The 57,671-nt window shown below is 60.1% G+C and carries 48 protein-coding genes (1 of these 48 cut by a window edge); 31 read left to right on the top strand and 17 right to left on the bottom strand.

Annotated features, from left to right (window positions below):
• From QSV77_RS19700 to QSV77_RS19690, 3 genes are all read right to left on the bottom strand, one after another.
• Positions 1-374, bottom strand: the 5' portion of a protein-coding gene (locus tag QSV77_RS19700; protein WP_302734764.1) for a sterol desaturase family protein. 661 nt of this gene lie to the left of the window's left edge; 374 of the gene's 1,035 nt are visible here — the first part of the coding sequence; it begins with the start codon at positions 372-374; its stop codon lies beyond the left edge, outside the window.
• 173 nt (positions 375-547) lie between these two features.
• Complete coding sequence (locus QSV77_RS19695; protein WP_302734763.1) at positions 548-1,549, bottom strand: LacI family DNA-binding transcriptional regulator; 1,002 nt, start codon at positions 1,547-1,549, stop codon at positions 548-550.
• A 50-nt stretch (positions 1,550-1,599) separates the two neighbouring features.
• Positions 1,600-2,505 carry a hydrogen peroxide-inducible genes activator gene (locus QSV77_RS19690; RefSeq protein WP_142857849.1) on the bottom strand — a complete coding sequence of 302 codons (906 nt, stop codon included), beginning with the start codon at positions 2,503-2,505 and terminating at the stop codon, positions 1,600-1,602.
• 211 nt (positions 2,506-2,716) lie between these two features.
• On the opposite strand from QSV77_RS19690, the gene katG reads away from it, so the two are divergent.
• A complete protein-coding gene (gene katG / locus QSV77_RS19685; protein WP_302734762.1) occupies positions 2,717-4,888 on the top strand; it encodes a catalase/peroxidase HPI in 2,172 nt (723 codons plus the stop codon).
• A 90-nt stretch (positions 4,889-4,978) separates the two neighbouring features.
• On the opposite strand, the gene QSV77_RS19680 is transcribed toward katG, so the two are convergent.
• Positions 4,979-5,155: a hypothetical protein gene (locus QSV77_RS19680; RefSeq protein WP_142841919.1), complete on the bottom strand. Its 177-nt coding sequence runs from the start codon at positions 5,153-5,155 to the stop codon at positions 4,979-4,981.
• 209 nt (positions 5,156-5,364) lie between these two features.
• Here QSV77_RS19680 and QSV77_RS19675 point away from each other — a divergent pair, with 209 nt between their 5' ends.
• A complete protein-coding gene (locus QSV77_RS19675; RefSeq protein WP_302734761.1) occupies positions 5,365-6,258 on the top strand; it encodes an AraC family transcriptional regulator in 894 nt (297 codons plus the stop codon).
• A gap of 203 nt (positions 6,259-6,461) precedes the next feature.
• On the opposite strand, the gene QSV77_RS19670 is transcribed toward QSV77_RS19675, so the two are convergent.
• The gene (locus QSV77_RS19670; RefSeq protein ID WP_302734760.1) at positions 6,462-8,582 is read right to left on the bottom strand and encodes a TonB-dependent siderophore receptor; all 2,121 of its coding nucleotides are present in this window, start codon (positions 8,580-8,582) and stop codon (positions 6,462-6,464) included.
• A 221-nt stretch (positions 8,583-8,803) separates the two neighbouring features.
• Between QSV77_RS19670 and QSV77_RS19665 the strand changes: the two genes are divergently transcribed.
• The 4 genes from QSV77_RS19665 (at position 8,804) to QSV77_RS19650 (ending at position 12,691) form a co-directional block, all read left to right on the top strand.
• Positions 8,804-9,814, top strand: a complete 1,011-nt coding sequence (locus QSV77_RS19665) for an iron-siderophore ABC transporter substrate-binding protein (RefSeq protein WP_302734759.1) — start codon at positions 8,804-8,806, stop codon at positions 9,812-9,814.
• A 62-nt stretch (positions 9,815-9,876) separates the two neighbouring features.
• Positions 9,877-10,854 carry an iron ABC transporter permease gene (locus QSV77_RS19660; RefSeq protein ID WP_302735278.1) on the top strand — a complete coding sequence of 326 codons (978 nt, stop codon included), beginning with the start codon at positions 9,877-9,879 and terminating at the stop codon, positions 10,852-10,854.
• On the top strand, positions 10,851-11,891 hold the full coding sequence (locus QSV77_RS19655; protein WP_302734758.1) for an iron chelate uptake ABC transporter family permease subunit: 1,041 nt from the start codon (positions 10,851-10,853) through the stop codon (positions 11,889-11,891). Before QSV77_RS19660 ends, QSV77_RS19655 begins: the two co-directional genes overlap by 4 nt.
• Positions 11,888-12,691, top strand: a complete 804-nt coding sequence (locus QSV77_RS19650) for an ABC transporter ATP-binding protein (RefSeq protein ID WP_302734757.1) — start codon at positions 11,888-11,890, stop codon at positions 12,689-12,691. Before QSV77_RS19655 ends, QSV77_RS19650 begins: the two co-directional genes overlap by 4 nt.
• 22 nt (positions 12,692-12,713) lie before the next feature.
• On the opposite strand, the gene QSV77_RS19645 is transcribed toward QSV77_RS19650, so the two are convergent.
• Entirely contained in the window at positions 12,714-13,586 is an 873-nt protein-coding gene (locus tag QSV77_RS19645) for a helix-turn-helix transcriptional regulator (RefSeq protein ID WP_302734756.1), read from the bottom strand.
• A gap of 134 nt (positions 13,587-13,720) precedes the next feature.
• On the opposite strand from QSV77_RS19645, the gene QSV77_RS19640 reads away from it, so the two are divergent.
• From QSV77_RS19640 to QSV77_RS19615, 6 genes are all read left to right on the top strand, one after another.
• Positions 13,721-14,935 (top strand): amino acid ABC transporter substrate-binding protein, encoded by a 1,215-nt coding sequence (locus QSV77_RS19640; protein WP_302734755.1) that lies wholly within the window; start codon positions 13,721-13,723, stop codon positions 14,933-14,935.
• 70 nt (positions 14,936-15,005) lie between these two features.
• Positions 15,006-15,878 (top strand): branched-chain amino acid ABC transporter permease, encoded by an 873-nt coding sequence (locus QSV77_RS19635; RefSeq protein WP_302734754.1) that lies wholly within the window; start codon positions 15,006-15,008, stop codon positions 15,876-15,878.
• The gene (locus QSV77_RS19630; protein WP_302734753.1) at positions 15,875-16,783 is read left to right on the top strand and encodes a branched-chain amino acid ABC transporter permease; all 909 of its coding nucleotides are present in this window, start codon (positions 15,875-15,877) and stop codon (positions 16,781-16,783) included. The genes QSV77_RS19635 and QSV77_RS19630 overlap by 4 nt, the downstream gene beginning before the upstream one ends.
• The gene (locus QSV77_RS19625; RefSeq protein ID WP_302734752.1) at positions 16,780-17,508 is read left to right on the top strand and encodes an ABC transporter ATP-binding protein; all 729 of its coding nucleotides are present in this window, start codon (positions 16,780-16,782) and stop codon (positions 17,506-17,508) included. Before QSV77_RS19630 ends, QSV77_RS19625 begins: the two co-directional genes overlap by 4 nt.
• On the top strand, positions 17,501-18,223 hold the full coding sequence (locus QSV77_RS19620; RefSeq protein ID WP_142841933.1) for an ABC transporter ATP-binding protein: 723 nt from the start codon (positions 17,501-17,503) through the stop codon (positions 18,221-18,223). The genes QSV77_RS19625 and QSV77_RS19620 overlap by 8 nt, the downstream gene beginning before the upstream one ends.
• 16 nt (positions 18,224-18,239) lie before the next feature.
• Complete coding sequence (locus QSV77_RS19615) at positions 18,240-19,691, top strand: aldehyde dehydrogenase (protein WP_302734751.1); 1,452 nt, start codon at positions 18,240-18,242, stop codon at positions 19,689-19,691.
• 30 nt (positions 19,692-19,721) lie between these two features.
• On the opposite strand, the gene QSV77_RS19610 is transcribed toward QSV77_RS19615, so the two are convergent.
• Positions 19,722-20,618: a LysR family transcriptional regulator gene (locus tag QSV77_RS19610; RefSeq protein ID WP_302734750.1), complete on the bottom strand. Its 897-nt coding sequence runs from the start codon at positions 20,616-20,618 to the stop codon at positions 19,722-19,724.
• Between the two features lie 94 nt (positions 20,619-20,712).
• On the opposite strand from QSV77_RS19610, the gene choX reads away from it, so the two are divergent.
• Entirely contained in the window at positions 20,713-21,666 is a 954-nt protein-coding gene (gene choX / locus QSV77_RS19605) for a choline ABC transporter substrate-binding protein (protein WP_302734749.1), read from the top strand.
• Positions 21,667-21,680: 14 nt separating this feature from the next.
• The gene (betC, locus tag QSV77_RS19600) at positions 21,681-23,195 is read left to right on the top strand and encodes a choline-sulfatase (protein ID WP_269699938.1); all 1,515 of its coding nucleotides are present in this window, start codon (positions 21,681-21,683) and stop codon (positions 23,193-23,195) included.
• 15 nt (positions 23,196-23,210) lie between these two features.
• On the opposite strand, the gene QSV77_RS19595 is transcribed toward betC, so the two are convergent.
• Genes QSV77_RS19595 through QSV77_RS19570 form a run of 6 tightly spaced genes read right to left on the bottom strand, consistent with a single transcriptional unit; the run spans position 23,211 to position 29,723 of the window.
• The gene (locus QSV77_RS19595; protein ID WP_302734748.1) at positions 23,211-24,104 is read right to left on the bottom strand and encodes a carbohydrate kinase family protein; all 894 of its coding nucleotides are present in this window, start codon (positions 24,102-24,104) and stop codon (positions 23,211-23,213) included.
• Positions 24,101-25,141 carry an ABC transporter ATP-binding protein gene (locus QSV77_RS19590; protein WP_302734747.1) on the bottom strand — a complete coding sequence of 347 codons (1,041 nt, stop codon included), beginning with the start codon at positions 25,139-25,141 and terminating at the stop codon, positions 24,101-24,103. Before QSV77_RS19590 ends, QSV77_RS19595 begins: the two co-directional genes overlap by 4 nt.
• Positions 25,141-26,655 carry an argininosuccinate lyase gene (gene argH / locus QSV77_RS19585; protein ID WP_302734746.1) on the bottom strand — a complete coding sequence of 505 codons (1,515 nt, stop codon included), beginning with the start codon at positions 26,653-26,655 and terminating at the stop codon, positions 25,141-25,143. The genes QSV77_RS19590 and argH overlap by 1 nt, the downstream gene beginning before the upstream one ends.
• A 4-nt stretch (positions 26,656-26,659) precedes the next feature.
• The gene (locus tag QSV77_RS19580; RefSeq protein ID WP_142857892.1) at positions 26,660-27,502 is read right to left on the bottom strand and encodes a carbohydrate ABC transporter permease; all 843 of its coding nucleotides are present in this window, start codon (positions 27,500-27,502) and stop codon (positions 26,660-26,662) included.
• Positions 27,499-28,440: a carbohydrate ABC transporter permease gene (locus QSV77_RS19575; RefSeq protein WP_065116872.1), complete on the bottom strand. Its 942-nt coding sequence runs from the start codon at positions 28,438-28,440 to the stop codon at positions 27,499-27,501. The genes QSV77_RS19580 and QSV77_RS19575 overlap by 4 nt, the downstream gene beginning before the upstream one ends.
• A gap of 17 nt (positions 28,441-28,457) precedes the next feature.
• Positions 28,458-29,723, bottom strand: a complete 1,266-nt coding sequence (locus QSV77_RS19570) for an extracellular solute-binding protein (RefSeq protein WP_302734745.1) — start codon at positions 29,721-29,723, stop codon at positions 28,458-28,460.
• Positions 29,724-29,971: 248 nt separating this feature from the next.
• On the opposite strand from QSV77_RS19570, the gene QSV77_RS19565 reads away from it, so the two are divergent.
• The 3 genes from QSV77_RS19565 to QSV77_RS19555 are packed head-to-tail and all read left to right on the top strand — an operon-like array spanning position 29,972 to position 34,528.
• Positions 29,972-31,198, top strand: a complete 1,227-nt coding sequence (locus QSV77_RS19565; protein ID WP_302734744.1) for an ROK family transcriptional regulator — start codon at positions 29,972-29,974, stop codon at positions 31,196-31,198.
• A 19-nt stretch (positions 31,199-31,217) separates the two neighbouring features.
• Positions 31,218-33,620, top strand: a complete 2,403-nt coding sequence (locus QSV77_RS19560; RefSeq protein ID WP_302734743.1) for a PIG-L family deacetylase — start codon at positions 31,218-31,220, stop codon at positions 33,618-33,620.
• Positions 33,617-34,528 (top strand): DMT family transporter, encoded by a 912-nt coding sequence (locus QSV77_RS19555; protein ID WP_302734742.1) that lies wholly within the window; start codon positions 33,617-33,619, stop codon positions 34,526-34,528. The genes QSV77_RS19560 and QSV77_RS19555 overlap by 4 nt, the downstream gene beginning before the upstream one ends.
• Positions 34,529-34,539: 11 nt before the next feature.
• On the opposite strand, the gene QSV77_RS19550 is transcribed toward QSV77_RS19555, so the two are convergent.
• Both QSV77_RS19550 and QSV77_RS19545 read right to left on the bottom strand, forming a co-directional pair.
• The gene (locus tag QSV77_RS19550; protein WP_302734741.1) at positions 34,540-35,007 is read right to left on the bottom strand and encodes a hypothetical protein; all 468 of its coding nucleotides are present in this window, start codon (positions 35,005-35,007) and stop codon (positions 34,540-34,542) included.
• 74 nt (positions 35,008-35,081) lie between these two features.
• On the bottom strand, positions 35,082-35,975 hold the full coding sequence (locus tag QSV77_RS19545) for an AraC family transcriptional regulator (RefSeq protein ID WP_142857899.1): 894 nt from the start codon (positions 35,973-35,975) through the stop codon (positions 35,082-35,084).
• A 197-nt stretch (positions 35,976-36,172) separates the two neighbouring features.
• Here QSV77_RS19545 and QSV77_RS19540 point away from each other — a divergent pair, with 197 nt between their 5' ends.
• From QSV77_RS19540 to QSV77_RS19490, 11 genes are all read left to right on the top strand, one after another.
• On the top strand, positions 36,173-37,639 hold the full coding sequence (locus QSV77_RS19540) for an alpha-glucosidase/alpha-galactosidase (protein ID WP_302734740.1): 1,467 nt from the start codon (positions 36,173-36,175) through the stop codon (positions 37,637-37,639).
• A gap of 104 nt (positions 37,640-37,743) precedes the next feature.
• Positions 37,744-39,831 carry an ABC transporter substrate-binding protein gene (locus tag QSV77_RS19535; RefSeq protein WP_302734739.1) on the top strand — a complete coding sequence of 696 codons (2,088 nt, stop codon included), beginning with the start codon at positions 37,744-37,746 and terminating at the stop codon, positions 39,829-39,831.
• 144 nt (positions 39,832-39,975) lie between these two features.
• Entirely contained in the window at positions 39,976-40,983 is a 1,008-nt protein-coding gene (locus QSV77_RS19530; RefSeq protein ID WP_065116863.1) for an ABC transporter permease, read from the top strand.
• Position 40,984: 1 nt separating this feature from the next.
• A complete protein-coding gene (locus QSV77_RS19525) occupies positions 40,985-42,121 on the top strand; it encodes an ABC transporter permease (RefSeq protein WP_302734738.1) in 1,137 nt (378 codons plus the stop codon).
• 12 nt (positions 42,122-42,133) lie between these two features.
• A complete protein-coding gene (locus QSV77_RS19520) occupies positions 42,134-43,801 on the top strand; it encodes an ABC transporter ATP-binding protein (protein ID WP_302734737.1) in 1,668 nt (555 codons plus the stop codon).
• Between the two features lie 22 nt (positions 43,802-43,823).
• Entirely contained in the window at positions 43,824-45,197 is a 1,374-nt protein-coding gene (locus QSV77_RS19515) for an alpha-glucosidase/alpha-galactosidase (RefSeq protein ID WP_110759525.1), read from the top strand.
• A 394-nt stretch (positions 45,198-45,591) separates the two neighbouring features.
• Positions 45,592-46,656, top strand: a complete 1,065-nt coding sequence (locus QSV77_RS19510; RefSeq protein ID WP_302734736.1) for an HlyD family secretion protein — start codon at positions 45,592-45,594, stop codon at positions 46,654-46,656.
• Between the two features lie 11 nt (positions 46,657-46,667).
• Entirely contained in the window at positions 46,668-49,442 is a 2,775-nt protein-coding gene (gene rbbA, locus QSV77_RS19505; RefSeq protein ID WP_302734735.1) for a ribosome-associated ATPase/putative transporter RbbA, read from the top strand.
• Complete coding sequence (locus QSV77_RS19500; RefSeq protein WP_302734734.1) at positions 49,439-50,557, top strand: ABC transporter permease; 1,119 nt, start codon at positions 49,439-49,441, stop codon at positions 50,555-50,557. Before rbbA ends, QSV77_RS19500 begins: the two co-directional genes overlap by 4 nt.
• Positions 50,558-50,695: 138 nt before the next feature.
• Complete coding sequence (locus QSV77_RS19495) at positions 50,696-51,298, top strand: hypothetical protein (protein ID WP_052820447.1); 603 nt, start codon at positions 50,696-50,698, stop codon at positions 51,296-51,298.
• 218 nt (positions 51,299-51,516) lie between these two features.
• Complete coding sequence (locus tag QSV77_RS19490; RefSeq protein WP_080843067.1) at positions 51,517-51,663, top strand: DUF1127 domain-containing protein; 147 nt, start codon at positions 51,517-51,519, stop codon at positions 51,661-51,663.
• A 452-nt stretch (positions 51,664-52,115) separates the two neighbouring features.
• Here QSV77_RS19490 and QSV77_RS19485 read toward each other — a convergent pair whose 3' ends face one another.
• On the bottom strand, positions 52,116-52,571 hold the full coding sequence (locus QSV77_RS19485; RefSeq protein WP_302734733.1) for a response regulator: 456 nt from the start codon (positions 52,569-52,571) through the stop codon (positions 52,116-52,118).
• Between the two features lie 375 nt (positions 52,572-52,946).
• Between QSV77_RS19485 and ftsZ the strand changes: the two genes are divergently transcribed.
• From ftsZ to QSV77_RS19470, 3 genes are all read left to right on the top strand, one after another.
• Positions 52,947-53,909 carry a cell division protein FtsZ gene (ftsZ, locus tag QSV77_RS19480; protein WP_046801213.1) on the top strand — a complete coding sequence of 321 codons (963 nt, stop codon included), beginning with the start codon at positions 52,947-52,949 and terminating at the stop codon, positions 53,907-53,909.
• A 399-nt stretch (positions 53,910-54,308) separates the two neighbouring features.
• A complete protein-coding gene (locus QSV77_RS19475; protein WP_080843068.1) occupies positions 54,309-55,007 on the top strand; it encodes a GntR family transcriptional regulator in 699 nt (232 codons plus the stop codon).
• A 109-nt stretch (positions 55,008-55,116) separates the two neighbouring features.
• The gene (locus QSV77_RS19470) at positions 55,117-56,082 is read left to right on the top strand and encodes a dihydrodipicolinate synthase family protein (protein ID WP_302734732.1); all 966 of its coding nucleotides are present in this window, start codon (positions 55,117-55,119) and stop codon (positions 56,080-56,082) included.
• A 287-nt stretch (positions 56,083-56,369) separates the two neighbouring features.
• On the opposite strand, the gene QSV77_RS19465 is transcribed toward QSV77_RS19470, so the two are convergent.
• The gene (locus tag QSV77_RS19465; RefSeq protein ID WP_302734731.1) at positions 56,370-57,407 is read right to left on the bottom strand and encodes an Ldh family oxidoreductase; all 1,038 of its coding nucleotides are present in this window, start codon (positions 57,405-57,407) and stop codon (positions 56,370-56,372) included.
• Positions 57,408-57,671: the final 264 nt, after the last annotated feature.

The raw sequence follows: 57,671 nt of genomic DNA, 5'->3' as shown, positions 1-57,671 counted from the left end.
CAGAAAGCCTTGCTCTTCTGTTCGGCGGGAAACTTGCCGTTATATTTGAAGCGGTTTTCCTGCCGCTTGAGAATATAGAGATGGAGTTCGAAACCACCGTAGAAGAGGAAAACGCAAACCGCATTGACGGCATAAAGCCAAGCGATCCAGCCGATGCCGAGCGTGACCATGGTTTCGACCGGCGGAATGACAAAGGCCCAATAGGCGACCGCCGAAAGTGCGAAGATCGCATTCCACGGGAAAAAATAATGCGGCAGCCATTTCAGCACCGCCATGAGGCGCGGCGGGAAAGCGAAGAGCGGGGCCGTTTCCACCGGCTGGTTGGGCGCCCAGTCGCCGCGCTTGTTGCGCGTTCCATATTTCAGATCGTCCATAGCGCTCTCCTTCGGGCGCCCGCTTTCGGCACGCCCGTGCAAGTTTTCACGATGAAGGAGGGCGTTCGCACGCCTTGGCCGCCCGTCGCTCCCTGCGATCTGCGGCTTTCCTCCCTGACGCAAAATTAGCAGGGAGGTTTGTGAATGCCGAAGCCTTCCTTGATCAAATCAGATCAAAGGCTCTCTGCGGTGATGGTAACGAAGCGGATGGGGGCGCTGTCGGGCTCGATATCGGTAAGACCGATCCGGCGAAGCACGAGGTCCAGCGCCCGACGGGCCTGCGCCTCGGGGGCCTGATCGAGCACGATATCCATGATGCCGTCATTCAGCGCCTTGCGCGTATAATCGGTCAATTCATGGCCGACGAAGAATATCTCGCCGCCGCGTGGGTGCCTGCGAAGAACGTCGATCAGTGCGGAATTGGCGCCGCCGACATTATAAAGGCCGGCCATGTCGGGATAGAGATCGAGCGCCATGCGCAGGGTTTCGGCGCTGTAATATTCGTCATCGCGGGTAAAACCCAGCCACTCGAAGCCATGTTCGCCGGGATGATCGCGGAAATAGTCGGAAAAGCCGCTGATACGGTCACGGTGAACCTGATAGATCGGATGGCAAAGCGCGATGACCGGGCCGGTCCGGCGCGCCATGCGGGTGATGAAATGCGCCGCCGTGCGTCCTGCGGCGCCATTGTCGATGCCGATGAATTCACCTTTTTCGGCCGAGGCACGTGTGACCACATGGACGACAGGCACGCCGCGCGCCACCACCGCCTCGACCGCGGCGCTGACCGCCGGACTGCTCGGGATGGCGAGGATCAGGCCGGCGCGGGCTTCGGCGGCGGCGATGATGCGGCTCGCCAGCTCCTCCGGCTTCATTTCCTCGGCAAAGCTGCGGTGAACGACGACAAGAGGATCGAGTGTCGCGGCAATTCTTTCGAAGGCCCTGGAAAGCCGCCGGTAAAAGGTGGTTTCGGGGCGTACCATCAGCACTTCTATGCGCAGCAGCCCGCGATGGGTTTCCGGCAAGGTGCGGGGATAGTCCAGTTCCCGTGCGGCGATGACGACCTTTTCCACGAGTTCGGCGCGAACACCGCCGCGCCCGTTCAGCACCCGCTCGACCGTTGCTGTCCCGACACCCGCGAGGCGGGCGATATCGCGATAATTCGGCCTGCTCAAATTCGGATTCCCTGCTGGTGGCGCGGCTGTCGGATTCTACCGCAGATGGATCAGGCGATGCCAAGTTTCTGCAGCCCGCATTCGCGGACAATCTCGGCAATATGGCTGAACTGCGCAGACAGCGGATTGCTCTTGCGCCACACCATGCCGATGGTGCGCGACGGGCGTGGTTCCGCCAGTCGGAAGACGGAGACCGTGGACTGGCGTGTTTCCATATCGACCGCCATCTGCGGAATAAGCGTGACGCCGATGCCGGCGCCGACCATCTGCACAAGGGTGGAGAGCGAGCTGCCCTCCATCAGGACGCGCGGTGGCGCATTGGTCGTGCTGCAGAAGGAAAGCGCCTGATTGCGGAAACAATGGCCTTCTTCAAGCAGCAGCAGGCGCATTTCGCCCAGCTTGTCGGCGCTCGGCACCGGCATGCCCGCATCCTCCATCGGCCGCACCAGAATGAATTCCTCCGAAAACAGCGGAACTTCCTCCAGCGCCGGTTCCGAGACAGGCAGGGCGACGATCGCCATGTCCAGCTTCGCCTCCAGAAGATCCTCGATGAGTTTCTGCGTCACCGCCTCGCGTGGGCGCGCCTCCAGTTCCGGATAATGCCGCGTGAGCGTCTTGATGACCTGTGGTAAAAGATAAGGCGCGACGGTGGGGATGACGCCGATGCGCAGGCGGCCGCTGAGCGGGCCCTTCCCGGCGCGCGCCAGATCCTGCAGCTCATCCACCGACCGCAGGATCGAGCGGGTGCGCTCGGCAAACTCCTCGCCAAGCGTCGTCAGCCGGATCTGGCGGCTGCCGCGTTCGACAAGCGGCGCGCCGATCAGCTCTTCCAGCTCGCGGATCTGCAGCGAAAGCGCCGGCTGGGAAATCGCGCATGCCTCCGCCGCCCGTCCGAAATGGCCGATCTTGGCGAGCGCGTCGAAATAACGAAGATGTTTCATGGAGAGCGCAATCATAAGCTCAGCATATCGCAGCCTTTAGAATATACAATTGGAAATTATGGAACCCGGCTGTTAGTCATCTTCATGACAGAAAGAAGCTGTAGCTGTGAGAGATCACCAGCGCCACCGCATGGTTTTCCCATGACCTGCCGCGGGCTCTGGCTCGGAATGCTGCACATGTCGAATTGATTATTTCGTTTAATTGTAAAACCCATCGGAGGGCGAAATGGACGCAACTTCAAAACCGGCCGGCAAGTGTCCCGTCATGCACGGAGGCAATACGGCCTCCGGTAAATCGGTAACCGAATGGTGGCCGAATGCGCTGAACCTCGACATTCTGCACCAGCACGATACCAAGACCAACCCGCTCGGCACCTCCTTCAACTATCGTGAAGCGCTGAAGACGCTCGACGTTGAGGCCCTGAAGGCCGATCTGCGCGCCCTGATGACCGACAGCCAGGAATGGTGGCCGGCCGACTGGGGCAGCTATGTCGGCATGATGGCCCGCGTCACCTGGCATGCGGCCGGTTCCTACCGCGTGACGGACGGACGTGGCGGCGCCAATACCGGCAACCAGCGTTTTGCGCCGCTCAATTCCTGGCCGGATAACGTCAACACCGACAAGGGCCGCCGCCTGCTGTGGCCGATCAAGAAGAAATACGGCAACAAGCTTTCCTGGGCCGACCTCATCGCGCTTGCCGGCACCATTGCCTATGACGTTGCCGGTCTGAAGACCTATGGCTTTGCTTTCGGCCGTGAAGATATCTGGGCGCCGGAAAAGGACACCTATTGGGGTGACGAAAAGGAATGGCTGGCGCCGAGCGATGGCCGTTACGGCGACGTGAGCAAGCCCGAGACGCTGGAAAACCCGCTTGCCGCCGTGCAGATGGGCCTCATCTACGTCAATCCGGAGGGTGTGAACGGCAAGTCCGATCCGCTGGCGACGGCGGCGCAGATGCGCGAAACCTTTGCCCGCATGGGCATGGATGACGAAGAAACCGTGGCTCTGACGGCCGGTGGTCACACCATCGGCAAGTCGCACGGCAATGGCAGTGCTGCCAACCTCAGCCCCGATCCGGAAGCCGCAGGCCCGGAATATCAGGGTCTTGGCTGGATCAACACCAAGGGCCGCGGCATTGGCCGTGACACCGTGGTATCGGGCATCGAAGGCGCCTGGACGAGCGAGCCGACCAAGTGGGACAACGGCTTCTTCGACATGCTGTTCAAGCATGAATGGACTTTGACGCACAGCCCCGCCGGTGCTTCGCAATGGGCGCCGATCACCATCGCCGAGGAAGACAAGCCTGTCGACGTCGAGGATGCTTCGATCCGCACCATCCCGATGATGACCGATGCCGATATGGCCCTGAAGGTTGATCCGATCTACCGCGAGATTTCGCTGCGGTTCAAGGACGATCAGGACCATTTCTCTGACGTCTTCGCCCGCGCCTGGTTCAAGCTGACGCATCGCGACATGGGGCCGAAGTCCCGTTACATCGGCCCGGATGTTCCGGCTGAAGACCTGATCTGGCAGGACCCGATCCCTGCCGGTTCCACGAGCTACGATGTCGCTGCCGTCAAGGCGAAGATCGCCGCTTCCGGCCTGCCGGTCGCCGATCTGGTTGCGACCGCATGGGACAGCGCCCGCACCTTCCGTGGTTCGGACAAGCGCGGCGGCGCCAATGGCGCACGCATCCGCCTCGCGCCGCAGAAGGACTGGGAAGGCAACGAGCCCACCCGTCTTTCCCGCGTCCTTTCGGTTCTCGAGACGATTGCCCGTGAAACCGGCGCGAGCATCGCGGATGTGATCGTTCTGGCCGGCAATTACGGTGTGGAACAGGCAGCGAAAGCGGCCGGCTTCGACATCGCCGTGCCTTTCGCGGCCGGCCGTGGTGACGCTTCCGCCGAGCAGACGGATGCCGACAGCTTTGCACCGCTTGAGCCGCTGGCGGATGGTTTCCGTAACTGGATCAAGAAGGACTATGTTGTCAGCCCTGAAGAACTGTTGCTCGACCGGGCGCAGCTTCTTGGTCTCACAGCGCCGGAACTGACCGTCCTCATCGGTGGCCTGCGCGTCATCGGCGCCAATTATGGCGGCGCAGCGCATGGCGTTTTCACGGACAAGCCCGGCGCGCTGACGACGGACTTCTTCGCGACGCTGACGGATATGGCCTATTCCTGGGTTCCGACCGGCAACAATCTCTACGAGATTCGTGACCGCAGGACCGGTGCGGCCAGATATACGGCGACCCGTGTCGACCTCGTAATCGGCTCAAACTCCATCCTGCGCGCCTATGCGGAAGTTTATGCGCAAGACGATAACAGGGAAAAATTCGTCCGCGACTTCATTGCCGCCTGGACGAAGGTGATGAACGCCGACCGTTTCGACCTCGTCTGAGCGGAAAAGCGACCACCCAATAAAGCAACACCTCCCCGAGCGGTCGGGGAGGTGTTTTTTTTAGGCTTGTCAAAGCATCCAAAAATCACATCAGCGGCGGTCGGAAGATGGAACCTGCCGCTCAGGGGAGGATTTTTCGCTTCTGCCCGCAGGCGTCTTGCCGCTCTTTTCATTTTCATGCGCATCGGGCCCGGCGACAATAACGCCACGGCCCTGTTCTTCGCGCTTCTTGTCTGCGAAGTCGCCCGGTTCCTTCTTGCTATCCATGACAGTCTCCCGTGTTAAATTCATCTCATGGACTTAACGGGTCCCCCGGGTCGAAGGTTCCGCGTGAGCGAATGTTTCCTTTTATAACGATCTTTGCTATTAACATGAATTGATAAGTCATGTTATTGGCGTAGGGGCGCGATGTCTGTTGCGGCGTTTGCCGCTTCCCGCGTCCCCAACCTCGGCTCGACAACCGGACGGTAACCGCATTGAGTTTCTGGCATTCCATGACCTGGCACACGGAAGGGATCAGCGTCACTGCGCCGGTCAAATGGCGCCAGTTTGACGGGCTGGTCAGCGCGTTCTGGGAGGCCGAAAGCCAGATGGGGGCGAAGGGTTATTATCTGGCCGCCGATCCCCGCATCATGATTTTCTTCAACGATGTCTCGTCACGGATCCGGATTTCCAACCGCGATGGTGAGCTTTCACAGCATTCGCGGCCGATGACGCGGGCGGTCTATGTGCCGGCCGGCGTGCCGATGTGGACGAGCAGCAATGCCACACATCGTTTTTCCCATCTCAACCTGCATATCCACAAAGACAGGCTTTTGCGATTCCTGTCGCCGGCGGTCGGTGGTTCTGCGGCCATGACGGCGTTGCGCCGTCCGGTCGAGATACAGGATATCGGTGCGGTGGAAACGCTGGCAGGCCTGCTTGTCGATGAACTGGCCGAGCCTGCCAAACATCCGCTTTATGCCGAAAGCCTTGTCGGCGGGATCGTTGCGGGGCTGCTGGATATTCCCGGCCCGACACCCGAACAGGCCAATGGCCGGCTGACGCAGGCACAGATGAACAGGCTGCTCGCCCGCGTCGAAAAGCGCGGTGACGACCGTATGACGGTTGCCGAAATGGCCGATATTGTCGGGCTTTCCGAAAGCTGGTTCTCCACCGTGTTTCGCCAGACCACGGGCAAGACACCGCTGCAATGGCAGCTGGAGCGGCGCATCAATGCCGCCCAGAAACTTCTGCTGGAAGGTGATCTGACCGTCGCCGATATCGCCGCGCAGCTCGGTTTCTCCGATCAGGCCCATCTGACCAAGGCCTTCCGTCACTCGGTGGGTGACACGCCGGCCGCCTGGCGGCGCATGCACAGGCTGCTTTGATAACGGGTCGGTCTGGTCCCGTCCACGTTCACCGTTGGCGCAATTCCACAAACGTTGCTCTACGTCATCCTCGGGCCTGTCCCGAGGATCTGCTGCCTTCTGACTTGATGCGATGTGGTTAGATCCTTGGGACAAGCCCGAGGATGACGTTTAGAGTTAGGAAATATCCATAATACTCTGAAACATATTGCAAATCTTGATTTTTACCACGTCTTGCGCAGGGTGACGGAAAACGCCCGGCCGGGATTGTAGAAGTCAGCGCCGAAACCACCATAAGCAACGTGTTTTTCGTTTAAGAGGTTGGAAACGTTGACATCCAGTGAGGCGGTCTCCTGGATTTTGTAGCTGAATGCCGCATCCACGGTGACACTGCTGCCGGTCGAGACCTTGTTGGCATTGTCGAAATAATAAGCGCCTGTGTAGCGGCCGCCGAGACCAAAGGTCATGTCGCCGAAGTGGTCGTTGCCGGCGAGCGTGTAGTTGACCCACAGCGAGGCCTGATGTTCCGGCACGAATTGCGGCCGGTTGCCGACATTGCCAGCCGTGCCGTTTTCGGTGATTTCCGCATTGAGATAGGAATAGGCCGCCGTGAGGCTGAGATTGTCGGTGACTTCCGCCTTGGCTTCCAGATCGAGACCGCGCACGCGCACTTCGCCGATCGTGGTCGGCAGGCTGGTGATCGGGCTGGTGACGGTGATGTTGTTTTTCTTCAGGTCGTAGATCGAGGCTGTGAACAGGGCGGGGAAAGCCTCCGGCCGGTATTTGATGCCAAGCTCGATCTGCTCGCCACGCTCCGGTTCAACGGTAAGGCCCGATGCTGGCACCACCGATTCGGCATAGCTGATATAGGGCGCGATCTCGTTGGTGACCTTGTAGGACACGCCGATGCGCTTGGTCAGTTCGCTGATGTCGCCGCTCGCCGTCGTGCCGTTCAGGCGGTTGGTCTGGTCGGTGTCGATCCAGTCGTTGCGCAGGCCGGCGCTGACGATCAGCCTGTCGAAGAAGGTCAGGTCCTGCTGCAGGTAGATCGCCTTGGTTTTCTGGTCCGTCAGCGAGCTGGCATAGAGCGGCACCGAGGCGGGTGCGCCGGTATAGACCGGGTTCATCCAGTTGATGCTTGGGGCCGATCCGAAGTAGTTTTTGCTGCCGGATGTGTAGTCATTATAGAAGACGCCAACGAGGCTGCGGCTTTCGACATTTTCGAAGGTCGTGTCATATTGCAGCCGTGTGTCGATCAGGAAGTTTTCGGTTTCGGTGTCGTTGCCGAAAAAGGCGCGGTTGGCGATGGTCGAACCGTTGGTCGGCGTGGATGCGATATAGGCGTAACCGAAATCGGTATTGGTCTTGCTGTAGCGCGCATTGGAACTCAGCGTGAGGCCCGAGCCGAAATCGTGGTCAAACATCACGCTGACCGAATTGCGGTTGGTGCCGCGATAATTGTAGTCCGGTTCGCCGAAGAAACGGCTCCTGTCGAAATGCGAACCGACCGGATGGCCGCCGCCGCCGGGAACGCCATCCTTGTTGAGGTGGTCGTAAACCACGGTCAGGCTGGTGACATCGGTCGGACGCCAGGTCAGGCCGCCCATGAAGAATTTCTCGTCATCGCGGGAATAGTCATATTCCGCATCGGCATTTCTGAGCTTGCCGGTCAGGCGATAGGACAGCGTGTCGTCGCTGGTAATGTTGTCGCCGAAATCAAAACCGGTCTCGGCGCGGCTGTAGGAGCCGCCGGTGACATAGGCTTCGCCGAAACGGGCGCGTTTCGGCACCTTGGTGGAATAGTTCACCGAGCCGCCGGGATCCGAGACGCCAAAGGTGGTGGAGTTGCCGCCCTTCAGCACTTCCACGCGCTCATAGGCATAGGTTTCTTCGCGCAGCGCGCCGAAAGGGCGGCCGAGCGTCAGGCCGTCGCGATAGGTATAGGCGTCGAAGCCGCGTATCTTGAAATAGTCGAAACGATCGTCGGAGCCGTAGAAATCCGTGGTCACGCCGGCGGTATATTGCAGCGCCTCTTCCACGGTCTGCACACCGCGCTGCTGCATTTCCTTGGCGGTGATGACGGAAACGGAGGCGGGCGTATCGAGAATATCGGTCGCCATCTTGCTGCCACTCGTGGTGCGGGTGGCGACAATGGACTTCTGGTCATTGTCGCCGCTGTCGATGGTGATCCGTTCCAGAACCGTGCTGACGCTTGTATTGGCAGCCTCCTGCGCCAGCAAGGGGCCGGGCAGGGTGGCGACAAGCGCCGTGCAGGCAAGCAGGGTGGCTTTCCCATGCAAATGTGGCGCGGTTTTACGGTTTTTGCCGTCGATTTCGATTTTCATTGCCAGATTCCAGAAGTTGATGCCCCGATTGCCGCTTGCACGGCCCACTCTCGAAGCGCCCAATAACTTGAGAAAGTTTGTCTGGTATTGTAACTTTTTGCGGTTTTGTACAAAACCCCGGAAATTTCACCGCTGTTCGGGCGGCATCTCTTCCTTAGGCTTGACGGGGGCATGTGAAGCTGAGAGTTCAAGTCCACTTTTGAACCTTTGAGAGCTTCGTCATGCTTCGTCCGTTCCGCTGCCTCGTGCCGGCCCTTGTGCTGTTTCTGTCGATAATCGCGCCAAATATGGCCTTGGCGGATGATGCGCCGACCTATCCCATCGTCATCAAGCACGCCTTCGGTACGACGACGATTGCGAAGAAGCCGCAGCGCGTCGCCACTGTCGCCTGGGCAAACCACGAGGTGCCGCTGGCGCTCGGCGTCGTGCCTGTCGGTTTCGCCGCCGCCAATTTCGGTGATGATGACGGCGATGGCCTCTTGCCCTGGGTGGCAAAGCAGCTCACCGAACTCAAGGCGGACAAACCGGTTCTGTTTGACGAGGGCGATGGCATCGATTTCGAGGCGGTTGCGGCAACGCAGCCGGATGTCATTCTCGCGGCCTATTCCGGTCTCAGCCAGTCTGACTACGATACGCTGAGCCAGATCGCGCCTGTGGTCGCCTATCCCGTTTCCCCCTGGGCGACGGACTGGCGCGAGATGATCCGGCTGAACAGCGCCGGCCTTGGCATGGCTGCGGAAGGTGAAGCGCTGATCAAACGCATCGAAGGCGAAATTGCCGAGGTGGTCGCTGGCCATCCGCAGCTGAAGGGCAAGTCGGCGATGTTCGTTACTCATCTCGATGCTACCAATCTCAGCGTCGTCAATTTTTACACCGCCAATGACAGCCGGGTGAAGTTCTTCGCCGATCTCGGGCTTGCCTCGCCGAAAAGCGTCGTGGAAGCAACGAAGCCGGGACAATTCGCCGCCGGCGTCAGCGCCGAGCGTGTCGATGCCTTCGATGATGTCGATATTGTCGTGACCTATGGCAGCAAGCCGCTGTTCGATGCCATGCGCGCCGATCCGCTTCTGGCTCGCATGCCCGCCGTTTCCCGCGATGCGATCGTCATGCTCGGCCGCGATCCGCTCGGTACCGCTTCCAATCCCACGCCGCTGTCGATTTCCTGGGTGCTGAAGGACTATGCCGATCTTCTGGCGAAAGCGGCGGACAAATCCTCCGGGAAACCGCAATGACAATGCCTGGGGCCGACAACGCTCCCACCCTGCCATATGCCGACCGCTCCGGCCGCAGGCGCATGTTCTGGCTTGGCATCGTGCTGGCGCTTCTCGCAGTTCTTTGTGCACTTTCGGTCGCCATCGGCACGCGTGATGTATCGCTGGCGGATATTACCGCAGCGCTTGCTGGCCGGGTTGAGACCGTTGCGGAAGCGGCCGTCGCGGTCCGCCTGCCGCGCACGGTGCTTGCGCTTCTGGCCGGGGCCGCGCTCGGTCTGGCGGGAGCCATCATGCAGGGCGTCACCCGCAATCCGCTGGCCGATCCCGGCATTCTCGGCGTGAATATGGGTGCGTCGCTCGCCGTCGTCATTGCCATCGTCTGGTTCGGCATTGCATCTTCGCAGGCCTTCATCATTGCCGCCATCATCGGTGCGGGTCTTTCGGCCGTCTTCGTTTATGTCGTCGGTTCGCTGGGGCGGGGCGGGGCCACGCCGCTGAAACTGGCGCTTGCCGGTGCCGCCACATCCGTCGCCTTCTCCTCACTGGTCATCGCCGTGGTGCTGCCGCGCAGCGATATTGCCGGAGGCATTCGCGCCTGGCAGATCGGTGGTGTCGGCGGCGCCACCTTCGAGCGCATCGAGACCGTTCTACCGTTTCTGGCTGCCGGTTTTGCCATCAGTCTGCTTTCGGCGCGCAGGCTGAATTCGCTGGCGCTGGGTGACGAGCTCGCCGCCGGCCTTGGTGAAAATGTCGCTGTCGCCAGAGCCGTGGCCTCCTTAGGCGCCATTCTGCTCTGCGGTGCGGCCACAGCCATCTGCGGGCCAATCGGCTTTGTCGGGCTGGTGGTGCCGCATCTGTGCCGCCTGCTTGTCGGTGTCGACAATCGCTGGCTGCTGCCGTTTTCAGCGCTCGGCGGCGCCTGCCTGCTGCTTGCCGCCGATATTGTCGGCCGCATCGTCGCGCGGCCGTCCGAACTCGATGTCGGCATCGTCACCGCGCTGGTCGGCGCACCGTTCTTCATCTGGATCGTCAGACGCCAGCGGGTGCGTGAATTATGACCATGCACACTGCCGTCATCGACACACTGGTCTTGAACCGCCAGACCCGCCAGCACCGGCGCCGCCTTGTCATTGCCGTCCTGTCGCTGCTGCTGATTGCCGCATTCGCCCTGACGCTTATGCTGGGGCAATCCTTTACGCCGCCCGGTGAGGTGATCCGCGTCTTGGCTGGCGAGGATATTGCTGGTGTCAGCTTCACCGTCGGGCAATTGCGCCTGCCGCGAGCGCTGCTTTCGGTGCTGGCCGGGCTGAGCTTCGGGCTGGGCGGTGTTGCCTTTCAGATCATGCTGCGCAACCCGCTTGCCAGTCCCGATATTATCGGCATCAGTTCCGGCGCGAGCGCTGCCGCCGTCTTCGCCATCGTCGTGCTGCAGCTGAACGGGCCGCTTGTCTCGGTCTTTGCTGTCATCGCCGGTCTTGGCATAGCGCTGTTGGTCTATCTCCTGTCCTTCCGCAACGGCGTGGCAGGAACACGGCTCATCCTTGTCGGCATCGGCGTTTCTGCCATGCTCGAAAGCTTCATCGCCTATATTCTCTCCGTCGCGCCCGCCTGGACGCTGCAGGAGGCGATGCGCTGGCTGACGGGCAGTGTCAACGGCGCCAAACTTGCCCAGACGTCGCCGCTGCTCATCGCGCTCATCCTGTTCGGCGGGCTGCTCATCAGCCGCGCGCGTGATCTCGAGGCGTTGCGGCTCGGTGATGATGCCGCGGCTGCACTCGGCGTGCGGGTTGGGAAAACGCGGATCATCGTCATCATCGCCGCCGTGGGCATGATCGCTTTCGCAACGGCTGTCTCGGGACCTATCGCCTTTGTCGCTTTCCTGTCGGGGCCGATTGCCGCGCGTATCGTCGGCAGCGACGGCTCGCTGCTCGTTCCCGCCGCACTTGTCGGCGCCGTACTGGTGCTGGTTGGGGATTATTGCGGCCAGTTCCTGCTGCCGGGTCGATACCCGGTCGGCGTCGTTACCGGCGCGCTGGGCGCGCCCTATCTGATTTACCTTATCGTGCGGGTCAACCGCAGCGGAGGCTCGTTATGACCGGCCACTCCCTTTCCGTAAACGGCCTTTCGGCTGGCTACGGCGAAACCCTCATCATCGAAGGGCTCGATCTCGTTGTTCCGCGCGGCAGGATCACGGTCATCGTCGGCGCCAATGCCTGCGGCAAGTCCACACTTCTCCGCAGCATGTCGCGGCTGATCACGCCACGCGCCGGGCAAGTCCTGCTCGATGGCAAGTCGATCCACCGGCTTCCGTCAAAGGAACTGGCGCAGCGTATGGGTCTCCTGCCGCAATCGCCGATCGCGCCGGAGGGCATTGTTGTTGCTGATCTCGTCAGTCGTGGCCGACATCCTCATCATGGAATGTTCGCCCGCTGGTCGCGGCAGGATGACGAGGCGGTTGCCGCAGCCCTTGTCGCCACCGATACGGTTGATCTTGCCGAGCGGCCGGTGGATGAACTGTCGGGCGGCCAGCGGCAACGCGTCTGGATCGCCATGGCGCTTGCCCAGCAGGCCGATATATTGCTGCTGGACGAGCCCACAACCTTTTTGGATATCAGCCATCAGGTCGAAGTGCTGGATCTTCTTACTGACCTTAACCACGCCCGGGAGACCACCATCGTCATGGTGCTGCACGATCTCAATCTCGCAGCCCGTTATGCCGATCATCTCGTGGCCATGAGGGACGGAAAGCTGCATGTCTGCGGCACGCCGGAAGAGGTGCTGACGGAAGAGAATGTGCGCCACGTCTTCGGCATCGAAAGCCGGGTCATCGAAGATCCGACCTCCGGCAAGCCGATGATGTTGCCGATCGGGCGGCACCGGGTGGTGGTAGCGTGAAATAGCATCAGCGATTGCTAGATCAAGGCCAGGCCGCATAGGATGGCGGCGGCACGTTCTGCATCCGCATTGCGGCCCGACGGAAACGTCCGGGGGACGTGCCCTCGTTGCGGGTGAAGAAGCGATTGAAATAGCCGGGGTCCTGAAACCCCAATCGAAACGCGATTTCAGCAACTTGCAGTGATGAGTTGAGAAGAAGGTCGCGCGCTTCGGACAGCAGTTCCCGGTGAATATAGGCCTGCGGCGAAAGCCCCGTGGCCTTGCGCACCGCAAATCCCAGGCGTTCACGGTTCACGCTCAGATATCTGGCATAATCATCCACGCCCCATTGGTCGCGTTTGTGCTGGCTCACCAGCAGGACGAACCGTTCGGTGAGGCTGCCAGGGGTGGAGATGGCGGCGGCCATATCGGCGATGGCGTGCTGGCAGATGCGGATGAGGGTAACACAGAGCAGGCTGGCGATGATCGTGTCCGAACCGGTTGTTGCGCGAATATTCTCGCTGGCGATGGTCTCGAGATAACCCGCCAGCTCCTGCCGGTCCTTTTCCGCTGGCACCTGCGTCAGAACACGCTGCAATATGTTGCGCACGGCGCTGGCGCTCGTGCCGGTGGGCATCGCATGGGCAAGCCCGATTTCGCTCGTCCTCAGCAGCGATCCACGGCTTCCAGCATTCAGGCGCAGGCGGCCGGCGGGGCCGATGGGCAGCCAGACGAGCCCCGGTGCTACGACCGGCAGCGTCTTTTCACCCTGTATGATTTCCGCTTCCCCGGCGGAAAGGAGAAGCAGATGGGCGCTGTCCGATTCCAGTCGGAATTCGGATATGCGCAGCGTCGAGGCTAGGGTGCGTGCCGTGATCTCCACGCGATTGCCAGCAATCTGGCTTTGCAGCGACATTCAACCTCCAAAAGTACAATAATGCGCTACACTAGTGCATTTTATATGCGGCTGTCATTGCTAAACTTTGATCAGCGCAGGGGAAAGCCTTGAGGAGAACGGCAACCCCGATAAGGCGCTTTGGGAGGAACATCATGAATAGTCTGAAGCGCAGAACGCTGTTCTGCCTGCTCTCCGGTGCTGCCCTGTCGGCGGTATCTTTCGGTTTTGCCAATGCGCAGGACCGCACATCGGTGAAGATCGGTTATGCCGTTTCAAAAAGCGGCGCCAATGCCACGGGTGCTGGCATCACCACCATTCCAAACTACAAATTATGGGTGAAGGAGGTCAACGATGCCGGCGGCCTCACTTTGCCGGATGGCAAGCGCCTGCCGGTGGAAGTGGTCGAATATGACGACCGTTCCTCGGCCGAGGATGCGGTGCGGTTCACCGAGCGTCTGGCCAGCCAGGACAAGGTCGATTTTATTCTGCCGCCCTGGGGAACGGGCTTCAATCTGGCCGTCGCACCGCTTTATGAGCGTTTCGGTTATCCGCAGCTTGCGGTCACAGGCGTGACCGACAAGGCGCCCGAATTTGCCGCGCGCTGGAAAAAGAGCTTCTGGATGCTGGGCGGCGGCCATGATTATGCCAATGCACTGGCCGACGTTTTGAAAGCCGCACGCGAGGCCGGCCAGATCAACGACAAGGTCGCGGTGATTTCCGTGGCTGACGGTTTCGGCATCGATCTCATCAAGGCTGCGCGACCGGCGCTGAAGGAAGCGGGTTTCACACTCGCCTACGACAAGACCTATCCGGTTGGCACTTCGGATTTCGCAGCACTTGTGAACGAGGCGGCGGCGAGCGGTGCCGACAGCTTCATCGCCTTTTCCTATCCGCCCGACAGTTTTGCGGTGACGAAACAGGCGCAGACGGCCCGGTTTAACCCGAAGGTTCTTTATGTCGGCGTCGGCGGTGCTTTCCCGATCTTCCCGAAGGTCTCCGATGGCAAGCAGGAAGGCGTGATCAGCATCGGCGGCGTTGATGGCAGCAGCGACAGGATCGAGGATTATTTCAAGCGCCACGAGGCCTTTATCGGCGCCAAGCCGGACAGCTGGGCAAGCGCCATCACCTATGCGAGCCTCGAAATGCTGGCCCAGTCCGTTCAACGCGTCGGCCTCGACAAGGCGGCGGTCGCAAATGAACTTTCGACGGGAAGCTTCGACACCGTCATCGGCCCGGTCAGGCTCGAGGACAACCAGCTTCGGCAGCTCTGGTGGGCGGGACAATGGCAAGGTGACCGCTTTGTGGCGATTGCACCGGCAGACCGTTCAGGCGCGGCAAAGCCGATCATTCCGAAGCCGCAATGGTGAGCCTTTGCCGGCCGGGGCCGTGAACCCCGGCCGGCAGGCTTCGGCCATGTTCCAGACTGGAGACATTCCCTTGTTTTTATCCACCCTCATCTTCGGCTTGATGCTGGGAGGGACCTATGCGCTGATCGCGCTTGGACTTTCGCTGCAATATGGCATTGCCCGCATCATGAACCTTGCTTATGGCGAAGTGCTGATTGCGGCTGCCTTCATCGCCTTCGTGCTGTTTTCCAGCTATGGCCTGTCGCCGCTCTGGTCGCTGTTCATCATCGTGCCGCTCGGTTACGCCCTGTCTTTCGCGATCTATCGGGTCATGATGCGGCCGCTGGTGCGCCGTTCGGGCGGTTCCAGCCGTCTGGAAGTCGATTCCATTCTGGCGACCTTCGGGCTGCTCTTCGTTATCCAGGGCATCATGCTCGTGGTGTTTGGCGGCAACTACCATTCCTATTCCTATCTCGCTGAAGGTGTCGACATCTTCGGCACGACCGTGGCACTCAACCGGCTGCTGTCCTTCGGCCTGTCGGTCGCGATTGGCGGCGGGCTTTATCTGGCGCTCACCCACAGCCGCTGGGGCCTCAACCTTCGGGCGGTGGCGCTTGCGCCCAAATCTGCGCCGCTGGTTGGCATTGATGTGAACCGTGTGGCCTCGATCGGCTTTGCCCTTGGCGGCGCACTCGCGGTGGCAGGCGGGGTGATGATCTCGATGTACCAGACCTTTTCCGCCTCCTATGGCGTGGTCTTCACCATGAAGGCGCTTGTCGTCGTCATCATGGGCGGTGTCGGCAATCTGCTTGGCGCGCTGGTGGCCGGCCTGCTGCTCGGCCTCGTGGAAACCTTCGTGCTCGTTTATGTCGATCCAGGCCTCACGCTTGCCGCCACCTATCTGCTTTTCCTCGTGGTGCTGCTCTGGCGTCCGGAAGGCATTTTCGCAAGGAGGGGCAAATGATCCCGCCTCTCATCAGCCTTGCCGCAGCTGCGCTGCTGGCGCTTTCGCCCTTCTTTTTCGATGCCTATGGCGTCGGCGTCATCATCGGCCTGCTGGGCTATGCGACGCTCGCTTCCGCCTGGGCGATGTTCTCCGGCCCGACCCGCTATATTTCGCTCGCCACCGTCGCCTTCTTCGGTGTTGGGGCCTATACGGTCGCGGTGCTGAGCGAGGTTTTGCCATGGCCGCTGGTGCTTCTGTGCGCGGCCCTTGTCGGCGCGGCGCTGGCGCTTGTCGTCGGGCTTTCCACACTGCGCGTCGCCGGCATTTATTTCGTGATCTTTTCCTTCGGCCTTGCCGAACTCATCCGCCAGCTCATCACCTGGTATGAGGTGAATGTGACCGGCACGCTCGGGCGCTATATCTTCCTGCCGCTGGAGCCGCAGCATGTGCTCTGGCAATTGCTGGCGCTGGCTGTCATCACCCTTCTGCTGGTGATCCTGATTGACCGCAGCAAGCTCGGACTGGCATTGAAGGCAATCGGTGACGACGAGGTCGTGGCCGCCCATGCGGGCATCAATCTCGCCCGCACCAAGCTGACGCTCTTCGTGCTTTCCGCCACGATCATCACGCTTGTCGGCGCCATTCAAGCCCCGCGCTGGGTCTATATCGAGCCGGCCATCGTCTTTAATCCGCAGGTATCGTTCCTCACCGTCATCATGGCGTTGCTTGGCGGAGCCACACGCCGCTGGGGGCCCATTCTCGGTGCGGTGCCGCTGTTCCTGCTGTTCGAGTGGCTGGGCGCCAACTTCCCCAATCATTTTTCCATCATTCTCGGCGCTCTCTTCATCCTCATCGTCTTTGTTCTGCCGGATGGCGTGCTGGCGGCACTGGAGAAGTTGCGCAAAAAGGAGAAAGCCGCATGAGCGCCGTTCTCGAAATCACCGATATCCGCAAGACCTTCGGCGGGCTGAAGGCGGTGGATGGCCTTGGCCTCACAATCGAGGCCGGCGAAGTTGTCGGGCTGCTCGGGCCGAACGGCTCCGGCAAGACGACGCTGATGAACCTGATTTCCGGGGCGCTGAAGCCCACCGAAGGGTCGATCCGGCTCAAAGGGCAGGAGATTGCCGGCAAGCGGCCGGATGTGATTGCGCGCGCCGGCGTGGCGCGCACCTTCCAGCTGGTGCGGCTTTTGCCGTCGCTTTCCCTGCTTGAAAACGTTGCCGTATCGGCCATGTTCGGGCCGAAGCGGCTTTCGCGTCCCGATGCGGAGAAGGTCGCACGGGCCTGCCTCGAAAGAATAGGTCTTGCCGGGCGGGACACCATGCCGGCCGGCGATCTCACCTATATCGACCAGAAACGCCTTGAACTGGCGCGTGCGCTGGCGGGCGAACCGAAGCTTCTGCTTCTCGACGAATGGCTTGCGGGCCTCAACCCCACGGAGCTGCAGGAAGGAATAGCGCTGATCCGGCGGCTGGCATCGCAGGGTACGACGATCCTGCTGGTCGAACATATCATGGCCGCCGTGCGCGCACTCTGCCCGCGATCCGTGGTCATGGCGGCTGGTCGCAAGATCGCCGATGGGCCGACGGCCGTGGTGCTTGATGATCCGCAGGTCATTTCCGCCTATCTGGGAGCGGCACATGCTTGAAATAGACGCACTGACAATCCGTTACGGCAAACATCTCGCGGTTGACGGCATATCGCTCAATGTCGCCAAGGGCGAAACGGTGGTGCTGCTTGGCGCCAATGGCGCCGGCAAGTCATCACTGCTGAAAGCGGTCGGCGGCATGGTGGCTCCGGCCTCCGGAGACGTGCGCGTCAACGGTTCGTCGCTTGCCGCTGTCCCCGCCCATCAGATCGTGGAGCGGGGCGTGGCGCTGGTGCCGGAGGGGCGCGGAATTTTCGCGGCGCTGACGGTGGAGGACAATCTCCGTCTCGGGGCCAATCCCTGCCATGCCCGTTCAGCGGAAAAGGCGACACGAGAGCATATTTTCACACTGTTTCCCCGCCTTGCGGAGCGGCGGCAGCAGCTTGCCGGCACCATGTCCGGCGGCGAACAGCAGATGGTCGCCATCGGGCGGGCTTTGATGTCGGCGCCGGATTATCTGCTGCTGGATGAGCCGAGCCTTGGCCTTGCGCCCATCGTCACGCAGGAACTTTTTGCCGCCCTGGCGGAGATCAAGAAGAGCGGCCTTTCCATTCTGCTTGTGGAGCAGAATGTGCGCGAAAGCCTTGCGCTTGCCGATCGCGGTTATTTGCTGGAAGCAGGACGGATCGTCGGGGCAGGCACGGCGCAAGCCCTGTCCGCCGATCCAGCCGTGCAACGGGCGTTTCTCGGCGGCACCACCGCCGCCATTGTCTGAACTCAGGAGAAAGACCATGCAGACTGTCAATCTTTTCATCGGCGGCGATCATTGCCCGGCCGCGAGCGGCAAGCGTTTCGAACGCAGCAACCCCATTACCGGCGATGTGGCGACCAGTGCGGCGGCAGCAACGGTGGAGGACGCCACCCGTGCGGCCGATGCCGCGGCCGCTGCCTTTCCCGTCTGGTCGGCAACCCCGCCGGGTGAACGCCGCCGCCTGCTTCTGGCTGCCGCGCAGGCGCTCCTCGCCGCCGGGCCTGACATTACCCAGGCGATGAAGGAAGAAATTGGCGCAACCGATGCCTGGGCCGGGTTCAACGTCAAACTGGCGAGCGACATGCTGGTCGAGGCGGCAAGCCTGACCACCCAGATCAAGGGCGAGATCATCCCCTCCAACCGTCCGGGAACCATGGCGATGGCGCTGCGTCAGCCGGCCGGCGTTGTCCTGTCCATGGCGCCGTGGAATGCGCCTGTTATTCTCGGTGTGCGCTCCATCGCCACGCCACTTGCCTGCGGCAATACGGTTGTCATGAAGACTTCGGAACTCTGCCCGCGCACCCATGCGCTGATCATCGAGGCGATCGCTTCCGCCGGTCTGCCCAAGGGCGTGCTCAACGCCGTCTCCAATGCGCCGGAAGATGCGGCAAAGATCGTCGATACGCTGATCGCGCATCCCGCCGTCAGACGCGTGAATTTCACCGGCTCGACCCGCGTCGGCCGGGTGATTGCCGAAACCGCCGGCCGTTATCTGAAACCCGCTTTGCTGGAGCTTGGTGGCAAGGCGCCGTTCATCGTGCTTGATGACGCCGATATCGATGCGGCTGTCGGGGCCGCAGCCTTCGGCGCTTATATGAACCAGGGCCAGATCTGCATGTCGACGGAGCGCATCATCGTGCTCGACAGCGTTGCCGATACATTTGTCGAGGCCTTTGCCAAAAAGGCTTCGAGCCTCACGGCCGGCGATCCGCGTGAGGGCAAAACACCGCTCGGCTCGCTGGTCAGCGCCGAAGCGACATCGCGCATCCGGGCGCTGGTGGATGATGCCGTCTCCAAGGGTGCGCGGCTGGTCGCGGGCGGCGGCGGCAATGGCACGATGGTGGATGCGATCGCCGTCGATGGCGTCACGCCCGCCATGCGGCTTTATGCCGAGGAAAGCTTCGGTCCCGTCGTCTCCATCATCCGGGCCGGCAGCATCGATGAGGCGGTGAGCGTCGCCAACGAAACCGAGTTCGGTCTTTCCGCGGCGATTTTCGGCAGGGATCAGGCACGGGCGCTTGCCATTGCCGCCCGCATCGAAAGCGGCATATGCCACATCAACGGCCCGACTGTTCACGATGAGGCGCAGATGCCTTTCGGCGGCGTCAAGGCCTCCGGATACGGCCGTTTTGGCGGCACGGCGGGCATTGCGGAATTCACCGAGCTGCGCTGGGTCACGCTGCAGGACGGGCCGCTGCATTATCCCATCTGAACCGCAAACGGTACAGGCTGGCGGGCGGCGTCATCGTCGCTCGTCGATCAGCCAGCCGGTGAGTTTTCTTACCGCGCTGTCGCTGCTTTTCGGTCGCATCAGCCAGTAGCCACGTCCCGGTGCATCGAGGCTCGGGCCGGCCGTCACCAGCACGCCGGCCTCGAGCAACGGATCGACCAGCCCGGCCCAGCCGAGCGCGAAACCCTGTTCGCCGATGGTTGCCTGCACCACCATTGTGTAATTGTTGAAGCTGATATCGCCGCCATCATGCTCGGCACCGCGATGCACGCCGAAATGCTTGAAATAGGCAGCCCAGTCGAACCAGTGCGCCTGCGAGGTGTTTTCGAGGTGGATGAGCTTCCGCCGCGAAAAATCCGCAACGGTTGCGGGTGCCGGTGTCCCGGCCAGCAGGGCAGGCGAGCAGACCGGCGTGACCTTTTCCGAAAGCAGCAGCACGGCCCCGTCGCCCGCCTCCTGCCGCGTGCCGAAAATCACCATCACATCACTGTCGTGTTTGCCCTGGCCGAGCGGATCCTGCGTGGCGACGATCTGGATGTTGATGTCCGGGTTGAGCGCGCGAAAACCATGCATGCGCGGGATGAGCCACAGGGACGAGAAGGCATAGTCCGTGTGCAGACGGATGGTCTGCCGTTCCTCCGTCCGGCGAAGCTGCTGCGCCAGAAGGTCGATAGCGTCGACATTGCGCGAGACGATCTCGAACAGCCTCTGACCCTCCGTCGTCAGTTCGATGCCGCGATGTCTGCGCTGCACGAGCGCCACGCCCAGTTCCTCCTCCAGCCGGCGAATTTGATAGCTGACCGCCGGCTGCGTCAGCCGCAGGGATGCAGCCGCCGCCGTCAGGCTGCCGCGGCGGGCAACCTCGGTGAAAATGCGCATCCATCCCAGATCAAGCGGCCGGTCTGACATTAAAATTCCTTATATCAACTATCGAAAAATACCCGCTTCACAGGCAAAAGCAACGTGGTGTTCAATAAACTGGATTGATAAAAGGGGAGCCGCAATGAAAACCATTTCTCATCTGCATCGCATCGCCGCCGGTCTTATTCTGTCCGTGGCGGCCTTCTCCACCCCGCTTCAGGCGGCTGATGACGCGGCCTGCAAGACCATCCGCCTCAGCGATCCGGGCTGGACCGACATCACCGCCACCAATGGCGTTGCCTCCGTGCTGCTCGATGCGTTGGGTTATGAGGCTGACGTCAAGACACTGTCGGTGCCGATCGGTTATCAGGCGATGAAGAACGGCGAAATCGACGTTTTCCTTGGCAACTGGATGCCGGCGCAGAAATCCTTCGTGGACGATCTGAATGCCGCCAAGGCGGCCGAGGTGATGACGAAGAACCTCGAGGGTGCAAAGTTCACATTGGCAGTGCCGGCCTATATGGCGGAAAAGGGCGTCAAGGATTTCGCCGATCTCGCCAAACATGCCGACGAATTCGAAAGCAAGATTTACGGAATTGAGCCCGGCGCACCGGCCAACCAGAATATCCAGAAGATCATAGACGCCGATGATTTCGGCCTGAAGGGCTGGCAGCTCGTCGAATCCGGCGAACAGGCGATGTTGGCGCAGGTGGAACGGGCGGGCAGGGACAAAAAGGCGGTGGTCTTCCTCGCCTGGGCGCCGCATCCGATGAATGAGAAGATCGATATCGCCTATCTCTCCGGCGGCGACGCCTATTTCGGCCCGAATTTCGGCGGCGCGGAAGTTTATACGCTCGCCCGCACCGGCTGGCCGCAGCAATGCCCGAATGCGGCGACGCTGTTCAAGAACCTGAAATTCGATATCGGCATGGAAAATACCCTGATGGGCTCCATTCTCGGTGGCGAGGATTCGAAGGCGGCGGCAGCAGCCTGGGTGAAGGCCAATCCGCAGGCGCTGGATGGCTGGCTGCAGGGCGTTACCACGCTGGATGGCAAGCCGGGTGCGGACGCCGTCAAAAGCAAGCTTGGTCTCTAAGCCGGAAAGTGGAAATGCCGCGTCCCAATATCCTGATCCTGATGGCCGACCAGTTCAACGGGACGTTTTTTCCCGACGGCCCGGCCGATTTTCTTCACGCACCCCATCTCAAAACACTGGCGAAGCGGTCCGTCCGCTTCGCCAACACCTATACGGCAAGCCCGCTCTGCGCGCCGGCCCGCGCCTCCTTTATGTCCGGGCAATTGCCGAGCCGCACGCGGGTTTACGACAATGCCGCCGAATTTGCTTCCGATATCCCGACCTATGCGCACCACCTGCGGGCCGCGGGTTATTACACTGGCCTCTCAGGAAAGATGCATTTCGTCGGCCCGGACCAGCTGCATGGCTTCGAGGAGCGCCTGACGACGGATATCTATCCCGCCGATTTCGGCTGGACACCCGACTATACCAAGCCGGGTGAGCGGATCGACTGGTGGTATCACAATCTCGGCTCGGTGACTGGCGCAGGTGTCGCCGAAATCACCAACCAGATGGAGTATGACGACGAGGTGGCCTATAACGCCACCCGCAAGCTTTACGACCTGTCGCGCCGCCTTGACGACCGGCCGTGGTGCCTGACAGTCAGCTTCACCCACCCGCACGACCCCTATGTGGCGCGGCGCAAATTCTGGGACCTCTATGAAGACTGCCCGGCGCTCGACCCAGAGACGGAAGCGCTTTCCTTCGATGAACACGACCCGCATTCGAAGCGGTTGCTGGAAGCCTGCGATCACGGGGCGTTCGAGATCACAGGTGAGCAGATACGCCGGGCACGGCGCGGTTATTTCGCCAATATCTCCTATATCGACGAAAAGGTCGGCGAAATCCTCGAGGTTCTGAAGGCGACGCGGATGGAGGAGGACACGATCATCCTCTTCCTGTCAGATCATGGCGATATGCTGGGTGAGCGTGGCCTGTGGTTCAAGATGTGTTTCTTCGAGGGGTCCGCCCGTGTGCCGCTGATGGTGGCCGCACCCGGCTGGCAGCCGGCTTTGATCGATGCCCCTGTCTCGACACTCGATGTCACGCCGACGCTGTGTGGACTTGCCGGGCTTGATATTACGTCACTCAAACGCTGGACGGATGGCGAGGATCTGGCGGCGTTGGCCAAGGGAACCGGCGGGCGTGGCCCGGTGCCGATGGAATATGCCGCAGAAGGCTCCATCGCACCGCTCGTCGCCATCAGGGACGGCCGCTACAAGCTGTCGGTCTGCGAGGCTGATCCGCCGTTGCTCTATGATCTCGAGGCTGATCCGGAAGAGCGCACCAACCTTGCCGGCGATCCCGCTTTCAGCGATGTACTCTCATTGCTTTCCGCCGAGATTGGCCGGCGTTGGCAGTTGCCGGTGTTCGACGCCGCCGTTCGCGAAAGCCAGGCACGGCGCTGGGTGGTCTACAAGGCGCTGCGCAACGGCGCCTATTATCCGTGGGATTACCAGCCCCTGCAGAAAGCCTCGGAGCGCTATATGCGCAACCACATGGACCTCAACGTGCTGGAGGAAAATCAGCGTTTTCCGCGCGGAGAGTGAAACAGGCTGGATGCCTTAAGCGGCGGCGCTCACCCTCGGGGCACCGCCTGCCGCCTGCACGGCAAGGCTGCCCGCAGCCACCCCGGCTTTGAGGCATCGCTGTTCGTCCTGCCCCTGAAGCCACGCATCAAGAAAACCGGCATTAAAGGCATCGCCTGCGCCGGTCGTATCGACAACCGGGACTTTCTGGGCCGCCATATGCTGCAACTCCATCCGAGAGGAAACCCACGCGCCCTGCGCGCCGCCTTTCAACGCCACGACGGCAAACGTCTCTGCCAGGGCGCGGATCGCGGTTTCCGGGTCAGAATGACCAGTAATTGCTTCGGCCTCTTCGAGATTGGGCAAAAACACGTCGACGCCGGCACAGGCCCTGAGCAGGCCTTTGTCGTAGATCAGCGAAGCATCCCAGCTTGGATCGAGCGATACTGACAACCCGCTCGCCTTGGCGCGCGAAACCAGATCGGGAATCTCGTGCAGAGTAGCGAATTCGGCGATGTGCAGATGCCGCGCCTTGCTCCACGCAAAGGCAGCATCGAGCGTTGACGGCTGGGCGGCACCGGCGCGGCGCGTCAGAAATGCCCGGTCCTGACCCACCACTGTCGCCACCGTGACCTGCGGTCCGGCATCTGCCGCATGTTCCAGAAACTGCAGGTCGACGCCGCTCTGCGCCATTTTATCGCCGATATCGCGCGAAAACGTATCGGTGCCGAGCCTTGCCAGCAGCGCAACCGGGCGGCCTATATGGGCAAAATGTGCGGCGGCAATGAAGGCGCCGCCGCCGGCGGCAATTTCCATGTCGCGGGCAAACAGTTCCCGGCCGAGCACAGGCAATTCATCGAGCCCGGTGAAAATGAGGTCACAATAGATCCGGCCGATGCTGATGACGGCTGTTTTTTCTGTTGTCATCATGCGCGACCCAGAAGCTTTTCCGTTTTTGCATCGAAAAGATAAAGCGCGCCTGTTGTCGCCTGGCATTGCAACCGGCTGCCGACCGCGGGAATGGATTTGCCCCGGGCCGTAGCGATCACCGAAGTGGTGTCGGTATCCAGATGAACGAGCGTCTCCGGCCCGAGCGGTTCGACCGCCGTTACCGTTCCCTCAAGCGTAAACGTTCCCTGTGCAGCACCGTTCTCGCCGACCAGCAGATCATGCGGCCGGACGCCGATCAGAAGCTCACCCGTGGCGGAGGGCGCAACGCTGCTGGTTGTTTTGGTCCCTCGCAGCAGGTTCATCGAGGGGCTACCGATGAAGCGGGCGGTGAAGATATCGACGGGTGTTTCGTAAAGTTCCGTCGGCGTGCCGACCTGCAATATATGACCGTCCTTCATCACCACGATACGATCCGCCATGGTCATGGCTTCCACCTGATCATGGGTAACGTAGACGGTTGTCGTCTTAAGACGTTGGTGCAAGCGCTTGATTTCAATGCGCATCTGCGATCTCAACTGCGCATCGAGATTGGAGAGCGGCTCATCGAACAGAAAGGCTGCGGGATCGCGCACCATCGCACGGCCGATGGCGACGCGCTGCCGCTGGCCGCCCGATAGCGCCGCGGGGCGGCGGTCGAGCAGGGCTTCAAGCCCCAGCACCCGGCCGGCCTCTTCGATGCGCCGGTTCTTTTCCGTCTTGTCGAGCTTCGATGTGTAAAGTCCGAAACCGATGTTCTGGCGAACCGTCATATGCGGATAGATCGCATAGTTCTGGAAGACCATGGCGATGTTGCGCTGTTTCGGTTCTTTCTCGTTGACGACGTTACCGGCGATCTTCAGCGTACCATCGGAAATCTCCTCCAGCCCGGCGATCATGCGCAGCGTGGTGGATTTGCCGCAGCCGGAAGGGCCGACAAAAACGACGAACTCGCCGTCTTCGATGGCCAGGTCTATGCCTTTGACCGCTTCGACCTTGCCGTAGCGCTTCACGAGTTTATTGAGTTCGATTGTCGCCATTATCGCGCTCCCGTCAGGGCGGTGAATTTCTCTGCCAGTTCGGCGGCTTTTGCTGCTTCGTGATCGGCGAATCGCTGTGCTTCCGCATCAAAAGCGCCAAGCCTGTCGCGGTATGCCGCAATCGCTTCCCGCATGGGTTCAGGCGCCGGGCCGCCAAAACGGGCGCGCACGGCGACAAAGTGTTCCGGCGAGACGATCTGCCTGAATTTGTCCTCGTTGATGCCGGTTTCGCGTCCCGTCAGTTCACTGAATGCCGTGAGGAACGGCTGGTATCCGTCATTCGGCAGATCCCCCTTCAAGGCGACGACGCTTTTGGCGACGGTCGCGGCAATCTCATGCGCCTGGCGGAACGACAGGTCTTCGATGCGGACAAGCGAATCCGCCAGTTCCGTGATGGTGATGCAGGATCGACGGATATTCTGGTCGACCCTTTCAGGATCGATGCTGATCTGGCCAACAAGGCTGGCGAGCAGATCGAGAACCCGGCCGGCAGAAGTGAAGGCCTCGTAACCCATGCCCTGGGTTTCGCCCTCACTGTCATTCATGTCGGTGAAGGGGGTGTTGTGCATCACATCCAGCACGGTCCGCGCCCGGCCGAATGTCTGGCTGGCGAGGTGGCGCAGATGTTCGATCGGCACCGGGTTGCGTTTCTGCGGCATGATGGAGGAAATCTGCACCAGCGAATTCGGCACGTAGATCTGGCCGACCTCAAAACTCGTCCAGAACTGGAAATCCTGAATGAGCCGGCCGAGATGCAGGAACATCAGTTCGATCGCGCCATAGGTCGCGGTCGTATAATCCACGGCGGCGATGCAGGAATAGGAATTGCGTAAGGGTGCGGCAAAGCCCAGCAATTCGGCAACCCGCGCCCGATCGATGGGAAAGCCCGAGGTCGTGATGGCGGCAGCGCCCATCGGTGAAAGATCGACGATGCGGCGTGCCTCCGCGAAACGGTCGATATCCCGGATCAACACTTCGATGGCGGCAGAAAGGTAATGGCCGAAGGTGGTGGGCTGGGCCGGCTGCCCATGCGTATAGGCCACGATCAGCGTGGATTGGTTACGCTCGGCGGCATCGATCAGCACTTTCAGCAGAACACGCGCCTTGGCGGTGAGCGTGTCGATCTTGTCCTTCAGGCCGATCTTGAACAGCGTGTGATCGATATCGTTGCGCGAACGGGCCGTGTGCAGGCGGCCGGCGACATCGACGCCGATGCGGGCTTTTAGTTCCTTCTCGATCAGGAAGAAGAAATCCTCGACTTCGCCGGTATAGGCGAGCTCGGAGGGCTCGATGGTCCTGTCGATATCCTCAAGCGCGCCAGCGATCTTGGCCGCTGTTTCGGCGTCGAGAATGCCGGTTTCGCGCAGCATGACCAGATGAGCGCGGTCTATGCGGCGGAAGCCGTCGACATGGTGGTTCTTGGCGCCGTCGAAAAGCGGGCGCAGCACGGTTTCCTTGTAGACGGGGTCGGGAAACTTGCTGGTATCCGACTGGCGCGGGTTGATATCGGCCATGATATTATCCTTTCAGGCCCGCCAGCATCACACCGCGCACGATGTAGCGTTGCAGGACGATGAAGACGATGAGGGTAGGGATGGTCGCAATGGCTGCGCCCGTCATGATCATTTCCCACTGGATCTGCTGTTCCACGGCAAAGCTCGAAAGACCGACAGGCAGGGTGTAGAGTTCCTTGCTTGTCGTGACGATCAGCGGCCAGAAAAAGGCTGTCCAGTTGCCGAGGAAGGTGAAGATCGCGAGTGCGGAGAGCGCCGGCGTCACCAGCGGCAGGGCGACTTTCCACCAGATCTGGAATTCGTTGAGCCCATCAACGCGCGCAGCCTCGATGAAGTCGTTCGGAACCGTCTCGAAGAACTGCTTCATCAGGAAGGTGCCGAAGGCCGTCATCATGCCCGGGAACATGATGCCCCAGTAGCTGTCGAGCCAGCCCAACTGGCTGGACATCAGATACCAGGGAATGACCAGCATTTCTGTCGGTATCATCAGCGTCGAGAGGATGGCGAGGAAGATGAAATAACGGCCGCGGAACTCGAATTTCGCCAGCGTGTACCCGACCAGACTGTCAAAGAAGCAGTTGGACACGGTGACGATGACCGCAACCAGCATCGAGTTGAAGAACCAGCGCAGGAAACGGCCGTCAGCCATGACGGTGATGTAGTTTGCAAGTGTCGGCGCGGCCGGAATGAGACGTAGATCGTAAACCTGATCCGCCGTCTTGAACGAGGTCGCGAACATGAAGAGCAGTGGCGAAACCATGATCAGGCCGCCGATGAACAGCAGCGTCCAGGCGAGAATGCGGCCGGGGCGGATACGGGCGTGGGAGAGTGGCGAGGCTTCGCTCATTTCTTTTCCCTCAGGACCCAGAGCTGGATCAGCGATACGACGAGAAGAATGGTGAACAGGACAACCGTCTGCGCGGCGGCATAGCCCATCGCATAGGAGTTGAACGCGGTCTGGTAGATCATCAGCACCAGCGGTTTGGTGGAACCGAGCGGGCCGCCCGGATCATTGGTGGTCATGTTATAGACCTGGTCGAAAATGCGCAGGAAGCCGATCGAGGAAAACACCACGAGGAACACGGTGGTGGGTTTCAGAAGTGGCAAGGTTATCTTGCGCAGGATCGCCCATTCACCCAACCCGTCGATGCGGGCGGCTTCGTAAAATGTTGTCGGAATGGCGCGCAGGCCGGCCATGAAGATGATGATCTGGAAACCGAGGCCAGCCCAGATGGCCGTTACCATGACCGAATAAAGCGCCTGATCGGTGGAGCGAATGAATGGCTGCTGGGGAATCCCGATCATGCCGAGCACGTCGTTGATGATGCCGATGGGCGGCGGCTGATAGAACCAGCGCCAGACCCAGGCCATGGCCGCCGCCGTGGTCAGGTAGGGCAGGAAATAAAGCGCGCGGATGAAACCGTGCAGAATACGCACCCGGTCCAGATAAAACGCGATGACGAAAGCCAGAACGAGGCTGATCGGCGTGCCGACGATAAGATAGGCAAAGGTGTTCTTGAACACCTTCCAGAATTGCGGGTCCTTGAACAGCTTGACGTAATTGGCGATGCCGATGAACTTTGCCGGCCTGAGCAGGTCCCAGTTGGTGAAGGACAGGTAGAAGGCCTGCAGCGTTGGGTAAAAACGGATGACGCTGTAAAACAGAATCGGGATCGCCAGAAAGCTCCAGATCCACAAAAGCCGTTTGGTGCGCATGGAAAGGCGATCTCCAAAGGAGCCGCCGGGGCGGCCGGATGCCGCCCCCTGTTGATCTATCGCTGTCATTGTTGGACCTGCGGTTTTCAGGGTTTCGCCGCGTCGATGATTTCCTGCTCGGCCTCGGCGGCCTGCTTGATGGAATCTTCGACCGACTGACCTTCGAGAAGCACCCGGTTGGTCATGTCGATGGCGTTTTGCCGCTGGGCGGCTTCATCCATGAACAGTGTCGTATGGGCATATTCCAGACCCTTGAGGAACGGCGCGTAGATCGGGTCCTTCAGGTTTTCTTCGGTCAGGGCCGCAGAGCGGCGTGCCGGCAGTTCACCCACCGTCTTCAGCCAGATCGCCATGGCTTCCGGGGAAGAGATATAAGCGAGGAACTTCTTCGACGCCTCAAGCTCTTCACCCGCCGTCTTGGCGCTGATGCCGTTGGCGAAATAGCTCGCATAGTTGGAGCGGATGTTCTTGTCATTGGTGGGAAGTTCGGTCACGCCCCACTCGAAATCCTTGATGGTGCGGAACGAGCCCAGCCGGAAGGTGCCGTCGATGGTCATGCCAGCCTTGCCGGCGCGGAAGGCGGCCTGGCCTTCATCCATGAAGCCAGCCTGACCGATCTTCTTTTCAAGCTGCAGGCTGGTGTAGAATTTCAGCGCCTGAACGCCCGCCTCGCTGTTATAGGCAACCTTCTGGTCGTTGTCGGTATAGGGTTCGCCACCATATTGGCGAATGAGAATTTCACGCCACCACTGGTGATCCTGGCCGCCCATGTCGAGCGTGGAGCCGGCGACCGTCAGGTTTCCGGCGGCGTCGTGCTTGGCGATCTTTTCTGCGGCTGCCACGAATTCGTCGAGCGTCTTCGGCGGATTGGCGGCGTCGAGACCTGCTTCGGTGAAGAGCTTCTTGTTGTAGAAGAGCGCCAGCGAACGAACCGCCGTCGGCAGGCCGTAATAATCGTCGCCGCGCTTCATGGCGCTGACGATCGGGAAGAATTCGCTTTCGATCTTGTCATGCGGGAAGGCGTCGGTCGGCAGTGGCTGCAGGATGCCGCCGGCCGCGAACTTGTCCAGCCAGCCATAAAACAGCTGCATCACATCAGGGCCCTTGCCGGAAAGATTGGCGGCGATGACGCGCGTCTGGTAATCGGCGTAAGGGAAGGTCACCTGCTTGACGGTGATGTCAGGATTGGCCTTCTGGAATTCCGCGATCAGCTCGTCCATGGCTTTTACGCGTGTGTCGAAGACATATTGCCAATATTCGATTTCAACCGCCTGGGCGGCGTTGAATGCAAATGTGCTGAAACCGGCGACCAAGCCGGCGAACAGAGTTGCCCTGCGCATGTAACCCTCCATTTCCTCCGTCCGGTCTTCCGGATGCGGAGTGATCGTTCCCTTTATCCGCGCTTTCGCGCGCGCTCATCGACTCGGCCGGCAACGGGATTTTTCGTGTCCCATTCCCCATGCGAGCCTGACCCCCGGTCGTTCTCTACGGTTCTCCGAACACAGGCGTTTGTCAATAAGATAATTTACTTGAATTATTATATTGCGCTTATCGTCATTTGGACGTTATGAATTTTCTAAGGGACGGGGAAATTGAAGAGATGACGGTGCACACGGTGGATGCCTATCCCGTAGCAATCGGAAAAAATCCTGAGCGGAGCCGCGAGCATAACAGGCGAGTCGTCCTTGACCTCGTCCGGCGGCACGGTTCGCTCGGCCGCGCCCAGATCGCCAAGATCACCCACCTGACAGCCCAGGCAGTCGCCAATATCGTCGATGAGCTGGTGGGCGAGGAATTGTTGAAGGAACTCGGGCGACGGCGCACCGGCAGGGGCCAGCCGCCGATCCAGTTCGCCGTCAATCCGGATGGCGGCGCGACGATCGGCGTGGAAATCGCCGCCGACCATATGGTCACCGTCGGCCTAGATCTGGCCGGCATGCTGCGCACCCATCGCGTCACGCCACTCACGGACACCACGCCGGAGGCCATATTCAAGACCTTCGCCGCCGAGCATGCGGCTGTCGCGAAAAATCTCGGCTGCAGACTGCTCGGCACCGGCGTCGTCATGCCCGGTCCATTCGAGATCGATGGCATGACCTCGGTCGGGCCAACGACCCTTTCCGGCTGGGGTGGCATCGATGCCCGCCAGATGCTGAGCGATGCCTGCGGCCAGCCGGTGGTGGTGGAAAATGACGCGACGGCCGCGGCCGTCGGGGAACGCCTGTTCGGCGCGGGGCTGGCTATCCCCAATTTCTGCATGATCTATTTCGGCGTCGGTATTGGTCTTGGCATCATTCAGGATGGCTCGCCCTATCGCGGCGCTTTCGGAAACGCCGGCGAAATCGGTCACGTCACCGTATCGCCGCGGGGCAGGGCCTGCCCTTCCTGCGGGCAGAAAGGTTGCCTGGAAGCCTATGCTTCCGTTTACGTGCTGAAGGAAAAGCTTGGCCATGCCGGTATCGCCGATACGGAACTTGGCGATCTTGAAGCCCTGTTCAAAGCCGGCGATCCGGTCGTGACAGAGTGGATCGACGATGCCGCGGCCCATCTCGCGCCGATAATTGCCATGCTGGAGAATATTCTCGATCCGCAGACGGTCATCCTCGGCGGCGCGCTGCCGGAGGTCATCATCAGCGACATCATTCAGCGCATGGGGGATTTGCCGACCTCGGTCGCAAGCCGGCGGCAGCGGGAACTGCCGCGCGTCATGCATGGCAAATCCGGGCAGTTGACCGCCGCCCTTGGCGCCGCGGCACTGCCGCTGTTCGACATCGTCACACCAAAACTGGAGACATCCCCGGGAGCCGCAGCACAGGCGCCGGGCTGAATATTGGAGGAGACCGCCCATGCTTACCCCCCGCGAACGCATCGAACGGCAGATGGCCGACCCATGGCTCGTTCGCCTGCACCGCAAGCTGAGCGCGCTGAAATCCACTGCCACCATCATGCATACCGGCGCGCATCCGGATGATGAGCAGAACGGCCTCCTTGCCTATTTTCGCATGGAACTGGGCATGCGGATCATCATCGCCTGTTCGACACGCGGCGAGGGCGGGCAGAATGCGCTGGGGCCGGAAAGGCTGGGGGCGCTCGGCGTCATTCGCTCGCGGGAACTCGAAGAGGCCGCCCGTGTCATTGATGCCGACATAAGCTGGCTCGGTCACGGACCGGCGGATATGATCCACGATTTCGGCTTCTCCAAGGATGGCGACCAGACCTTCGGCCGCTGGGGGCACGAGCGCATCGTCGAGCGGCTGGTGCGGGCCTATCGCAAGGAGCGGCCCGATATCGTCATTCCGACATTTCTCGATGTGCCGGGGCAGCACGGGCATCACCGCGCCATGACGCGGGCTGCAAGAAGCGCGGTTGCGCTGGCGGACGACCCTTCCGCTTACCCTGAACATTTCTCCGAGGGGCTGAAGCCCTGGAAGGTGGCGAAGTTCTACCTTCCAGCATGGTCGGGCGGTGGTGATACCTATGATGACGAAGTACCGCCGCCGGAAACGACGCTGACGATCAATGCGGCTGGCAGGGAGCAGGCGACCGGTGCCGAATATGACCGTATCGGCGAATGGTCACGTTATTACCATGCCTCGCAGGGAATGGGGCACTGGCCGAAGCGGGCGCAGGAACTCTGGCCGCTTCATCTCGAACTCACTGCCACAGCCAATCGAGAAGAAGGATCGATCCTCGACAACCTGCCATCGACGCTTGCCGCCCTTGCTGGCGTTGCGGGGCTGGATGCCGAATCCCAGAAAGCACTGGTCGAGGCCGAACAGGCCATCACCAGGGCGATTGCGGCCTTTCCCGACACGCGGGAAATCACCAGATCGCTGCTGGATGCGGCAGCCCTTCTGCAAAAGGTGGATGAAGCCGCGGCAAGCGAATTCACGGACTTGCACGGCCACAGGATCACGCGCAAGCGGGCCGAGGTCGATGCCGCCATTCTGACGGCGCTTGATCTTTTCGAGCGGGCCCATGCCGAGCCGGCGGAGATCGTTCCGGGTGGGGAAACGTCGCTTTATGTGGAGCTTTCCGACCGGGCAGCCGAATTCGATGTCAAGGTCACACCGGTCCTTCCGAACGGAGTGTCGTCGTCCATCAGCTCGCTGGGACGGACGGTTGTCTTTTCTCTCGCGGCCGATCAAAGCGCGGCTGTCTCGGGCCTCTATCAGCCGGACTGGAAAGCGGCAGGCGGCAACGGCCATGGTTTCGTACGTGTGGCTGCAACGCTTGAAGGGCGGGAGGTTTGCGCCTTCTTCGATCTGGAAGAACCGTTTTTCGTTACGCCGGCGCAGTCGCTCACGCTTTCGCCGGATGCTTTTCTCGTTCCGCTGGGACAAGGCCGGGACACACATGTGTTTCAGGCCTTCGTGAAAGGCGCGGATACACCACTGTCATTCAGGAGTACCGGCGGCTGGAATGTACAAAAATCGGGAGATGACTGGATTGCCGAACGTACGGGCGAGGGCGCGGCAGAGCTTGCACAGCTTGAGGCGATTTCCGGTTCGCAACCGGCCTTTCAGATCACCCGTATCGCTTACCCGCACATTGGCCGGGCGCGGTTTCTTGCGCCATCCGTCATGAAAATCCTGTCGCTGGACCTGAAGCTGCCCACGGGCGCGCGGATCGGTTATGTCGGCGGCGGTGCGGACCGGGTCGGCTCATGGCTGTCGCGCATGGGTCTCGATGTCACCGAACTCGACGCACAAGCGCTCGGCGGCGATCTCTCGTCTTTCACGACAATTGTCGTCGGCATATTCGCCTTCGGCATCCGCAGGGATCTCATTGCTGCGACGGAGAAGCTCCATCGCTTTGTCGAAAACGGCGGCCATCTCGTCACGCTCTATCACCGGCCGACCGACGGATGGAACCCGGAGACAACGCCGGTCCGGCGTCTTGAAATCGGCAAACCGTCGCTGCGCTGGCGGGTAACGGACCCGAAGGCGGAGGTGACGGTGCTGTTGCCCGACCATCCGCTGCTTGCCGGGCCCAATGTCATCGATGCCGCCGATTGGGCGGGCTGGGACAAGGAGCGCGGGCTTTATTTCGCATCGCGCTGGGATGATGTCTATGAGCCATTGCTCGCCATGCATGATGTTGACGAGCAGCCGCTGAAGGGGGCGCTGGTCTCGGGCATCATCGGCAAGGGTCGTCATACCCATACCAGCCTCGTGCTGCATCACCAGATGGACAAGCTTGTACCGGGGGCGTTCCGCCTCATGGCAAACCTTGTGCAACCGGCGTGAATGGCCACGGACAAAGTGAGAAACAGGAAAACCTGCGCGAAACCGATACGCGCGCGGGTATCGGCTGGCTGTTGCTGGACATGACGCTTGTTGCGGGAGGAATGACGGCGCTCGTCAAGGCGCAGGGCGTTACCTATCCAGCCTTCCAGCTCGTCTTCATCAGGGCCATGATCGGCCTCATCTTCATTTTACCGCTCATCTGGCGGCACAGGATGGAGATGCTGCGTGTCAAATATCCCTGGCGCAACCTCTTCCGCATCTGCTGTAACGCCATCGCGCTTACCAGCAATTTCATCGCCATCACCCTGCTGCCGCTTGCCACTGTCAACGCCATCGGCTTCTCCCGACCGCTGGTGACGATGGCGATGGCGGTTGCCTTTCTCGGCGAAAGGGTGAGCCGATATCGCTGGGCCGGAGCCTGTCTTGCCTTTGTCGGCGTGCTCGTCATCATCGGGCCGGGTGGGGCGGAGTTTAACGCAGGCGTGCTTGTCGTCCTTGTGTCGGTGGTGTTCGGCGCACTTGCCGTGATCCAGACCCGGGCGCTGCGGCAGGAAAACACCACGGTCATGATGGTGTTTTACACCGTCGGCCTTGCCGTCATCACCGCCGTTCCGGCGATCTGGACGTGGAAGCCGGTTGCGCCGCTCGACTGGGGTCCGCTGCTGGCCATCGGGCTTCTGGCGCAGATGGGGCAATATTGCTTCCTGCGGGCCTACCGTATCGCCGATGCCAGCGTTCTCGCACCCGTCAGCTATCTCTCGATCCTGTTCGTCACGGCTGTTGGATATTTCCTGTTTGACGAAGTGCCGGAAACCCGCGTCGTGCTCGGCATTGCCATCATCCTCGTTTCGTTGCAGTCCACCGCACTTGTGGAATATGCCCTGAAGACGCTGCGCCGCCGGAAATAATGGAAGCGCCCCTACCTCTGGAATTCCATGACCCTCAGTCGGATCCAGTTCAAGGTCGCGAGTTTGGCGCGGCCGTAAAAGGAACGGGCGAAGCGCACATAACGCATGATCCAGGCGAGCCAGCCATAGGTGAGGAGCTTTTCCCTGCCTGCGTGATAGATGCGTTCGACGATCAGGAAGGTTGCCAGATGGGCAACGATCGTCAGGCCGATCCCGGTCTTCATTGCGCCGTGGGCAATCAGGAGAAGGCCGACGATCTTCATGGGTTCGGCAATGGCGAAGGGCACGGCAAGACAGAGAAGAATGGCGAGACGCGGCAAGCCGGCAATCCGGTTTTCCAGTCGCATGATGAAGGTCAGGCCGGATATGGCCCTGATGACGGGCCGATAAAGCGGCCGGAAAATGCCGTCGAGGATCAGGGCAAATATGATGATTGCCCTGACTGGAAAGACGAGGATCGTGCGGATTTTGCTGTTCACCTCAGCCGTATCTCCAAAGAGGTTGTTCCCCTCATTCTTAATCGCCTGAAACGTGGCAAAAGGAAGTTGGTTTTTCAGCTTCCGTCCTGCCGAACACTCGCATACATGCCGGTGGTGCGAAATTCGCTGGGGTTGGTGCCATAGAGCCTGCGGAAGACCTTGGAAAAATAGTTCGGGTCCTCGAAACCGCACAGCACGGACACTTCCTTGACGGGAATATTTCCGGCCGTGGTCAGCAGTTTTGCCGCCCGCCGCAATCGCCGCTGCAGCACGAATTCAGCCGGCGGCAACCCTTCGCTCGCCGTGAAGATGCGGGAAAAATGCGCGCGGCTGAGGCCGGCCACCGCCGCAAGGTCGCTGACCGAAAGCCGCTCACCGAGATGGCTGTCTATATAGCTCAGCACCTGCTGCAGGGTGCGATATTCACCGCCGAAAGACGGGTGCGAACCGAAGACATCGTCATAAAGCGTCATCGCCGCCTCATAGGCAACGGCGGAGGCGGCGCCCGGTGTCTCCGCGCCATTGACGAGGCGCGAGCAGCATTCGGCAAGGTGATCGACGGTTTCGGACTGGAGCTTGAGGATCGGGCCGGTGACGGCGAGGATGTTGCGATGAATGCGCAAGGCCTCCTCGCCATTCATGGAAATCCAGAAGAACTCCCATTCCTTGCCGTCTTCCAGCCAATAGCGGTGATTATGCGGGATCAGCAGCAGCAGGGTTTCACCCGGCTTCACCACATAATGGCGGTTCTCGTAACGCAGGTTGCCCTGTCCGCCGATGCAATATTGCAGCACCGTGAAAGGCGTCTGGCCGCGCTTGCGCCCATCCCAGTCATAATTGCCGCCGCGGCGGATTTCATAACCGCTGCTGGTCGGCATGGTGTGCAGCGTCTGGCGGCCGCGCGGCAGCGAGACGGTGCGCATGCCGGGTCCCTGATCGATCAAATCGCGCAGCACAAAATTACCCATGAAAGCATAATCCTTCTCTGGTCCTATCCGTCTTTATACGCATAATCCCGATCCGAGGAGACAGCCAGCGGGATATTGCTGCTGAAAAATTGGGAGGAAGGCCGGTTTTCCGGGATTCTTACAGGTATTTTTCTGCAACGCCATTTCATGATCCTTCGGCCCGTTTCACCCGTTCGATTTGCAACAGAGGTGGCGTTATGAGTTTCAAAATCGCTATTATTGGCGCAGGCAGCGTCGGCTTCACAAAAAAACTGTTCACCGATCTCCTGTGCGTGCCGGAGTTTCGCGACATCGAGGTCGCGCTGACGGATATCAGCCAGCACAATCTCGATATGATCAAGGCGATCCTTGAAAAGATCGTCGAGGCCAATGGTTTCCCGGTGAAGGTGACAGCCGATACCAATCGCCGCCGTGCGCTCGAGGGTGCGAAATACATCATCAGCTGCGTGCGGGTCGGCGGTCTGGAGGCCTATGCCGATGATATCCGTATTCCGCTGAAATATGGCATCGACCAATGCGTGGGCGATACGATCTGCGCCGGCGGCATCCTCTATGGCCAGCGCAATATTCCGGTCATTCTGGATTTCTGCAAGGATATCCGCGAGGTCGCGGCCCCGGGTGCAAAATTCCTGAACTATGCCAACCCGATGGCCATGAACACCTGGGCGGCCATTGAATATGGCAAGGTGGATACGGTCGGTCTCTGCCATGGCGTGCAGCACGGTGCGGAGCAGATCGCCGAAATTCTTGGCGCCAAAAGCGTGTCGGAGCTGGATTACATCTGCTCCGGCATCAACCACCAGACATGGTTCATTGATCTGCGGCTCAACGGTCGCAAGATCGGCAAGGACGAGTTGGTCGCCGCCTTTGAGGCGCATCCGGTCTTCTCGCAGCAGGAGAAGTTACGCATCGACGTGCTGAAGCGGTTCGGTGTTTATTCGACCGAAAGCAACGGCCATCTCTCGGAATATCTGCCGTGGTATCGCAAACGGCCGGAGGAAATCGCCCGCTGGATCGACATGTCCGACTGGATTCACGGCGAAACCGGCGGCTATCTCCGCCACTCCACCGAAACGCGCAACTGGTTCGAAACCGAATTTCCGCAGTTTCTCGCCTCGGCCGCCAAGCCGATCGATCCGGCGAAGCGCTCCAACGAACATGCCAGCCATATTCTCGAGGCGCTGGAGACGGGACGTGTCTATCGCGGCCATTTCAACGTCAAGAATAACGGCGTCATCAGCAATCTGCCTGCTGATGCCATTATCGAGTCGCCCGGCTTCGTCGACCGTTTCGGCATCAACATGGTGTCGGGTATCACGCTGCCGGAAGCCTGCGCTGCCACCTGCATGGCCTCCATAAACGTCCAGCGCATGTCTGTACATGCGGCGGTGAGCGGCGATATCGATCTCTTGAAGCTTGCCGTGCTGCATGACCCGCTGGTCGGTGCCGTCGCCACGCCGGAAGAGGTCTGGCAGATGGTGGACGAGATGGTCGTCGCGCAGGCGCGCTGGCTGCCGCAATATGCCGATGCCGTACCTGCGGCGAAGGAGCGTCTTGCCAAATCCAGCGTCAAGACCCGTGACTGGACGGGGGCTGCGCGCCGCAACGTGCGTTCCATCGAGGAATTGCGGGCCGAAAAATCGGCGCTGAAAAAGGCTGTTTGAGGAAAAGCATGGGAACAGGCCAGCGGCGAAAGGGAGTTCGCCGCCCGGTCGCAACGATCAAAGAGGGTGGGCGGTCGAAGAGCTGCCATTTGGGAGGAATGACGATGTTACTTCAACGCAGGATCGGTATCATCTCGGCACTGGGACTTGGTGTTTCGATGATCGCACTCAATGCGAATGCCTTCGAGACCACCACGCCGCCCGAGCCGCCGCAATTTCCGGCCGAAGGCAAGATCAATTATGTCGCGCGCGACTCGATCCTCGAATTCAAGGCGCTGCCGAGCTACAGCGAACCCGACTGGGTGAGCGAGAAGTTTGAAAAGACCGGCAAATTGCCGCCGCTGAAGGAGCGTTTGCCGGAAGAGCCGCTGGTCTACAAGACGGGCAATATGGCGGATGGCACCGGCGTTTATGGTGACACCATGCGTCATGTGGTCGGCGGCCGGCCGGAGGGCTGGAATTACATTGCCGGCCAGAGCCAGGGTTGGGGCGGCATCGATATCGCCCTTTCCGAATGCCTGACGCGCACCGCGCCGCTTTTCCAGGTGGATGCCAAGGACACCGAACCGCTGCCCAATCTGGCCAAAAGCTGGGAATGGTCCGAGGACGGCCACAAGCTGACGATGCATCTGGTTAAAGGTGCCAAGTGGTCGGATGGCGAAGCCTTCAACGCCGATGACGTGATGTTCTATTGGGAAGATGCCGTCGTCGATCCCAATGTCTCGCCGCTCGGCGGGGGTGCGTCGCCCGAGGCTTTCGGTGAGGGAACGACGCTCAAAAAGATCGATGACTACACCGTCGAGTGGACCTTCAAGGCGGCTTTTCCAAAGCAGTATCTCTACACCATGGCCTATCCGAGCTTCTGCCCCGGACCGTCGCATATTCTCAAACCCCAGCATCCGAAATATTCCAAGAACACCTATAACCAGTTCAAGAACGCTTTCCCGCCGGAATATATGAACATGCCGGTCATGGGCGCATGGGTGCCGGTCGCCTATCGGCCCGATGATATCATCGTGCTCAGGCGCAATCCCTATTACTGGAAGGTCGATGAAAAGGGCCAGCAGCTGCCCTACCTCAACGAGGTCCATTACAAGCTTTCCACCTGGGCGGACCGCGATGTGCAGGCCGTGGCGGGATCGGGCGATTTCTCCAATCTCGAACAGCCGGAAAACTTCGTCGCTTCGCTGAAGCGTGCGGCAGACCCCAATGCGCCGGCCCGCCTTGCCTTCGGGCCGAGGCTTATCGGCTATAATCTGCAGATGAACTTTTCCGCCAATGGCTGGGGCAATCCGGATGAGCGCGGACAGGCGATCCGTGAGCTGAACCGCAACGAGGTATTCCGTCAGGCCGTGACATCAGCCCTCGACCGCAAGGCGATTGGCGACTCGCTGGTAAAGGGGCCGTTCACGGCGATCTATCCGGGCGGCATTTCGTCGGGCACCAGCTTTTATGATCGCGCCTCCACGGTCTATTATCCCTTCAACCTCGAGGCCGCCAAGGCAGCACTTGCCTCGGTCGGCCTGAAGGACACCGATGGTGATGGTTTCCTGAATTTCCCCAAGGAAACGCTTGATGGCCGCAACGTCGAAATTACCCTTCTCGTCAATAACGGCTATGCGACGGACAAGAGCCTCGCGGAAGGTCTCGTCGGCCAGATGGCGAAACTTGGCCTGCGCGTTGTCATCAACAGCCTCGATTCCAACCAGCGTGATGCCGCCCATTATGGCGGGCAGTTCGACTGGCTGGTGCGGCGCAACTCCACCGAGCTTTCATCCGTTGTGCAGAATACCGAGCAGCTTGCCCCTGTCGGCCCGCGCACCAGCTGGAACCACCGCTCGCCCGAAGGCAAGGAACTCGATCTGATGCCGTTCGAGAAGGAGATGGCCGATCTGGTGCGGAAATTCATTTCCTCGCAGGACAATGCCGAACGGGCCGAGCTGATGAAGCAATATCAGAAGGTCTACACGCAGAACCTCTATACGATTGGTCTCACCGAATATCCCGGCGCGCTGATCGTCAACAAGCGTTTCTCGAATGTGCCGCAGGGCACGCCGATTTTCATGTTCAACTGGGCTGAAGATGCCATCATCCGCGAACGCCTGTGGGTCGCGGCCGACAAGCAGGGCAAATACGAACTCTTCCCTGAACAGCTTCCCGGCAAGCCGGGTGAGGGCGGCCCGATCAACTAAAGCATTTCCAGTAAAAGTGCGTAGCGGTTTTACGCCCGGAAAATGCGAAATTTGAAGAACTCCTCCCGGAGAACACCCGGTACCGGTCGCGCGTGAAGCGCGGCCGGAGACACACGGCCCATCCAAACCGAGGAAGACCGTTCGATGCTGAGATTTCTGACGATACGCGTAGCATCCGCCATTCCGGTGCTGTTGATCCTGAGCGTGGTGACCTTCGCCATCATCCAGGCGCCGCCCGGCGATTATGCCGACTATATCCGCTCGCAGCTTATGAACCAGGGCGGGGCGTCCTTCGAACAGGCGGAAGCGCAGGCGCAGGCCTATCGTGTCGAACACGGCCTCGATCAGCCGCTTGTCGTGCAATATTTCAACTGGATCGGCGGCATCGTGACCCGCGGCGATTTCGGTTACAGCTTCTATTACAACAAGCCGGTTGCCGATGTGGTTGGCGAACGCCTGCCGCGCACCATTGCGCTGGCGCTGGTCTGCCATATCTTCGCATCCATTCTCGGCATCGCTTTCGGCATCTGGGCGGCCACACGGCAATATTCCTGGGTCGACAACCTGCTCTCCACCGTCGCCTTCCTTGGCATGACGATCCCGCGCTTCCTGATGGCGCTGATCCTCGTCTATCTCATGGTGTTTCATTTCGACGTGTCGGAGATCGGCAGCTTCTTCTCGCCACAATATGGCGGTGCGCCGTGGTCGTGGGGCAAATTCGTCGATCTCGTCAGCCATGTCTGGCCGGTGGTCGCCATCGCCGTCTTCGGTGGGCTGGCCTATAATATGCGGGTGATGCGCGGCAATCTGCTCGATACGCTGAACGCGCAATATGTCGAGACGGCCCGCGCCAAGGGGCTTTCGGAAGGCGCGGTCATCATGCGCCATGCCGTGCCGAATGCCGTCCACCCGCTGGTCATGTATCAGGGCGTTGTGCTGCCCTACATGCTGAGTGGCGAAATCGAGACTGCCATCATCTTCGCGCTGCCGACAGTCGGTCCGGCCATCGTCGGCTCCATGGCGGTGGGTGACGTCTATGTCACCGCGACCTTCATGATGGTGCTGGCCGCGACGCTGATCGTCGGCAACATCATCGCCGACATGCTGCTTGCAATGCTTGACCCACGCGTTCGCGAATTCGGGAGGGCCTGAGATGATGGCGTTTGACGAAGTGAAAAACGAAACCGCCGTCACCCCCAAGTCTGACCGCGGCACGCAGGGTAATGAGTCCTATCTCGCGCTGGTATGGCGGCGTCTCAGGCGCTCTTTCACCGGCATGGTCGGGCTGGTGCTGGTGGTGCTGCTGATCCTGATTGCCGTCTTTGCGGATTTCTTCGCGCCGATGAACCCGCTTGAAACCAATGCCAGCTTCTCGCCGCCGCAGGTGGTGCGGTTTTCGGACAAGGACGGCAATGTCAGTCCTTTCCCCCGCGTTTACGCGACTGCCGAAACGGAAGAGCTGGATCCGGTCACCTTCCAGCCCATCGTTGGGCCGGATTACGACAATCCCGTTTATCTCGGTTTCTTCGTCAAAGGTGCGGAATACAGGCTTTTGGGTCTCATTCCGATGAGCCGGCATTTCTTCGGCTCGACGGACGGCAAGCCGGTGCATTTTCTCGGAACGGATAAATTCGGACGCGACGTGCTGTCGCGCGCCATCTACGGTTCGCGTATCTCGCTTGCCATTGCCTTGAGCGTCGTCGCCATCGTCACCGTCATCGGCACCAGTGTCGGGCTGATATCAGGCTATTTCGGCGGGCCGCTGGATGCCTGGGTGCAGCGTTTCGTGGAAGTGGTTCTCGCCTTCCCGCAATTACCGCTCTATCTCGCGCTGACGTCGCTCATTCCCGTCACCGCACCAACCACCGTGTTCCTCGTCTTCGTGGTCGGTGTCATGTCGGCGCTCGGTTGGGCGCAGATGTCGCGGGAGGTGCGCGGCAAGACGCTGGCTCTGGCGCGTATCGATTATGTGCGGGCGGCCATTGCCGTCGGTGCCACCGACCGGCGCATCATTTTCCAGCATATCCTGCCGAATGTGATGAGCCATGTGATCGTTGCCGTGACGCTGCATATTCCAAGCGTCGTGCTGCTCGAATCCTTCCTCGGTTTCCTCGGCTTTGCGGTGAAGCCGCCGCTGATTTCCTGGGGGCTGATGCTGCAGGATACCGCGACCTATTCCGTCATCGGTTCCTATCCGTGGATTCTCGCGCCGGTCGGTTTCGTGCTGGTCACCGTCTTTGCCTTCAACGCGCTCGGCGATGGCCTGCGCGATGCCGTCGATCCCTATTGAGAGGAGCGTAAAATGGTAGCTAGCCAGAACAACACATACGCCCCCGCGATCCGCTTCGATGCCGACAATCGCAACGACGACGCCATCATCGACGCCCGCAATATTGCCGTGAGCTTCAAGGTGGAGCACGGCAGGGTCGAGGCGGTGAAGGACATTTCCTTCCAGCTCTACCGGGGCGAGACGATTGCCATCGTCGGCGAATCCGGTTCGGGAAAATCGGTAACGGCGCGCACTGTCATGGGCCTTTTGACGAAGCGGGCTTCCGTTTCGAAATCCGCGACCGTGCGGTTCAACGGCGATGACATATTGAAGTTTTCGAGCCGCCAGCGCCGGGCACTGCGTGGCAACCGCATCTCGATGATCTTTCAGGAGCCGATGAGTTCGCTGAACCCGATCTATACGATTGGTAGCCAGATCGTCGAGGCGATCCGTGTTCATTCGAGACTCAGCCGGAAAGAGGCCGAGGCGAGGGCGCTCGATCTTCTGCGGCAGGTGCAGATACCGGAACCGGAAGCGCGGCTGAAGCAATATCCGCACCAGCTTTCCGGCGGCCAGCGGCAGCGTGTGATGATCGCCATGGCGCTCTCCAACGATCCGGACGTGCTGATTGCCGACGAACCGACCACCGCGCTCGATGTGACGGTGCAGGCGCAGATCCTCAATCTCATCCGCGACCTGCAGAAAAAGCGGGGCATGGCCGTGGTGCTCATCACCCATGACCTGACGATCGTGAAGCAGTTTTCCGATTACGTCTACGTCATGCAGCACGGCGAGATGCGTGAGCACAACACCACGGAAATGCTCTTCGAAGCGCCGCAGCACCCCTACACAAAGAAGCTGCTCGGCTCCGAACCGCAGGGCACGGCGAAACCGCTGCCGGAAAATTCCGGCGTGCTGCTGACTGCGACCGGTGTGCGCGTTTCCTTCATGATGCGTTACGGCGGGCTGTTCAAACCGGAGCTGAAAGAGCTGATCGCCGTCGACAGCCTCGGCCTGACCCTCAGGCGGCACGAGACGCTGGGGCTCGTTGGTGAATCCGGTTCCGGCAAGACCACTTTCGGGCAATCGCTGCTGCGGCTGAACGAGCCGGTGGGCGGCGAGGTGGTCTTCGATGGCGAGAGAGTCGATGGGCGTTCCCGCGCTCAAATGCGGCCCCTGCGTTCGCGTATGCAGATCGTCTTTCAGGACCCTTTCGCCTCGCTCAATCCGCGCATGACCATCGGCCAGATCATCGAGGAAGGCCTCATCATCAACGGCCTGGGCAAAACCAAGGCCGAAAGACTGGAGCGGGTGCGCGATGCGCTGGAGGCGGCGGGCATGCCCGGCAACATCCTCTCACGGTTCCCGCACGAATTTTCCGGCGGCCAGCGCCAGCGCATCGCCATTGCCCGCGCCGTGGCGCTGGAGCCGGAATTCATCCTTCTCGACGAGCCGACCTCGGCGCTCGATCTTTCCGTGCAGGCGCAGATCATCGACCTCCTGCGCAAGCTGCAGGACGAAAGGGGCCTGAGTTACCTGTTCATCTCGCATGACCTGAAGGTGGTGCGCGCACTCTGCCACCGCGTCATCGTCATGCAAAGCGGGCGCATCGTCGAGGAGGGCCCTGTCGAGGACGTTCTTACTCACCCAAAAACCGAATATACTCAGCGGCTTGTACGAGCCGCCTTCGAAATCGCTTGAATGCCAAATGCCGGAGGTAGAAATGGCAAGAGATCCCAAGATCACATTTATCGGCGCAGGTTCCACTGTTTTCATGAAGAACATCATCGGTGATGTGCTGCAGCGTCCGGCGCTTTCCGGCGCCACCATTGCGCTGATGGATATCAATCGTGAAAGGCTGGAAGAAAGCGCCATCGTCGTCAACAAGCTGATTTCGACACTCGGGGCAAAGGCGAAGGCCGAGACCTATACCGACCAGAAAAAGGCGCTTGCCGGCGCTGATTTCGTCGTCGTCGCTTTCCAGATCGGCGGTTATGAGCCCTGCACGGTTACCGACTTCGAGGTGCCGCGCAAATATGGCCTGCGTCAGACCATTGCCGATACTCTGGGTGTCGGCGGCATCATGCGCGGCCTTCGCACCGTGCCGCATCTGTGGAAGATCTGCGAGGACATGCTGGCCGTTTGCCCCAACGCCATCATGCTGCAATATGTGAACCCGATGGCGATCAACACCTGGGCGATTGCCGAGAAATACCCGACGATCCGGCAGGTGGGGCTTTGCCATTCCGTGCAGGGCACCGCCATGGAACTCGCCCATGATCTTGATATTCCCTATGAGGAAATCCGCTACCGTTCGGCCGGCATCAACCACATGGCGTTTTTCCTGGAGTTCGAGCACCGCCAGCCCGATGGCAGCTACAGGAACCTTTATCCCGATCTCGTGCGCGGCTACCGCGAAGGCCGTGCACCAAAACCCGGCTGGAACCCGCGCTGCCCCAACAAGGTGCGTTACGAGATGCTGACAAGGCTCGGTTATTTCGTCACCGAAAGCTCCGAGCATTTCGCCGAATATACGCCCTATTTCATCAAGGAAGGCCGCGAAGACCTGATCGAGAAATTTGGCATCCCGCTTGATGAATATCCGAAGCGCTGCATCGAGCAGATCGAGCGCTGGAAGGGCCAGGCGGCCGCTTATCGTTCTGCCGACAAGATCGAGGTGAAGCCATCAAAGGAATATGCCTCTTCCATCATCAATTCCGTCTGGACCGGCGAACCCTCCGTCATCTACGGCAACCAGCGCAACAATGGCTGCATCACCTCGCTGCCGGCCAATTGCGCCGCGGAAGTGCCTTGCCTTGTCGACCATAACGGCGTGCAGCCGACTTTCATCGGCGAATTGCCACCGCAGCTCACCGCTTTGATGCGCACCAACATCAACGTGCAGGAACTGACGGTGCGGGCGCTGATGAGCGAAAACCGCGAGCACATCTTCCATGCGGCGATGATGGACCCGCATACGGCGGCGGAACTGGATCTCGACCAGATATGGTCGCTGGTGGACGATCTTCTTGTCGCCCATCGCGACTGGCTGCCGGAGTGGACGCAGGTGGAGGTGAAGCGGGCGCGGGCGGTGTAGAGCTTGATCGCAGTGATACAAGCAAGACCGCAGGTTCACCCTGCGGTCTCAGCGCGATAGGCCTCTCCTCCGTCATGCCGGACTTGATCCGGCATCCAGCCACGGCGCGTCTGCGCCGTGAAAAGAGTCTGTCGCGATCAATGACTTGATCGCACTAGACCCCGGATCAAGTCCGGGGTGACGAATACTGATTGCGCAGTCTCGTCTGTATCTACGGTTCACTTGACATGTGTCAAAGCCTCAAGGCGCTTCCTCACCTAAACAGCCCCCCAGCAACCTGTCTTCTCCCTCCAATAGGGGAAATATCAGGTACAAATTCTAAACGCAAAGGTGGCTGGCTTCTTCGGTTTCATCGTATTACGGTTGAAAACCGAAGGGTTCATGGGGAAGACGGATGTCTAAAAAAGGCTTGCTCATTGGTCTGGTGGTTCTGGTTGTTGCCGGTGTCGCCTATTTCTCCTGGTCAAAATTGAAGGGAGAGGGACTTCCCGCCGGCTTTGTGGCCAGTAACGGCCGGATCGAGGCAGTCGAGATCGACATTTCCACAAAAACCGCCGGCCGCCTTCAGGATATCATGGTGCGCGAAGGCGATTTCGTGAAGGCCGGGCAGGTGCTGGCACAGATGGATACGGCCCAGCTCGCGGCGCGGAAGCGTCAGGCGGAGGCACAATTTCGCCGCGCGAAAATAGCGATCGATACCGCCCACAGCCTCGTTGCCCAGCGCGAAGCGGAAAAGACCTCGGCGCAGGCGGTGGTGGAACAGCGCAAGGCCCAGCTAGATTCCGCCGCCAAGACCTTTGCCCGTTCGAAACAGCTGCTGACCGGCAATGCCGTGTCGCAGCAGATTGTCGATGACAGTGAAGCCGTCGAGCAGTCCGCCCGCGCCACGCTCGCTTCGGCTGAGGCCTCGCTTGCCGCCTCCGATGCGGCAATCAATGCCGCCAGAGCACAGATCGTTGATGCCGAAGCGGCTGTGGATGCGGCGCAGGCCGATATCGAAAGCATTGAGACGGATATAGACGATGCGACGCTGAAATCGCCCCGCGACGGTCGTGTGCAATATCGTATCGCCCAGCCGGGAGAAGTGCTCTCCGCCGGTGGGCGGGTTCTCAACCTCGTCGATCTCGGCGATGTCTATATGACGTTTTTCCTGCCGACGGCCGAGGCCGGCCGCACGTCCATGGGCTCCGATGTCCGCCTGATCCTCGACGCCGCGCCGCAATATATCATTCCGGCCAAGGTTTCCTTTGTCGCCGATGTCGCGCAATTCACACCCAAAACGGTGGAGACTGAAGAGGAGCGCCAGAAGCTGACGTTCCGGGTGCGGGCGCAAATTCCGCAGGAGCTGCTGCAGAAATATATTCAATATGTCAAAACCGGTCTGCCCGGCATGGCCTATGTCCGGCTTGATCCGCAGGCCGCCTGGCCGGAAAACCTCGAACGCAATCTCGTCAAGTGACGGTGGCCGCCATGGTCGCGCCCTCCACGAGCACGAAAAACGATCCGAATGCGCCCGTCGCGCGACTGGTGGATGTGCGGCTGACCTTTGGCAGCACGGTAGCGCTGGCCGACATATCGGTCGAGATTCCCGCTGGCCGGATGATCGGGCTTATCGGGCCGGATGGTGTCGGTAAATCCAGCCTGCTGTCACTTGTCTCCGGCGCACGCGCCATACAAAAGGGAAAAGTGGAGGTTCTGGGCGGCGATATGTCCGATCCGCGCCACCGCGAGGACACCTGCCCGCGCATTGCCTATATGCCGCAGGGTCTCGGCAAGAACCTCTATCCGACCCTGTCCGTCTTCGAGAATATCGATTTCTTCGGCAGGCTGTTCGGGCAGGGCAGCAAGGAGCGGCAGGCGCGTATCGCCGAATTGCTCAAAAGTACCGGTCTGGAGCCTTTTACGGACCGCCCAGCCATGAAGCTCTCCGGCGGCATGAAGCAGAAGCTCGGGCTCTGCTGCGCGCTGATCCACGATCCTGACCTGCTCATTCTCGATGAGCCGACCACCGGCGTCGACCCGCTGTCGCGCCGGCAATTCTGGGAGCTGATCGATACGATCCGTGCCGGGCGTCCGGGCATGAGTGTGATCGTCGCCACGGCCTATATGGAAGAGGCAGCCGGTTTCGACTGGCTGGTCGCCATGGATGGCGGTAAAATCCTCGCCACCGGCTCCCCCGACGAACTTCTCGAACGCACCTCGACCGCCAATCTCGATGCCGCCTTCATCGCTCTCCTGCCGGAAGAAAAGCGCAAGGATTATCACGAGGTGCATATCGCGCCACGCAAGGTGACGGATGATGGCGACTATGCCATTGAGGCGTCGCATCTCAGCATGCGCTTCGGTGATTTCACCGCCGTCGACAATGTCAGCTTCAAAATCCCGCGCGGCGAGATTTTCGGCTTTCTCGGCTCGAATGGTTGCGGAAAATCCACCACCATGAAGATGCTGACGGGGCTTCTGGCCGCCAGCGAAGGCGAAGCGAAACTGTTCGGGCACAAGGTGGATGCCAGCGACATGGCGATCCGCCACCGCGTCGGGTACATGAGCCAGGCGTTCTCGCTCTATTCCGAACTGACCGTGCGCCAGAACCTTGATCTGCACGCACGGCTGTTCAAGCTGCCGGAAGAAACCATTCAGCCGCGTATCGCCGAGATGGTGGAGCGTTTCGATCTGGGTGCGGTCATGGAAACCATGCCTGACGATCTGCCGCTTGGCATCCGCCAAAGGCTGTCGCTGGCCGTGGCGATGATCCATTCACCTGACATTCTCATCCTCGATGAGCCGACCTCGGGTGTTGATCCCGTGGCGCGGGACGGCTTCTGGCAAATCCTCGCGGATCTGTCGCGTAACGACAATGTCACCATCTTCATCTCCACCCATTTCATGAATGAGGCGGAGCGCTGCGACCGGATTTCGCTGATGCATGCCGGCAAGGTGCTGATCAGCGATACGCCTGACGCGATTACCAAAAGCCGCGATGCCGCGACGCTGGAAGAGGCTTTTGTCGCCTATCTCGAGGATGCCTCCGGTGTCAAAAAGGCGGAGCCCGCGACAGCGCCTGCCGCAACAGCGAATGCGCCGACGATGCAGCACGCGACGCCTAGCCGCAAACGTTTCTTCGATGTGAGACGCATGTTCAGCTATACGCGCCGTGAGGCGCTGGAACTGCAGCGCGATCCCATTCGCGGCACGCTGGCGGTGCTTGGCAGCGTCATCCTGATGTTCGTGATCGGCTACGGTATCAATCTCGATGTCGAGGATCTGACCTTCGCGGTGCTGGACCGCGACGATTCCACCATCAGCCGCGATTACGTGCTGGACATAGCCGGCTCGCGTTACTTCATCGAGAAGGAACCGATCCGCGACTATGCCGATATGGACAGGCGCATGCGCGACGGGGAACTCAGCCTTGCCATCGAAATCCCGCCCGGTTTCGGCCGTGATGTCCTGCGCGGCAAGACGGTGGAGGTTGGTGCGTGGATCGATGGCGCCATGCCGCAGCGGGCGGAGACCGTGCGCGGTTACGTGCAGGGCATGCATCAGACATGGCTGGCGCGCAAGGCGAGTGAAATCTACGGCAGCGCGGCGACGCAAAGCACATTCAGCATCGAGACGCGCTATCGTTACAATCCCGATGTCAAAAGCCTTGTCGCCATGGTGCCGGCGGTCATTCCGCTGCTGCTGATGCTCATACCGGCCATGCTTTCGGCACTCAGCGTCGTCCGGGAAAAGGAGCTCGGCTCCATCGTCAATCTTTACGTGACGTCGACGACGCGGCTGGAATTCCTGATCGGCAAGCAGCTTCCCTACGTTGCGCTTGGCATGCTCAACTTCCTGCTTTTGACGGCATTTGCGATCTTCATCTTCCGGGTGCCGTTTACCGGCAGTTATCTTGCTTACGCGACGGGCGCCTTGCTTTTTGTCATCATCGCCACATCCATCGGTCTCGTCATGTCGTCCTTCATGAAAAGCCAGATCGCGGCGATCTTCGGCACCGCCTTGCTGACGCTTATTCCGGCGACGCAATATTCGGGCATGATCGATCCGGTTTCGTCGCTGCAGGGGGCGGGGGCCTTTATCGGCAACATCTATCCCGCCACCTATTTCATGACCATTTCGCGTGGCACCTTCTCAAAGGGGCTGGATTTCGCCGGCCTTTCCGGCTCGTTCCTGCCGCTCATCATCGCCATTCCGCTGCTGCTCATCGCCGGCGCCGCCCTCTTGAGGAAACAGGCGTCATGAGGTTGTTTTCGTCCAACATCTTCCAGCTCGGTATCAAGGAACTGCGCGGTCTGGCGCGTGACGGCATGTTGCTGCTCCTCATCGTCTACGCTTTCACACTGCAAATCTACACCGGCTCCAGCGCGCTGCCGGAAACGCTGAACAATGCCGCCATCGCCATTGTCGATGAGGATCAGTCGCCGCTTTCCGGCCGCATCAGCACAGCGTTTTATCCGCCCTATTTCGCGCCGCCGAAGCAGATTTCGATTGCGGAAATGGACAAGCGCATGGATGCCGGGCTCGATACCTTCGCGCTCAATATTCCACCGGATTTCCAGCGTCGACTGATGGCCGGGCAGCAACCCGCGATCCAGCTCAATATCGACGCCACCCGCATGAGCCAGGCTTTCAGCGGCGGCGGTTATGTGCAGACCATCGTGACGAGCGAAGTTCAGGAATATATGAACCGATATCGCGGTGTGACTTCGGTGCCGGTGGATCTGACGCTGCGCTCCCGCTTCAACCCGGAACTGGACAAGTCGTGGTTCGGCTCGATCAACAACATCATCACCGCCGTCACCATGCTGTCGATCGTACTGACGGGAGCGGCGCTCATTCGCGAGCGTGAGCATGGCACGGTCGAGCATCTGCTGGTCATGCCGGTCACGCCGCTGGAAATCATGCTCAGCAAGGTCTGGTCCATGGGCCTTGTTGTGCTGGTCGCCTCGGCATTTTCGCTGTTTGTTGTTGTCAGGGGTCTGCTTGCCATTCCCATCGAAGGCTCGCTCTTGCTCTTTCTGCTTGGAACTGCCCTGCAGCTCTTCGCCATGACGTCGATGGGCATATTCCTTGCGACGGTTGCCGGGTCCATGCCGCAATTCGGCATGTTGCTGATCCTGTTCCTTTTGCCGCTGCAGGTGCTTTCGGGCGCCATGACGCCGCGGGAGAGCATGCCTGATATCATCCAGTATCTCATGCTTCTCGCTCCCAACACCCATTTCGTCATCCTGGCGCAATCGGTGCTTTTCAGGGGCGCGGGGCTGGATGTGGTGTGGCCGCAACTGCTGGCGCTGCTCGCCATCGGCTCGGCGCTCTTTATCTTTGCGCTTCGCCGCTTCCGGCGTTTTCTGCGCTAGAGTGAGGGGAACCCGCCGTTTTTTTGGCCACTTCCGGACAAGTTGAATTAATTGTGTTCGGTAACGGTATGTTCGCCTTCCGGGAATATGCCTATGAGGACGGCTGGGTAAAAGCGGGCTTTGTTCAGGAGTAGCATAATGAATATTGCAGCACGTCTGTCTTTGACGGCCATGATCGCACTGGCCGCGACATCATCTTTCGCCTCTGAAGATATGACTTCGGAGACGAGCGAGGCGATATTCGGTTTCGCTGGCGCCATGACGAAAGAAGACATGCTGAAAAGTGCGGCGCTTATTCCCGTGGAATATGAAAGAAACGCCACTATCGGCGGCGGCTACCAGTTTTATCCCTACCGCATCGGCAATGTAAAACTGGGCGGCGAGATCGGCATTGCCGCCAGATTTGGCAAAGGCTTCACCGGCGAAGTCTGGGCAGGCCCGGTCGCCCGTTATGAGCAGATCAGGCTTGGGGAGCGGTTGTTCATCACGCCAAGCTTTACCGCCGGTCTCAGCCTTGTCACGGATGCGCAGCCGGGCCGCGAGCGTGAGCAGGAAATCAAGGACGACGGCAATGCCAATGTCCTGTTTTATCTCGGGCCGGAAATCAACGTCTCCTTCAGCGAGGATTCCTCGACGGAATTCTTCTGGCGTCTTCACCACCGTTCCGGCGGTGGCAAAACTTTGGGCAATATGAAAGGCGCCACAAACGCCAATGTATTCGGTGTCCGCTACAAGTTTTGAGACGAGTGCGCCGGGCAAAGCCTCGCGAACCGGCTGAATTTCAGTCATGTTCCTTTTTCGCTGCAAATCGCCATGACGAACCCTTGCGTCTGGTGCATGGGTGGATTGCCTTATTCTGCCTGTTCATTGGGCATGGGAAAGCGCATATAGAGGGCATCAAAGGACGCCGGAACGAAAACGTTGCTGACGTCACCTAAACCTCAAGAAAGGGTCATGTCATGAACGTAGCACGCAGCTTTAACAATTGGCGCAAATATCGTCAGACCATCAACGAACTGGGCCGCATGAGCACCCGTGAACTGCACGATCTCGGTCTCGACCGCAGCCAGATCACCAGCGTTGCCCGCGCCGCAATCGGCAAATAATCAAGACGATATTGCCGTGTCTTAATCCCCAAACGCCCGCTTCGCGGGCGTTTTTGTTTTGGCGGCTCATTTAATCTCGTCGTCGCCTTGGGGCGCCTGTAACGAGGTTTTGCCCAATTGTGTAAAATACGGATGCCGCGTTTTTTGCAGACGATGCGGTAGGGACGGGAAGCTGTTGCGTCGATATCCCGCAGCGTAAAATTCGCCATGCACAAAATGCATATCTGTACTGCAAGCTTATGCCTGTGAAATGCGCAGGAAAATGCTATCTTCCAATCATCGAAACGGATGTACCTCCTCCCACATCCTTTTGATAATGCGGGTGATCCTACTCCTCCTCCCGAGGATTGCCCCGGGGACAGCGGTTTTCCTCCTCCCATATCGCTGTTCATCTTTTCAGAAGCCTGCCGCACCTCCTCCCGCGGCAGGCTTTTCTGTTTTCAGCATTATTTTCACGAACTGCCACAGTCGAACGGCATCATGCCGATGGGGGTCACCGCATGTGTGCCGGCCCGTTTGGCAAGCGCGTAGGACAGGCATTGCTCCACCGCGTCCTGTGGCACGGGCTTGGCAATCACTCCGGCACCGATGCCGAGATTGACGACAACTTCCGGGTTTGCCGTCATGAAAATCACCACGACGCCATGATCCTGCGAAAGACGCCGGCCGATCTCGGGGCCGGTCTGGCCGTCGGCAAGGTTGACGTCGACAAAGGCGATGTCGGCGCGGCTGCCGAGTGCAACAGCCTCGTCCAGCCGGTTGGCGATGCCGATCACATCTGCCTCTTCATCTGCCTGGAGAATGGAATCCTCTATATCCATGGCGATGAGGAACTCATCTTCGACGATCAGCACCCGCGGTTGTTCCAAGCGGAAACCCGGTTCGCTTTGCAAGACGTCTGCCAACATATGCCTGCCTCCATTCTGTGCGCCCAAGCGCTGTCGGCAAGCAAACACCTGTCGGCACAACTCGTTCCAAACTGAGATAAACATGGTGAATGGAGTGTAAACAGCGTGCCTTTTCGGCTATCACCATTCAATAGCGAAGCAGTTGATTCGGTTTGGTTTTCATCCGGGGGAAGGGTGGGAGAACGTTGCCGTAGCGCATCTTTCGCCGCTGGAGCACAAGTCTTTTGGCCGCAATCGGCCGATAGCTTATATGCAATTCAACGCGTTAAAGCCTCCTTCGTGCGCCAGGAAGGAAGTGCGGGAACGCCGCCGATCATTCGCGTGCCGCGGCCAAAACGGCGCGGGACCCTATGAGTTTAGAAAGAGAATAACACGATGACCCAGTCTCCGCGCGCTTCGATTGCCCGCAACACTCCCAATATCGCTGTCGTTGGCGTTGGTGGCGGTGGCGGAAATGCGATCAACAACATGATCTCCGAAGGCATTAGCGGGGTCGATTTCATCGCCGCCAATACGGATGCGCAGGCGCTGAAGAAAACCAACGCGCCGCGGATGGTTCAGCTCAGTTCCGAGCTGACCGGCGGACTTGGTGCAGGGGCCGATCCTGAGGTCGGCCGGCAGGCGGCGATCGATTCACTCGATGAGATCATGGATCACTTGAGCGGTTACGACATGTGTTTCATCACCGCTGGCATGGGCGGCGGCACCGGCACGGGCGCTGCCCCGGTGATTGCGGAAGCCTGCCGGGCAAAGAACATCCTGACTGTTGGCGTCGTTACGCTTCCTTTCAGCTTTGAAGGTGCGCGCCGCATGCGGGCTGCCGAATACGGCTTTGCCAACCTGCTGAATACCGCCGATACCGTCATTGTCATTCCCAACCAGAACCTGCTGCGCATCGCTGACGCCGGCACCACCTTCGAGAATGCGCTGAAGACGGCCGATAAGGTCCTGTCGCTCGGCGTGCGTTGCGTCACCGATCTCATCCTGCGCGAGGGTCTCGTCAATCTCGATTTTGCCGATGTGCGTTACGTCATGAAAAATGGCGGCCGGGCGCTGATGGGCACGGCACAGGCCAAGGGCGAAAAGCGCGCCTCGGAAGCGGCGGCAGCCGCCATCGCCAACCCGCTGCTCGGCGAACCGTCGCTGAAAGAAGCGCGCGGTGCGCTGGTGGCCATCTCCGGCGGCAACGATCTGACACTCTATGAGATCGACGAGGCTATGACGCTGGTGCGCGAGGCGGTGAGCGAGGAGACGGATGTGGTTATGGGCGCTTCCTTCGACCCGACGCTGGACGGTGCTTTCAAGATCTCCGTCGTGGCCACCGGCCTGCGCAACTGAGGCGCAGCTACAGCGACAGGGAGTTATGGGGGAGTACGAGGGTGCGGCTCGTTTCTTCTCCCCGCCGGGGAGAAGGTGGCCCGAAGGGTCGGATGAGGGGGCAACCTAGCCGAATATCTCTACCCTTGCCCCCTCATCCCGCTGCCGCGACCTTCTCCCCGGCGGGGAGAAGAGACAGGCAGCGTGCTCCCCGTTCTCCGATAAACTAAGCGACGACATTTTATACACAGCGTTCACGCCACAAACCGAACAATTAAAAGCCGTCGCGGGTAATTTTCGTGACGGCTTTTTGTTGTTTTTGAACAATTATTCCGCCATTCGGGGAGGCGGGGTTGCAACGCGTCGTTGATAACGAAAAAAGATAATAGTACTCTTTATGTCGACAAGAAGGATTTGGCTATGACGGATATAATTGCTTCTGCCGAGCGCAAGCGCGGCTCCGGCGTAAAGATGGTCTATGATCTGCTGCGCGACGAGATTCTCGATCTGGTCCTGCCGCCGGGAAGCCCCATTGACGAGGTGCAGCTTGCCGAACGATTCAAGATGTCGCGCACGCCGATCCGTGAGGCGCTGGTGCGGCTTTCGGGCGAGGGGCTGATCGATACGCTGCCGAACCGGTCGACCATGGTGTCGAATATCGACTTCCTCAACATGCACACCTATTTCGATGCGCTGGTGCTGATGTACCGGGTCACCACCCAGCTTGCGGCACAATATCATCGCCCCGAAGATCTGGCGGGAATCCGCGCCCACAATGCGGAGTTCGCCATTGCGGTGGAAGAGCAGAATGCGCTGGCGATGATTTCCACCAATGCAGCCCTTCACCTTTCCATCGCCGAGGCAGGCCGAAACCCCTATTTCACCAGCCTGTTCAAGCGCCTGCTGGATGAGGGGCGGCGCATTCTGAGGCTTTATTACCAGTCCTATGAGGATCGTCTGCCGAAGCGTTTCGTCCATGATCACGATGCAATGATCGCCGCCATCGCCGCCCGCGATATCGCCCTTTCCGAAAAACTGGCGCGTGAACATGCCGAACAGATCGTGCAGCAGGTGCAGAAATTGCTGGTGCGAAATGAGCGGCTGGAAATAAATCTGTAGCTTGTCGATTTCTTGTCGACAAATAAAATACAAGATAGTAATGTCCTTGTTGAAAGGGTGGCGCATAGCTGCGTCCATTCCTGAGAACCATGTGCCTTAGGAGCTAATAATGACGGCCAGCATTTTTTCCGGCGTGATTCCCGCCTTGATGACCCCCTGCAAGGATGATCGCACCCCTGATTTTGATGCGCTTGTGCGCAAGGGCAAGGAACTGATCGCCGATGGCATGTCGGCCGTCGTTTATTGCGGTTCCATGGGCGACTGGCCGCTTCTCACCGATGAGCAGCGCATGGAAGGCGTGGAGCGTCTGGTCAAGGCCGGCATCCCTGTTATCGTCGGCACCGGCGCGGTCAACACGGCGTCTGCCGTGGCGCATGCCGCGCATGCCCAGAAGGTTGGCGCCAAGGGCCTGATGGTTATCCCCCGCGTCCTGTCTCGCGGTTCGGTCATCGCGGCCCAGAAGGCGCACTTCAAGGCCATTCTCTCGGCCGCTCCTGAAATTCCGGCGGTTATCTACAACAGCCCCTATTACGGTTTCGCCACCCGCGCCGATCTCTTCTTCGCGTTGCGCACCGAACACAAGAACCTGATTGGTTTCAAGGAATTCGGCGGCCCGGCTGATATGCGTTATGCAGCTGAAAACATCACCAGCCGCGATGATGAAGTGACGCTGATGATCGGCGTCGATACCGCCGTTTTCCATGGTTTCGTCAATTGCGGTGCAACCGGCGCCATCACCGGCATCGGCAACGTGCTGCCGAAGGAAGTCATTCATCTCTGCAAGCTGTCGCAGGCCGCTGCCAAGGGTGATGCGGATGCCCGCAGCCGCGCGCTGGAACTGGAGCAGGCGCTGGCCATACTCTCCTCCTTTGATGAAGGTCCGGATCTGGTTCTTTATTTCAAGCACATGATGGTGCTGAAGGGCGACAGGGAATACACGCTGCATTTCAACGAAACCGATGCCCTGACGGACAGCCAGCGCGGTTATGTCGAGGCGCAGTTCAAGCTGTTCAACAGCTGGTATGCCGACTGGAGCAAGCTTCCGGGCGCCGTTCAGACCTGCAAGGCTGCCTGAGATATTGCTGCTGCGAAAAAAAGGCCCGCAACTGCGGGCCTTTTTTGCATGTGATGAGGTTTGATGCGTCACTCAGCGTTTTTTGCGACTGCATAGCATCCCCGCTCCGTCACCCCGGACTAGATCCGGGGTCCAGCGCGATCAAGTCCTTGATCGGGGAAGACTCTTTCACGGCGCAGACGCGCCGTGGCTGGATGCCGGATCGAGTCCGGCATGACGGAGGAGAGGCACGTTGTTGCCATGCGGCTCGCAATTGCGGGCCTTTTTTCATTTCCACATCCAAATGGTCAGGAGACCGCGTCCAGACCCTTCTCCAGCAACCGGTCGAGCCCGGCCATTTCAGCGGCGGTGAGCGTAATGCCTTCGCTCTCGGATTTGGCGCGCGCCGCAAAGCGGCGGCCGGAGGGCAGGCGGGCGCCCTGGCCGATGATGGCGTCAAACAGCACTTCCGCGCGCTGGAATGGGTCGCCCGGGCGGCCCTTGGCGAAGGCTTCCGGAGAAAACGCGACGATCAATTCGCCATGGGTCGGGGCTAGCGTTGTCGTGCCGAGGAAATCGAGGGCTTCGGGGCTGGTCAGGTCGCCGATCATGATGCCGGCAAGAAGTTCGATCATGGTGCCGATCGCCGATCCCTTGTGGCCACCGAAAGGCAGCATGGAGCCGGCGAGCGCGGCTTCCGGGTCGGTCGTCGGCTTGCCTTCGGCATCCAGCGCCCAGCCTTCGGGTAAGGATTTGCCGGCGCGCCGGTGCAGTTCGATTTCGCCGCGCGCCGCAACCGACGTGGCGAAATCGAAGACATAAGGTGAGGTGTCCTTGCGCGGCCAGCCGAAAGCGAAGGGATTGGTGCCAAGCAGCGGTTTGCTGCCGCCCGTCGGGGCAACGGTGGAGTAGCTGGGGCACATCACCAGTCCAGCGAGGCCGTTCGATGTCAGCCCCTCAACCTCAGGCCAGAGCGCCGAGAAATGCGTGCAGTCATTGATGACGAGTGAGGCTATCCCCGAACGTTTCGCCCGCTCGACAAGAACCGGCAGGCCCAGTTCGAAGGCGGGATTGGCAAAGCCGCCATTGGCGTTGACTTTGACAATCGCCGTGCCGTCGTCCTCAGCCACCTCGGGGATCGCGTCGGGCTTCACCTTGCCGGCCTTGACGGTGCGCAACGCGCCTTCGATGCGGTAAATGCCGTGCGATTTGCAGGCGTCGCGTTCACCGGCGGTGATGACGCGGGCAAGCGCTCCCGACTGCACCTCATTCAGCCCCGCCTTGCGGAAAATTTCTTCAATCCGCTTTGAAAGCGCATCAATGGTCAGGGTGGTGGCGTCGCTCATCATGATCCTCCGATATCGGCTCGCACATCTTGAATACATAAAGTATACAAAGACATGTCTATTGCAACTCGTCTTTTCGGTGAAGTGCCGCGAAAGCGTAAATCGGTACCGAAGATACAGAGTTTTCAGTTTTTGTGACGGTTTCCTCTTCCCTCTCATTCGCGGGCGGGCCGCAGCACTCGCTTTGGCGCAAGTCCTTGGGCTGAAAAGAGACTTTTCGTCAGTTCCCCGCGCAGCCACCCATGCGGCAAATCCCGATTGTTC

The organism is Agrobacterium sp. V1 (assembly GCF_030518355.1).
GTDB classification, from domain to species: Bacteria; Pseudomonadota; Alphaproteobacteria; order Rhizobiales; family Rhizobiaceae; genus Agrobacterium; species Agrobacterium cucumeris.
Note: the sequence above shows the minus strand (reverse complement) of the source record. Positions and strands in the feature narration are given on the sequence as shown.

Bases quoted from the DNA above. Each gene is read 5' to 3' on its own strand.
- QSV77_RS19690 (WP_142857849.1), bottom strand. From the start codon at position 2,505: ATGATTGCGCTCTCCATGAAACATCTTCGTTATTTCGACGCGCTCGCC.
- katG (WP_302734762.1), top strand. From the start codon at position 2,717: ATGGACGCAACTTCAAAACCGGCCGGCAAGTGTCCCGTCATGCACGGA.
- QSV77_RS19680 (WP_142841919.1), bottom strand. From the start codon at position 5,155: ATGGATAGCAAGAAGGAACCGGGCGACTTCGCAGACAAGAAGCGCGAA.
- QSV77_RS19670 (WP_302734760.1), bottom strand. From the start codon at position 8,582: ATGAAAATCGAAATCGACGGCAAAAACCGTAAAACCGCGCCACATTTG.
- QSV77_RS19665 (WP_302734759.1), top strand. From the start codon at position 8,804: ATGCTTCGTCCGTTCCGCTGCCTCGTGCCGGCCCTTGTGCTGTTTCTG.
- QSV77_RS19660 (WP_302735278.1), top strand. From the start codon at position 9,877: ATGTTCTGGCTTGGCATCGTGCTGGCGCTTCTCGCAGTTCTTTGTGCA.
- QSV77_RS19655 (WP_302734758.1), top strand. From the start codon at position 10,851: ATGACCATGCACACTGCCGTCATCGACACACTGGTCTTGAACCGCCAG.
- QSV77_RS19650 (WP_302734757.1), top strand. From the start codon at position 11,888: ATGACCGGCCACTCCCTTTCCGTAAACGGCCTTTCGGCTGGCTACGGC.
- QSV77_RS19645 (WP_302734756.1), bottom strand. From the start codon at position 13,586: ATGTCGCTGCAAAGCCAGATTGCTGGCAATCGCGTGGAGATCACGGCA.
- QSV77_RS19640 (WP_302734755.1), top strand. From the start codon at position 13,721: ATGAATAGTCTGAAGCGCAGAACGCTGTTCTGCCTGCTCTCCGGTGCT.
- QSV77_RS19630 (WP_302734753.1), top strand. From the start codon at position 15,875: ATGATCCCGCCTCTCATCAGCCTTGCCGCAGCTGCGCTGCTGGCGCTT.
- QSV77_RS19625 (WP_302734752.1), top strand. From the start codon at position 16,780: ATGAGCGCCGTTCTCGAAATCACCGATATCCGCAAGACCTTCGGCGGG.
- QSV77_RS19620 (WP_142841933.1), top strand. From the start codon at position 17,501: ATGCTTGAAATAGACGCACTGACAATCCGTTACGGCAAACATCTCGCG.
- QSV77_RS19615 (WP_302734751.1), top strand. From the start codon at position 18,240: ATGCAGACTGTCAATCTTTTCATCGGCGGCGATCATTGCCCGGCCGCG.
- QSV77_RS19610 (WP_302734750.1), bottom strand. From the start codon at position 20,618: ATGTCAGACCGGCCGCTTGATCTGGGATGGATGCGCATTTTCACCGAG.
- choX (WP_302734749.1), top strand. From the start codon at position 20,713: ATGAAAACCATTTCTCATCTGCATCGCATCGCCGCCGGTCTTATTCTG.
- betC (WP_269699938.1), top strand. From the start codon at position 21,681: ATGCCGCGTCCCAATATCCTGATCCTGATGGCCGACCAGTTCAACGGG.
- QSV77_RS19595 (WP_302734748.1), bottom strand. From the start codon at position 24,104: ATGATGACAACAGAAAAAACAGCCGTCATCAGCATCGGCCGGATCTAT.
- QSV77_RS19590 (WP_302734747.1), bottom strand. From the start codon at position 25,141: ATGGCGACAATCGAACTCAATAAACTCGTGAAGCGCTACGGCAAGGTC.
- argH (WP_302734746.1), bottom strand. From the start codon at position 26,655: ATGGCCGATATCAACCCGCGCCAGTCGGATACCAGCAAGTTTCCCGAC.
- QSV77_RS19580 (WP_142857892.1), bottom strand. From the start codon at position 27,502: ATGAGCGAAGCCTCGCCACTCTCCCACGCCCGTATCCGCCCCGGCCGC.
- QSV77_RS19575 (WP_065116872.1), bottom strand. From the start codon at position 28,440: ATGACAGCGATAGATCAACAGGGGGCGGCATCCGGCCGCCCCGGCGGC.
- QSV77_RS19570 (WP_302734745.1), bottom strand. From the start codon at position 29,723: ATGGAGGGTTACATGCGCAGGGCAACTCTGTTCGCCGGCTTGGTCGCC.
- QSV77_RS19565 (WP_302734744.1), top strand. From the start codon at position 29,972: ATGACGGTGCACACGGTGGATGCCTATCCCGTAGCAATCGGAAAAAAT.
- QSV77_RS19560 (WP_302734743.1), top strand. From the start codon at position 31,218: ATGCTTACCCCCCGCGAACGCATCGAACGGCAGATGGCCGACCCATGG.
- QSV77_RS19545 (WP_142857899.1), bottom strand. From the start codon at position 35,975: ATGGGTAATTTTGTGCTGCGCGATTTGATCGATCAGGGACCCGGCATG.
- QSV77_RS19540 (WP_302734740.1), top strand. From the start codon at position 36,173: ATGAGTTTCAAAATCGCTATTATTGGCGCAGGCAGCGTCGGCTTCACA.
- QSV77_RS19535 (WP_302734739.1), top strand. From the start codon at position 37,744: ATGTTACTTCAACGCAGGATCGGTATCATCTCGGCACTGGGACTTGGT.
- QSV77_RS19530 (WP_065116863.1), top strand. From the start codon at position 39,976: ATGCTGAGATTTCTGACGATACGCGTAGCATCCGCCATTCCGGTGCTG.
- QSV77_RS19525 (WP_302734738.1), top strand. From the start codon at position 40,985: ATGATGGCGTTTGACGAAGTGAAAAACGAAACCGCCGTCACCCCCAAG.
- QSV77_RS19520 (WP_302734737.1), top strand. From the start codon at position 42,134: ATGGTAGCTAGCCAGAACAACACATACGCCCCCGCGATCCGCTTCGAT.
- QSV77_RS19515 (WP_110759525.1), top strand. From the start codon at position 43,824: ATGGCAAGAGATCCCAAGATCACATTTATCGGCGCAGGTTCCACTGTT.
- QSV77_RS19510 (WP_302734736.1), top strand. From the start codon at position 45,592: ATGTCTAAAAAAGGCTTGCTCATTGGTCTGGTGGTTCTGGTTGTTGCC.
- rbbA (WP_302734735.1), top strand. From the start codon at position 46,668: ATGGTCGCGCCCTCCACGAGCACGAAAAACGATCCGAATGCGCCCGTC.
- QSV77_RS19500 (WP_302734734.1), top strand. From the start codon at position 49,439: ATGAGGTTGTTTTCGTCCAACATCTTCCAGCTCGGTATCAAGGAACTG.
- QSV77_RS19495 (WP_052820447.1), top strand. From the start codon at position 50,696: ATGAATATTGCAGCACGTCTGTCTTTGACGGCCATGATCGCACTGGCC.
- QSV77_RS19490 (WP_080843067.1), top strand. From the start codon at position 51,517: ATGAACGTAGCACGCAGCTTTAACAATTGGCGCAAATATCGTCAGACC.
- QSV77_RS19485 (WP_302734733.1), bottom strand. From the start codon at position 52,571: ATGTTGGCAGACGTCTTGCAAAGCGAACCGGGTTTCCGCTTGGAACAA.
- ftsZ (WP_046801213.1), top strand. From the start codon at position 52,947: ATGACCCAGTCTCCGCGCGCTTCGATTGCCCGCAACACTCCCAATATC.
- QSV77_RS19475 (WP_080843068.1), top strand. From the start codon at position 54,309: ATGACGGATATAATTGCTTCTGCCGAGCGCAAGCGCGGCTCCGGCGTA.
- QSV77_RS19470 (WP_302734732.1), top strand. From the start codon at position 55,117: ATGACGGCCAGCATTTTTTCCGGCGTGATTCCCGCCTTGATGACCCCC.
- QSV77_RS19465 (WP_302734731.1), bottom strand. From the start codon at position 57,407: ATGAGCGACGCCACCACCCTGACCATTGATGCGCTTTCAAAGCGGATT.